58 protein-coding genes (2 of these 58 only partly in view) are annotated in these 57,671 nt (G+C 39.7%); 28 read left to right on the forward strand and 30 right to left on the reverse strand.

Going from position 1 to position 57,671, the window contains the following annotated elements:
- The 7 genes from MWU84_RS02445 to MWU84_RS02475 all read left to right on the forward strand — a co-directional run.
- Positions 1–1,094, forward strand: partial view of an aldehyde dehydrogenase family protein gene (locus MWU84_RS02445; RefSeq protein ID WP_246897818.1) — the 3' portion only. It extends 430 nt beyond the left edge of the window; the window shows 1,094 of its 1,524 coding nt (coding positions 431–1,524); the start codon falls outside the window, past its left edge; its stop codon occupies positions 1,092–1,094.
- Positions 1,095–1,112: 18 nt separating this feature from the next.
- A complete protein-coding gene (locus tag MWU84_RS02450) occupies positions 1,113–1,487 on the forward strand; it encodes a DUF779 domain-containing protein (RefSeq protein WP_246897821.1) in 375 nt (124 codons plus the stop codon).
- Positions 1,488–1,633: 146 nt separating this feature from the next.
- Complete coding sequence (locus tag MWU84_RS02455) at positions 1,634–2,275, forward strand: hypothetical protein (protein ID WP_246897825.1); 642 nt, start codon at positions 1,634–1,636, stop codon at positions 2,273–2,275.
- Positions 2,276–2,597: 322 nt separating this feature from the next.
- Positions 2,598–3,359, forward strand: a complete 762-nt coding sequence (locus MWU84_RS02460) for an SGNH/GDSL hydrolase family protein (protein WP_246897828.1) — start codon at positions 2,598–2,600, stop codon at positions 3,357–3,359.
- 174 nt (positions 3,360–3,533) lie between these two features.
- On the forward strand, positions 3,534–5,270 hold the full coding sequence (locus MWU84_RS02465; RefSeq protein WP_246897832.1) for an ABC transporter ATP-binding protein: 1,737 nt from the start codon (positions 3,534–3,536) through the stop codon (positions 5,268–5,270).
- 17 nt (positions 5,271–5,287) lie between these two features.
- On the forward strand, positions 5,288–6,070 hold the full coding sequence (locus MWU84_RS02470) for a polysaccharide deacetylase family protein (RefSeq protein ID WP_246897835.1): 783 nt from the start codon (positions 5,288–5,290) through the stop codon (positions 6,068–6,070).
- A gap of 41 nt (positions 6,071–6,111) precedes the next feature.
- Positions 6,112–7,899, forward strand: coding sequence for a glycoside hydrolase family 9 protein (locus MWU84_RS02475; RefSeq protein WP_246897838.1), 1,788 nt, complete (start codon positions 6,112–6,114; stop codon positions 7,897–7,899).
- A gap of 75 nt (positions 7,900–7,974) precedes the next feature.
- Here the strand turns inward: MWU84_RS02475 and MWU84_RS02480 are convergent, their stop codons facing one another.
- The 7 genes from MWU84_RS02480 to trmB all read right to left on the reverse strand — a co-directional run bounded on the left by MWU84_RS02480 (position 7,975) and on the right by trmB (position 12,763).
- Positions 7,975–8,304, reverse strand: a complete 330-nt coding sequence (locus MWU84_RS02480) for a 2Fe-2S iron-sulfur cluster-binding protein (RefSeq protein WP_031445582.1) — start codon at positions 8,302–8,304, stop codon at positions 7,975–7,977.
- Positions 8,305–8,374: 70 nt separating this feature from the next.
- Positions 8,375–9,433: an NAD(P)/FAD-dependent oxidoreductase gene (locus MWU84_RS02485; RefSeq protein WP_246897840.1), complete on the reverse strand. Its 1,059-nt coding sequence runs from the start codon at positions 9,431–9,433 to the stop codon at positions 8,375–8,377.
- 69 nt (positions 9,434–9,502) lie between these two features.
- Positions 9,503–9,745 (reverse strand): NifU family protein, encoded by a 243-nt coding sequence (locus MWU84_RS02490; protein WP_246897842.1) that lies wholly within the window; start codon positions 9,743–9,745, stop codon positions 9,503–9,505.
- Between the two features lie 2 nt (positions 9,746–9,747).
- Positions 9,748–10,890, reverse strand: a complete 1,143-nt coding sequence (locus MWU84_RS02495; protein WP_246897844.1) for an Mrp/NBP35 family ATP-binding protein — start codon at positions 10,888–10,890, stop codon at positions 9,748–9,750.
- Positions 10,891–11,123: 233 nt separating this feature from the next.
- A complete protein-coding gene (locus tag MWU84_RS02500) occupies positions 11,124–11,459 on the reverse strand; it encodes an MGMT family protein (protein ID WP_246897846.1) in 336 nt (111 codons plus the stop codon).
- Positions 11,459–12,088, reverse strand: coding sequence for a LysE family transporter (locus MWU84_RS02505; RefSeq protein ID WP_246897849.1), 630 nt, complete (start codon positions 12,086–12,088; stop codon positions 11,459–11,461). Before MWU84_RS02505 ends, MWU84_RS02500 begins: the two co-directional genes overlap by 1 nt.
- Before the next feature lie 3 nt (positions 12,089–12,091).
- Entirely contained in the window at positions 12,092–12,763 is a 672-nt protein-coding gene (trmB, locus tag MWU84_RS02510; protein ID WP_246897851.1) for a tRNA (guanosine(46)-N7)-methyltransferase TrmB, read from the reverse strand.
- A gap of 205 nt (positions 12,764–12,968) precedes the next feature.
- Here trmB and MWU84_RS02515 point away from each other — a divergent pair, with 205 nt between their 5' ends.
- Positions 12,969–13,970: a glycoside hydrolase TIM-barrel-like domain-containing protein gene (locus tag MWU84_RS02515; protein WP_246897852.1), complete on the forward strand. Its 1,002-nt coding sequence runs from the start codon at positions 12,969–12,971 to the stop codon at positions 13,968–13,970.
- A gap of 164 nt (positions 13,971–14,134) precedes the next feature.
- Positions 14,135–15,172 carry an N-acetylmuramoyl-L-alanine amidase gene (locus MWU84_RS02520; RefSeq protein ID WP_246897854.1) on the forward strand — a complete coding sequence of 346 codons (1,038 nt, stop codon included), beginning with the start codon at positions 14,135–14,137 and terminating at the stop codon, positions 15,170–15,172.
- Positions 15,173–15,178: 6 nt separating this feature from the next.
- On the opposite strand, the gene MWU84_RS02525 is transcribed toward MWU84_RS02520, so the two are convergent.
- The 6 genes from MWU84_RS02525 to MWU84_RS02550 all read right to left on the reverse strand — a co-directional run bounded on the left by MWU84_RS02525 (position 15,179) and on the right by MWU84_RS02550 (position 19,831).
- Positions 15,179–15,886: a TIGR04283 family arsenosugar biosynthesis glycosyltransferase gene (locus MWU84_RS02525; protein WP_246897855.1), complete on the reverse strand. Its 708-nt coding sequence runs from the start codon at positions 15,884–15,886 to the stop codon at positions 15,179–15,181.
- A complete protein-coding gene (locus tag MWU84_RS02530) occupies positions 15,873–16,628 on the reverse strand; it encodes a DUF547 domain-containing protein (protein ID WP_246897857.1) in 756 nt (251 codons plus the stop codon). Before MWU84_RS02530 ends, MWU84_RS02525 begins: the two co-directional genes overlap by 14 nt.
- A 60-nt stretch (positions 16,629–16,688) precedes the next feature.
- Positions 16,689–17,654 (reverse strand): arsenosugar biosynthesis arsenite methyltransferase ArsM, encoded by a 966-nt coding sequence (gene arsM, locus MWU84_RS02535; RefSeq protein WP_246897860.1) that lies wholly within the window; start codon positions 17,652–17,654, stop codon positions 16,689–16,691.
- Positions 17,655–17,719: 65 nt separating this feature from the next.
- Positions 17,720–18,535, reverse strand: coding sequence for a purine-nucleoside phosphorylase (locus MWU84_RS02540; RefSeq protein WP_246897862.1), 816 nt, complete (start codon positions 18,533–18,535; stop codon positions 17,720–17,722).
- A 6-nt stretch (positions 18,536–18,541) separates the two neighbouring features.
- On the reverse strand, positions 18,542–19,153 hold the full coding sequence (locus MWU84_RS02545; RefSeq protein ID WP_246897865.1) for a TIGR04282 family arsenosugar biosynthesis glycosyltransferase: 612 nt from the start codon (positions 19,151–19,153) through the stop codon (positions 18,542–18,544).
- Positions 19,154–19,318: 165 nt separating this feature from the next.
- Complete coding sequence (locus tag MWU84_RS02550; protein ID WP_246897866.1) at positions 19,319–19,831, reverse strand: rhodanese-like domain-containing protein; 513 nt, start codon at positions 19,829–19,831, stop codon at positions 19,319–19,321.
- 241 nt (positions 19,832–20,072) lie between these two features.
- Here MWU84_RS02550 and MWU84_RS02555 point away from each other — a divergent pair, with 241 nt between their 5' ends.
- Entirely contained in the window at positions 20,073–21,008 is a 936-nt protein-coding gene (locus tag MWU84_RS02555; protein WP_246897869.1) for a YitT family protein, read from the forward strand.
- A gap of 118 nt (positions 21,009–21,126) precedes the next feature.
- A complete protein-coding gene (locus tag MWU84_RS02560; protein ID WP_246897871.1) occupies positions 21,127–21,750 on the forward strand; it encodes a thioredoxin family protein in 624 nt (207 codons plus the stop codon).
- On the opposite strand, the gene MWU84_RS02565 is transcribed toward MWU84_RS02560, so the two are convergent.
- The 5 genes from MWU84_RS02565 to MWU84_RS02585 all read right to left on the reverse strand — a co-directional run bounded on the left by MWU84_RS02565 (position 21,733) and on the right by MWU84_RS02585 (position 25,181).
- On the reverse strand, positions 21,733–22,464 hold the full coding sequence (locus tag MWU84_RS02565) for a hypothetical protein (RefSeq protein WP_246897873.1): 732 nt from the start codon (positions 22,462–22,464) through the stop codon (positions 21,733–21,735). The genes MWU84_RS02560 and MWU84_RS02565 overlap by 18 nt on opposite strands.
- 78 nt (positions 22,465–22,542) lie before the next feature.
- Positions 22,543–23,238: a tRNA pseudouridine(55) synthase TruB gene (truB, locus tag MWU84_RS02570; RefSeq protein WP_246897875.1), complete on the reverse strand. Its 696-nt coding sequence runs from the start codon at positions 23,236–23,238 to the stop codon at positions 22,543–22,545.
- Positions 23,238–24,023 carry an undecaprenyl-diphosphate phosphatase gene (locus MWU84_RS02575; protein WP_246897878.1) on the reverse strand — a complete coding sequence of 262 codons (786 nt, stop codon included), beginning with the start codon at positions 24,021–24,023 and terminating at the stop codon, positions 23,238–23,240. The genes truB and MWU84_RS02575 overlap by 1 nt, the downstream gene beginning before the upstream one ends.
- Positions 24,024–24,026: 3 nt before the next feature.
- Positions 24,027–24,293: a DUF3098 domain-containing protein gene (locus MWU84_RS02580; RefSeq protein WP_246897881.1), complete on the reverse strand. Its 267-nt coding sequence runs from the start codon at positions 24,291–24,293 to the stop codon at positions 24,027–24,029.
- 9 nt (positions 24,294–24,302) lie between these two features.
- Positions 24,303–25,181, reverse strand: coding sequence for a permease-like cell division protein FtsX (locus MWU84_RS02585; RefSeq protein WP_246897883.1), 879 nt, complete (start codon positions 25,179–25,181; stop codon positions 24,303–24,305).
- Positions 25,182–25,533: 352 nt separating this feature from the next.
- Between MWU84_RS02585 and MWU84_RS02590 the strand changes: the two genes are divergently transcribed.
- The 4 genes from MWU84_RS02590 (at position 25,534) to MWU84_RS02605 (ending at position 30,967) form a co-directional block, all read left to right on the forward strand.
- The gene (locus tag MWU84_RS02590) at positions 25,534–28,467 is read left to right on the forward strand and encodes a class I tRNA ligase family protein (protein WP_246897886.1); all 2,934 of its coding nucleotides are present in this window, start codon (positions 25,534–25,536) and stop codon (positions 28,465–28,467) included.
- Between the two features lie 91 nt (positions 28,468–28,558).
- Positions 28,559–28,813: a SemiSWEET transporter gene (locus MWU84_RS02595; protein WP_246897888.1), complete on the forward strand. Its 255-nt coding sequence runs from the start codon at positions 28,559–28,561 to the stop codon at positions 28,811–28,813.
- Between the two features lie 228 nt (positions 28,814–29,041).
- Positions 29,042–30,133: an alanine dehydrogenase gene (gene ald / locus MWU84_RS02600; protein WP_246897890.1), complete on the forward strand. Its 1,092-nt coding sequence runs from the start codon at positions 29,042–29,044 to the stop codon at positions 30,131–30,133.
- A 138-nt stretch (positions 30,134–30,271) separates the two neighbouring features.
- Complete coding sequence (locus MWU84_RS02605) at positions 30,272–30,967, forward strand: zinc metallopeptidase (RefSeq protein WP_246897893.1); 696 nt, start codon at positions 30,272–30,274, stop codon at positions 30,965–30,967.
- A gap of 119 nt (positions 30,968–31,086) precedes the next feature.
- Here MWU84_RS02605 and MWU84_RS02610 read toward each other — a convergent pair whose 3' ends face one another.
- From MWU84_RS02610 to MWU84_RS02625, 4 genes are all read right to left on the reverse strand, one after another.
- Positions 31,087–31,599: a ferritin gene (locus MWU84_RS02610; RefSeq protein ID WP_246897895.1), complete on the reverse strand. Its 513-nt coding sequence runs from the start codon at positions 31,597–31,599 to the stop codon at positions 31,087–31,089.
- A gap of 139 nt (positions 31,600–31,738) precedes the next feature.
- Positions 31,739–32,059 (reverse strand): hypothetical protein, encoded by a 321-nt coding sequence (locus tag MWU84_RS02615; protein ID WP_246897897.1) that lies wholly within the window; start codon positions 32,057–32,059, stop codon positions 31,739–31,741.
- Between the two features lie 40 nt (positions 32,060–32,099).
- Entirely contained in the window at positions 32,100–32,570 is a 471-nt protein-coding gene (locus MWU84_RS02620; RefSeq protein ID WP_246897899.1) for an Lrp/AsnC ligand binding domain-containing protein, read from the reverse strand.
- A 49-nt stretch (positions 32,571–32,619) separates the two neighbouring features.
- A complete protein-coding gene (locus MWU84_RS02625) occupies positions 32,620–33,993 on the reverse strand; it encodes a saccharopine dehydrogenase family protein (RefSeq protein ID WP_246897902.1) in 1,374 nt (457 codons plus the stop codon).
- A 77-nt stretch (positions 33,994–34,070) separates the two neighbouring features.
- On the opposite strand from MWU84_RS02625, the gene MWU84_RS02630 reads away from it, so the two are divergent.
- Both MWU84_RS02630 and pckA read left to right on the forward strand, forming a co-directional pair.
- Positions 34,071–34,463, forward strand: coding sequence for a DUF423 domain-containing protein (locus MWU84_RS02630; RefSeq protein WP_246897904.1), 393 nt, complete (start codon positions 34,071–34,073; stop codon positions 34,461–34,463).
- 49 nt (positions 34,464–34,512) lie between these two features.
- Complete coding sequence (gene pckA / locus MWU84_RS02635) at positions 34,513–36,129, forward strand: phosphoenolpyruvate carboxykinase (ATP) (protein ID WP_246897906.1); 1,617 nt, start codon at positions 34,513–34,515, stop codon at positions 36,127–36,129.
- A gap of 82 nt (positions 36,130–36,211) precedes the next feature.
- Here the strand turns inward: pckA and MWU84_RS02640 are convergent, their stop codons facing one another.
- Together MWU84_RS02640 and MWU84_RS02645 are read right to left on the reverse strand one after the other, a co-directional pair.
- Entirely contained in the window at positions 36,212–36,958 is a 747-nt protein-coding gene (locus tag MWU84_RS02640) for a uroporphyrinogen-III synthase (protein ID WP_246897908.1), read from the reverse strand.
- Positions 36,955–37,620: a DUF4271 domain-containing protein gene (locus MWU84_RS02645; RefSeq protein WP_281502491.1), complete on the reverse strand. Its 666-nt coding sequence runs from the start codon at positions 37,618–37,620 to the stop codon at positions 36,955–36,957. Before MWU84_RS02645 ends, MWU84_RS02640 begins: the two co-directional genes overlap by 4 nt.
- Positions 37,621–38,172: 552 nt before the next feature.
- Between MWU84_RS02645 and MWU84_RS02650 the strand changes: the two genes are divergently transcribed.
- The 3 genes from MWU84_RS02650 to MWU84_RS02660 are packed head-to-tail and all read left to right on the forward strand — an operon-like array spanning position 38,173 to position 40,671.
- Complete coding sequence (locus MWU84_RS02650; RefSeq protein ID WP_246897910.1) at positions 38,173–38,901, forward strand: polyprenol monophosphomannose synthase; 729 nt, start codon at positions 38,173–38,175, stop codon at positions 38,899–38,901.
- 1 nt (position 38,902) lies between these two features.
- Positions 38,903–40,243, forward strand: coding sequence for a dihydroorotase (locus tag MWU84_RS02655; protein ID WP_246897912.1), 1,341 nt, complete (start codon positions 38,903–38,905; stop codon positions 40,241–40,243).
- Positions 40,243–40,671 (forward strand): DUF4296 domain-containing protein, encoded by a 429-nt coding sequence (locus tag MWU84_RS02660; protein ID WP_246897914.1) that lies wholly within the window; start codon positions 40,243–40,245, stop codon positions 40,669–40,671. Before MWU84_RS02655 ends, MWU84_RS02660 begins: the two co-directional genes overlap by 1 nt.
- On the opposite strand, the gene MWU84_RS02665 is transcribed toward MWU84_RS02660, so the two are convergent.
- A complete protein-coding gene (locus MWU84_RS02665; protein ID WP_246897917.1) occupies positions 40,652–41,659 on the reverse strand; it encodes an NAD-dependent epimerase/dehydratase family protein in 1,008 nt (335 codons plus the stop codon). The genes MWU84_RS02660 and MWU84_RS02665 overlap by 20 nt on opposite strands.
- 105 nt (positions 41,660–41,764) lie before the next feature.
- Between MWU84_RS02665 and tyrS the strand changes: the two genes are divergently transcribed.
- Complete coding sequence (tyrS, locus tag MWU84_RS02670; RefSeq protein WP_246897919.1) at positions 41,765–43,060, forward strand: tyrosine--tRNA ligase; 1,296 nt, start codon at positions 41,765–41,767, stop codon at positions 43,058–43,060.
- Positions 43,061–43,130: 70 nt separating this feature from the next.
- Entirely contained in the window at positions 43,131–43,661 is a 531-nt protein-coding gene (locus MWU84_RS02675; RefSeq protein WP_246897922.1) for a hypothetical protein, read from the forward strand.
- Here MWU84_RS02675 and MWU84_RS02680 read toward each other — a convergent pair.
- The 5 genes from MWU84_RS02680 to MWU84_RS02700 all read right to left on the reverse strand — a co-directional run bounded on the left by MWU84_RS02680 (position 43,656) and on the right by MWU84_RS02700 (position 50,177).
- Positions 43,656–44,630, reverse strand: coding sequence for an acyl transferase (locus MWU84_RS02680; protein WP_246897924.1), 975 nt, complete (start codon positions 44,628–44,630; stop codon positions 43,656–43,658). The two genes, MWU84_RS02675 and MWU84_RS02680, sit on opposite strands and share 6 nt — an antisense overlap.
- Before the next feature lie 207 nt (positions 44,631–44,837).
- Positions 44,838–45,161 carry a T9SS type A sorting domain-containing protein gene (locus MWU84_RS02685; RefSeq protein WP_246897928.1) on the reverse strand — a complete coding sequence of 108 codons (324 nt, stop codon included), beginning with the start codon at positions 45,159–45,161 and terminating at the stop codon, positions 44,838–44,840.
- 182 nt (positions 45,162–45,343) lie between these two features.
- A complete protein-coding gene (locus tag MWU84_RS02690; RefSeq protein WP_031445542.1) occupies positions 45,344–45,661 on the reverse strand; it encodes a T9SS type A sorting domain-containing protein in 318 nt (105 codons plus the stop codon).
- A gap of 168 nt (positions 45,662–45,829) precedes the next feature.
- A complete protein-coding gene (locus MWU84_RS02695; protein ID WP_246897930.1) occupies positions 45,830–48,658 on the reverse strand; it encodes a TonB-dependent receptor in 2,829 nt (942 codons plus the stop codon).
- Between the two features lie 100 nt (positions 48,659–48,758).
- Complete coding sequence (locus MWU84_RS02700; RefSeq protein WP_246897933.1) at positions 48,759–50,177, reverse strand: hypothetical protein; 1,419 nt, start codon at positions 50,175–50,177, stop codon at positions 48,759–48,761.
- A 326-nt stretch (positions 50,178–50,503) separates the two neighbouring features.
- Between MWU84_RS02700 and MWU84_RS02705 the strand changes: the two genes are divergently transcribed.
- The 6 genes from MWU84_RS02705 to MWU84_RS02730 all read left to right on the forward strand — a co-directional run.
- Positions 50,504–51,190 carry a response regulator transcription factor gene (locus tag MWU84_RS02705; RefSeq protein WP_246897936.1) on the forward strand — a complete coding sequence of 229 codons (687 nt, stop codon included), beginning with the start codon at positions 50,504–50,506 and terminating at the stop codon, positions 51,188–51,190.
- Positions 51,190–52,236, forward strand: a complete 1,047-nt coding sequence (locus MWU84_RS02710; protein ID WP_246897939.1) for an ATP-binding protein — start codon at positions 51,190–51,192, stop codon at positions 52,234–52,236. Before MWU84_RS02705 ends, MWU84_RS02710 begins: the two co-directional genes overlap by 1 nt.
- 220 nt (positions 52,237–52,456) lie before the next feature.
- Positions 52,457–53,803 carry an FAD/NAD(P)-binding oxidoreductase gene (locus MWU84_RS02715; RefSeq protein WP_246897942.1) on the forward strand — a complete coding sequence of 449 codons (1,347 nt, stop codon included), beginning with the start codon at positions 52,457–52,459 and terminating at the stop codon, positions 53,801–53,803.
- A 9-nt stretch (positions 53,804–53,812) separates the two neighbouring features.
- The gene (locus tag MWU84_RS02720; RefSeq protein ID WP_246897945.1) at positions 53,813–55,393 is read left to right on the forward strand and encodes a 4Fe-4S binding protein; all 1,581 of its coding nucleotides are present in this window, start codon (positions 53,813–53,815) and stop codon (positions 55,391–55,393) included.
- 148 nt (positions 55,394–55,541) lie between these two features.
- Positions 55,542–56,231: a glycosyltransferase family 2 protein gene (locus tag MWU84_RS02725; protein WP_246897947.1), complete on the forward strand. Its 690-nt coding sequence runs from the start codon at positions 55,542–55,544 to the stop codon at positions 56,229–56,231.
- Position 56,232: 1 nt separating this feature from the next.
- Positions 56,233–57,671, forward strand: the 5' portion of a protein-coding gene (locus MWU84_RS02730) for a cellulose synthase family protein (protein ID WP_246897950.1). Its footprint extends 46 nt past the window's final position; 1,439 of the gene's 1,485 nt are visible here — the first part of the coding sequence; the start codon lies at positions 56,233–56,235; its stop codon lies off the right edge, out of view.

Here is a 57,671-nt window from a genome sequence, read left to right on the forward strand (position 1 = left end):
TGGATGCCAATACGGTATCCTTAAATATTCCAGAGCCTCTAGGAGTTGTTGGACAAATTATTCCTTGGAACTTTCCTCTACTTATGGCAGCTTGGAAGGTGGCACCTGCACTGGCAGCCGGAAACTGCGTAGTTCTAAAACCGGCAGAACAAACTCCTGTGGGAATCTTGGTGCTAATGGAACTTATAGAAAATGTATTGCCGGCAGGGGTGCTTAATGTGGTGAACGGATTTGGTATTGAGGCAGGTAAACCATTGGCTTCCAATCCCAGAATTAACAAGATTGCATTTACAGGCGAGACAACTACCGGGCAGTTGATTATGCAGTACGCCTCCAAAAACATTATTCCGGTTACTTTGGAATTGGGGGGTAAATCGCCCAACGTGTTTTTTGAAAGCATTATGGAAGCAGATGATGAATTCTTCGACAAATGTTTGGAGGGAGCGGCAATGTTTGCCTTTAATCAGGGCGAAGTATGTACCTCCCCATCCCGTATTTTGGTACAGGAAAGTATTTACGAAAAATTTATTGAGCGTGTTGTTGCCCGTACCAACAAAATAAGGCTGGGACATCCACTGGATCCTGAAACTATGATGGGTGCACAGGCTTCCAACGATCAATATGAAAAAATCCTGAACTATATCAAAATTGGAAAAGAGGAGGGCTGTGAAGTACTAACCGGTGGTGATGCAGCCTATAATGAAGGTTTGGAAGGGGGTTTTTATATTCAGCCCACTATTCTAAAAGGAAACAATAAAATGAGGGTCTTTCAGGAAGAGATCTTTGGTCCTGTTGTGTGCCTAACAACCTTTAAGGATGAGGCAGAGGCTATTGAGATTGCCAATGATACATTATATGGTCTGGGCGCTGGCGTATGGACAAGGGATACCCATCAGGCCTACAAGGTGGCCAGGGCAATTAAGGCCGGTCGCGTTTGGGTAAATAGCTATCATACCTATCCGGCACATGCTCCTTTTGGCGGATATAAGAAATCAGGAATTGGTAGGGAAACCCATAAAATGATGTTGAACCACTACAGGCAAACTAAAAATATGCTTATTTCCTACGACAAAAAAGCACTTGGATTTTTTTAAGAAGTAAAGTCAAATGATATGGTCAAAAGAGTATTGATTTCAGAAAATGCAAGGCAGGTATTGGAGCAACTAAAGTCCCAGCACGGGGAGCTAATGTTCCATCAGAGTGGAGGTTGTTGTGATGGGTCATCGCCCATGTGTTTTCCTAAAGGGGAATTAATGCTAAATGAAACCGATGTTTATCTAGGAGATGTTGCAAACTGTGCTTTCTATATGTCCAAAGATCAATTTGAATATTGGAAACATACCCAATTGACTGTGGACGTCACCGAAGGCAGAGGCTCCAGTTTTTCACTAGAAATACCGTTGGGATTGCGCTTTGTTATAAAGTCCCGTTTGTTTACAGGAGACGAATTTGCCCAATTGCGGCCTGTTGATACGGTCAAGAATTAGGAAATTCTCCGCTTTAATTACAAAAGTCGGTTTAAGTATAAGCTTAAACCGACTTTTTTTATTATACTGTGAATTTAACAGCATTTTAGGGGCACATGGCAAGGTATTTGATATTTTTGTATCTGTTAGGTACCTCAAACGGTTTTATGAGAATAGTATTTTTAACTTGCATTCTATTTTTAATTTCGCAGTTGGGTACGGCCCAAACAGACCTTCCCACGACCAATCCTTTTAAAATAGAAGGAGACAAAGGGGTTAGGGAAAACCCCGATCAAGGGACTGCATTGAAAATTCCTTCCATTATTACCTTAAAACCTACTACCAATCTCAGGGACTCCCTAACGGCCAGAAATATTAAGATGCTTCCGGACAGGGAATTGGTACAGGCTGGATATGGCCTAAAAATAGATCCCAAAGTTAACGAAAAGGAAAAGGAGGGTTCTTCTACTTTTTTTGGCAATATGTATTTGGGCGATATTAAGAGCAACGGGAAATTCGTGGGCATTGTGTGCCGTGACCATGAGTATGTAGATGGAGATAGGGTGAGAATATTGCTCAACGATAAAGTGGTGGAACCCAATATTTTTCTAACAGGTTCCTTTAAAGGAATTAACCTAGATTTGCAGAAGGGTTTTAATAGAATTGATTTCGAGGCACTAAACCAAGGTACTTCAGGACCCAACACGGCCCAAGTAAATGTATATGATGATGAAGGAAAAATGATACATTCCAATATGTGGAATTTATCTACTGGATCCAAAGCCACCATTATAATCATTAAGGAGTAGCTCAATAAGAAACACAAACACAGACCAATATGAAAGGATATTACTATTTGTTGATTATTAATCTAGTGCTTATTTTAATTCCTTATTCCTTAAGATTGTTCAGAAATTATAAAAGGAACAAGAACTGATAGGGATGTTTTCCAAAAATGGTTTAAACTACTTTTAACAACTACTATTATTAAATGAATGTCTTAAGCCCATATCTTTGAAACTGTTATGTTTTGATAGCATGAAGGTAGGCAGATACTTATTTGACCGCCATTGATTTTAGGCAGGAAAACCTCTCAACACTATTTTACGTAAATTTTATAAAACATCCTTGATGCGGTTGTCCTTATTATTTGTCCTTGCTATTGTTTTTACTGGCTGTTCCCAGGAAGGGGAATTGACCGCTATTGAACCTGCCTTGGACGATATTTTGGAAACTGAGCTGCCTTCAGCCCTTGACAATGAATTAGCTGGACCGTATTTAAACGAATCTGGGACCTATAATTATTTGGCCCTGGGAGATAGCTATACCATAGGAGCTAGCGTTACAAGTGCTGAAAGTTTTCCAATCCAATTAAAGGATAGATTGGAGCAGGGACTTGAGGTAGAAGTTAATACAGAAATTATTGCTGTAACCGGATGGCGAACAGATAATTTGTTGGACGGCCTCAACAGAGGGACTTTACACGCTTCCTATAACTTGGTAACCCTTTTAATTGGTGTAAATAACCAATATCAAGGTAGGCCCTTTAGAATTTATACCAAAGAGTTTCCACAACTTTTGGAGCGGGCCATTGAATTGGCCTATGGCAACCCTAAAAATGTGGTGGTAGTTTCTATTCCGGATTATGCCTATACTCCTTTTGCCTCATTTGGTAATACCGATAAAATATCCAAAGAAATTAATGCATATAATGCCTTTGCTGAATCCACGGCCTTACAAAAGGGAGTGCCCTTTTTAAATATTACGGACATAACCCGAAATGGATTGTCCAATCCAGAATTGGTAGCTGGGGATGGCCTGCATCCCTCTGGTGAGGCCTATAAGAGATTTGTAGATGTAATTTATCCGGTAGTACTTCCTATTTTTGATTAACGGTAATTTCTTTCAAAAGAAATTGGACACAAAGGTTGGGCTATTTTCTTGTTTTTAAAGTAACTTGCTGGTCACAGTTGTGGCTTAACAGAAGATTTTCTTGTGGTTGAGCTACTAATAACTTTGAGTACATTTACACTTTAAAAATCTCCTCAATAAAAAATATGATTCCTAATGTCCAATAAAAAAGTTAGTATTCTTACCGCCTTTAAAACAATAATTTGGCCGCGACGCAATTTGGTTTTTATCGGTCTGTTCTTGATCGTTATAAGTAATGCGGCAAATTTTGTAGGTCCTATCTCCCTTAAATATTTTATGGATGAGGTTATTCCCAATAAGGATATGGACATGCTTAAAATTTTGGTCGGTTTGGTAATCCTGTCAATTTTGGTACGCGCCGTAACCTCTTTTTTGTTGACCAAAATCTTGAGTGTCCAAGCCCAATACCTTATCTCGGAGCTTAGGGCACAGGTACAAAAGAAAGTGCTGTCGCTCCCGATCCGTTTTTTCGACAATGCAAAATCCGGAGCTTTGGTTTCCCGTATCATGTCCGATGTGGAGGGGGTTCGTAACCTTATTGGTACAGGATTGGTGCAATTGGTGGGTGGAAGTATCACGGCCATTGGTGCCTTGGTTTATATGTTGTGGATAAGTCCATCAATGACCTTCTTTACGTTTATTCCATTGGCCATTTTTGCTTTTATAGCCTTAAAGGCTTTTAAGGTTATCCGACCTATATTTAGAAATCGAGGTAAAATAAATGCTGAAGTTACGGGGAGACTGACCGAAACCCTTAGTGGAATTAGGGTAATTAAAGGATTTAATGCAGAAGAGCAGGAGACTAAAGTCTTTGAGAGCGGGGTAGAGCTGTTGTTTCAAAATGTAAAAAAGAGCCTTACGGCAACCGCTTTTATGACAAGTTCATCTACGTTTCTGATAGGAATTGCCACTACTGGAATCATGGGCATAGGAGGGTATAAAATTATGTATGAAGGTTTGAGTCTCGGGGATTTTCTGTCGTTCACCTTTGTTTTGGGCATCATGATCGCTCCTATTGTGCAAATGAGCAACATAGGAAGTCAACTTACGGAGGCACTTGCCGGTTTGGATCGTACTGAAGAACTAATGAATATGATACCGGAAGCCAATGAACAGGAAAGAACCATTGTTCTGGAAAAAATAAGGGGGGATATTGCCTTCAATGATGTCTCCTTTGCCTATGAAGAAGATAAGGAAGTATTGCACAATGTTAGTTTTGAAGTAAAATCTGGAAATGTGGTTGCCTTGGTGGGCAGTTCCGGTTCGGGAAAATCTACGATAGCCGGTTTGGCGGCAACCTTTCTAAACCCCCTCTCTGGGACCATTACCGTGGACGGCCAAGATATTTCCAAAGTTGATTTGAGTAGCTATCGCAAAAACCTGGGAGTTGTATTGCAGGACGAATTTTTGTTTGAAGGTACCATTAGGGAAAATATAATGTTCCCAAGACCCAATGCAACCGAGGAAGAAGTTCTAAGTGCCGTTAAGGCAGCTTATGTAGATGAATTTACAGATAGGTTCGAAAAAGGTCTGGATACGCTGATCGGGGAGCGGGGCGTAAAGCTCTCTGGCGGACAGCGGCAACGTATTGCCATAGCTAGAGCAGTTTTGGCCGATCCGAAAATTTTAATATTGGATGAAGCCACTTCCAATCTGGATACGGAAAGCGAAGCCTTGATTCAAAAAAGTTTGGCCGCCCTGACCCAGGGAAGGACGACTTTTGTCATTGCCCACAGATTGAGTACGATTAGAAAGGCCAATCAAATTCTGGTAATAGAAAATGGTCGAATTGCTGAAAAGGGTACCCACGATGAACTAATCGCCAAAGAAGGACGATACTATAACCTATTTACCTATCAGGCTAGGATTTAGAGGGAATATTCGAGGCTATGAGAATAACTTTATATTCTTTATTTATAATCGGTAGCATTCTGGTCGGCAATGCTCAAGATTTGCAATCGGAAAATTTCTCTTATTTAAAAGGGGCTTTGGTCAGGGGGGATATTAAGCGTCCTGCCTTATCGTTAATATTTACAGGTGATGAATTTGGGGACGGTGCCAAGTATATTCAGAAGCTCCTTAAAAAGGAAAAGGTGTTGGCTTCCTTTTTCTTAACGGGAAACTTTTACAGTAATCCAAAATTTGCCAGAACAATCAAAAAGTTGCGTGCAGATGGTCATTATTTAGGTGCACATTCCAACAAACACCTTTTGTATTGTGATTGGACCCAAAGAGATAGCCTGTTGGTTTCAAAAGAAGAATTTACACAGGATCTTCTGGAAAATTATGGAAAAATGAAAGAATTTGGCATTGAAAAGAAGGATGCCCGTTATTTTCTTCCTCCCTATGAATGGTATAACGATAGTATTGCCAAATGGACTGGGAATATGGGGTTGTTATTGGTAAATATGACCCATGGCACCTTGTCTCATGCGGATTATACTACCCCTGCAATGAAAAACTATAGGTCCAGCCAGGAAATTTTCCATAGTATCATACAATATGAAGAACGAAATAAAACTGGATTAAATGGATTTTTGCTGCTTATGCATATTGGTACAGCCCCCTCCCGAACAGACAAGCTGTATTATTCATTGGAAACCTTAATAGAACATTTAAAAAAAAAGGGCTATCAATTGCAAAGTATTGAAAGCTTACTGGATAGTAATTAAGAGGCAATATTATTATATTTAAGCTTTAAATCTTCCATCCTATGAAGCCATTAATTTTTTTGTTTTTGTCACTGGGACAATTACTTATGGGCAATGAAATCACTCAAGGCCCTTTTATTAGAATCAATCAGTTGGGATATTTATTGGATGAACACAAAACAGCAATTGTTTTTTCACATAAAAAGGTAAGTGAAGTGTTCCATTTAATCGATGACAACAACAATGTAGTGGCTACTTTAAGACCGAAAAAATCTAAACAGGAGGGTTGGGGGACCTTTGAATACTATTATGAACTGGATTTTTCAGATGTTAGGAGCAAGGGGACTTACTTTATTGAGGCAAAAAAATCCAAATCCCGCTCCAATCTTTTTAAAATAGGGAACGATGTTTATAAGCAAAAACCAGGGATTTTGTTGGGGTTTATGCGCCAACAAAGATGCGGTTATAATCCTTATTTTGATATGGTCTGCCATCAAAGGGATGGGCGGTCGGCATATGGTCCAATGCCCGATGGAACATTTGTAAATGCTTCCGGGGGTTGGCACGATGCGGGAGATCAACTTAAATATCTAATAACAGGAAGTTATGCCACGGCCCATATGTTAATGGCCTATGAATTATACCCCGATGCTTTCGAGGACCACGTAAACGCTCTGGGCCAACCACAGTCCAATGGTATTGCAGATGTTTTGGACGAGGCCAAATGGGGTTTGGATTGGATTCTGAAATTGCACCCTGAATCCGATCAATTGATACATCAGATTGCGGATGATCGTGATCATATTGGTTGGAAAATGCCGGATGAGGACAGCTCGGACTACGGTTGGGGTAAGAATAGTTATAGGGTTGCTTATTTTGCGACCGGAGAACCTCAAGGTCTTAACAAGTATAAAAGTGAGGCCAGCGGGGTTTCTAATTTAGCAGGCCGCTCTGCCGCTGCACTGGCCTTGGCGGCAAGAATATGGCTAAGGGATGTAAAGGATTCCATTTTTGCAAAAGGCTGTTTGGCAGCCGCCAAATCTTTATATAATTTGGGGAAGGAGAAGGAAGGTTTTCAGCAGGGTAATTCATATGGGGCCCCTTATCGATACTCAGAAAAGACTTGGGCAGATGATATGGAGTGGGGAGCCGCAGAACTATACAAAAGCACGGGTGATAGTAGCTATTTGAAAGATGCCAAGGAGTATGCGCTAAAGGCCAATACGATTTCTTGGATGCCCAGAGATTCGGTTGGACATTATGAATATTATCCATTTGTCAATTTGGGCCATTTTGCCCTATATGACCAGGTAGATAAGGATTTCCAAAATACGTTGGCCGGATATTACAAAAGTGGTTTGGAAGATAATTTGAAGAGGGCATCCAAGAATGCCTATAATATTGGCGTTCCTTTTATTTGGTGTTCCAATAATTTGCTTACCAGTCTAATTACACAGGGCATTCTTTATGAAAAAATGACAGGTGATCAAGGTTACCACCAATTTTTGGTAGAACATCGGGATTGGCTTTTTGGTAGAAACCCATGGGGAACTTCTATGTTTACCAAAATGCCGGAAACTGGGGAATATCCTTTGGATGTACATACCAGCACTTGGGCACTGACGAAAAAAGAAGTAGCCGGAGGATTGGTGGATGGTCCGGTCTACGCCTCAATTTTTAATTCCCTAAAGGGATTACGTATGGATAATCCGGACGAATTTAAAGCCTATCAAAATAAATTTGTGGTATACCATGATGATATTGGGGACTATTCTACCAATGAACCTACTATGGATGGCACTGCCGGATCTATAATCATGATGGCCCATTGGGCGGATGAAAAACAATAGTCTGAAGACCAAATTAAATGCTATTGCCAGGTTTTAAAGGAGATAGACCACTAAATAAAATAAGGTGACTTCTTTCTAGCTCTCAGGAGCCAGCTCCACTTCCAAACCTTCCAAATCTTCGGTAATATGGATTTGGCAACCCAAGCGGCTGTTGTCCTTTACGTTGAAAGCCTCTGCAAGCATGGCATCCTCATCATCGGACATTTCGGGCAATTGGTGGTCAGACTCTACATAGCACTGGCAGGAGGCGCACATGGCCATACCACCACATATACCAATGGTTCCCTCCGGGGCAAGTTCGTAGGAACGAACTATTTCCATTAGGTTCATATTCATATCCGTGGGTGCGTCTACCTCGTGAACAACCCCATCCCTGTCCTTAATTTTTATTTTAACATCGCTCATGCCAGAAATATTCTTTTTTGCTAATAGCCAGCAAATTTAAGGGATTTACTTTAGGATTTGGTTGTTTTTTTTAATCAATGGCCTTTACTACTGCCTTGGGGGCTTCTTTTTTGCTGCCATCAAAACCGGATACTCCGCCAACAGTGGTATATTTCATAACATATTTTTTGTCCGGGAAAATACGCTGGTAGGCACTTTGGCACATTAGGGTTGCTTCGTGAAAACCGCAAAGGATCAATTTTAGTTTTCCGGGATAGGTATTTACGTCCCCGATGGCATAAATTCCGGGAATGTTGGTCTGATAATCGAAAGTGTCCACTTTTATGGCATTCTTTTCAATTTCCAATCCCCAATCCGCAATGGGTCCCAGCTTGGGAGATAGCCCGAACAAGGGAATAAAATCGTCGATTTCCTTAATAATTTCTTCGTCCTGTTCACCGGATTTATTGATGACCACGGCCTCCAATTTCCCCGATCCTTTTAAGCCAACCACTTCTGCAGGGGTAATGAGGTTAATTTTTCCAATATTTTTCAAGGACTGTACCTTCTCTACAGAATCCAGAGCTCCTCTAAATTCATTTCTTCTATGTACCAAAGTCACTTCTGAAGCAACGTCGGCTAAAAAGATACTCCAATCAAGAGCAGAATCACCTCCACCGGCAATTAACACTCTTCTATTGCGATATACTTCTGGATCTTTTATAAAATAAGCAACACCTTTATCCTCATAATCCTTGATTTTGTCGATCAAGGGTTTTCTTGGTTCAAAACTACCAAGGCCGCCAGCAATGGCTACGATTGGGGCATTGTGCTTGGTGCCTTTGTTGGTAGTTACCAAAAAGGTGCCGTCTTCCAATTTTTCTATGGTATTGGCCCGCTCCCCCAAGGTAAATCCGGGTTGGAACGCTTTTATCTGTTCCATAAGGTTATTTACCAGATCACCTGCCAAGACCTCTGGGAATCCTGGGATATCGTAAATGGGCTTTTTTGGGTATATTTCGGAACATTGCCCACCTGCCTGTGGTAAGGCGTCTATTAAATGGCATTTAAGCTGCAACAGGCCTGCTTCAAAAACCGCAAAAAGACCTGTTGGGCCTGCACCGATAATTAGAATATCTGTTTTAATCATGGAAAAAAGAACTTAAAATAGCTGCAAAGCTAAAAAAGGAATTGAGAATAGATTATGATATTGATCAGGTTAGGGGCCAACATTTATAACCTCCTGTATTTGGGGGGCATATTTTTTTATGGTCATTTCAACCCCGCTCTTAAGGGTCATTTGGTTTACTGAACAGCCTACGCAGGCGCCCTCCAATTTTACTTTTACGGAATTGTCATTGTCTATGGAAATGAGGGAGATATCCCCCCCATCACTTTGCAAAAAAGGACGGATTTCCTCCAATGCCTTTTCAACGTTGTTTTTAAGTTCAATCGATGTCATAATTACTTCTTTTTAACAGCCGAACAACCTGCCATTGTAGTTATTTTAATAGCCTCCGTTGGAGGTAAACTTTTGTTTCTATCCACCACTTCCTGAACTACATTTCTTGTAATTTCCTCAAAAGCGGTTTCAATTGCGGTTGCCGTTTGCAGCGCCGCCGGCCGGCCTACATCACCTGCCTCCCTAATACTTTGTACCAAAGGTACCTCCCCTAAAAAAGGAACATTTAAATCCTCTGACAAATGCTTGGCCCCTTCTTGCCCAAAAATATAATATTTATTGTTGGGTAGTTCCTCTGGTGTAAAATACGCCATATTTTCTACGATACCCAACACCGGCACATTAATGGAATCTTGTTGGAACATTGCCACTCCCTTACGGGCATCTGCCAATGCCACTTCCTGTGGGGTACTTACTACCACGGCACCCGTAATGGGTAAGGATTGCATGATGCTCAAATGTATATCCCCCGTTCCTGGAGGAAGATCCAGTAGCATAAAATCCAGTTCTCCCCAATGGGCATCAAAAATCATTTGATTAAGCGCTTTGGCAGCCATGGGGCCTCTCCAAATCACCGCCTGATTGGGTTGGGTGAAAAAGCCAATCGATAGGAGTTTTACACCATAGTTTTCTATGGGCTTCATTTTGGATTTTCCTTCAATATTTACGGCCAAGGGTTTTTCCTGTGCAACATCGAACATAATAGGCATGGACGGACCATAAATGTCCGCATCCAATAGTCCTACTTTAAACCCCATTTTAGCCAAGGTTACGGCTAAATTTGCCGTGACCGTGGATTTTCCTACCCCTCCTTTTCCGGAAGCGACGGCTATAATATTTTTGATCCCTGGGATGGGTTTACCTTTTATCTCATTTGCCTTTGGCTTGGCAGCGGGGGCATCCACTTTTACATTTACAGTAATTTTGGCTTTGTTGTACACCTTGTCGTGTATCACCTTTAAAATTTCTACCTCGGTTTTCTTTCGTGCCTGCAAACTTGGGTTCGAAATGGTAATATCAACAACTACCTCATCTCCAAAAACCATGATATTTTTAACCGCGCCACTCTCCACCATATTTTGTCCTTCTCCAGGGACAGTGATGTTTTCAAGGGCTTTAAGTATGTCTTTTTTATCTAATTTCATCCTAATCCATTCTTATTCAGTCATTATTAAAACTGATTCTAAATTACAAAGATAGGGCTTAGGAGCGAGATTAGGAAGGAAGGGAATTGAAAAGTAAAATAAGGCAATAAGTATCCTCTATATGCTTTGATGAATTCCAAATTATTGGCAATTGTAATCAAGGAATTTATTCTATAATCGAGATTAAAACCTACCTGCCTGTACCCGTTCAGGCGGGCTTGCCCCGAGGTAGTTTACTTTAACTCCTGCCAAGGATCCCAGAAATGAACATCAAAATTAACAATTTGATTGTCCACTACCTTGATGCCCTCATTTTCCAATAATTGCTGCATTAAATTGGTGCCTTCAAAATGATGTTTCCCTGTTAAAAGCCCTTTTCTGTTAACCACCCTATGAGCGGGGATATCCCCAACTTTATGGGCACCATTCATGGCCCAGCCCACCATTCTGGCACTTCTGGCAGTACCCAAATATTTCGCAATGGCACCATAAGAGGTAACTCGGCCAAAGGGTATTTGTCTGGCTACCCCATAAACTTTTTCAAAGAAGTTCTCGTTTTCGGGTTTCATCAGGTATAGAAAATTCTAATTAAGGTAATCACCAAAAGCAGCATCATTAAGGCACTTAGGATATAATTGGAATTCTTTGAAAATCTATTGTTCTTGGTTTCCAATTTGGTGAAATAGACCGTATACAGATAGAGAACTGTAAAGGTGCCGCAGCCAGCTGCAAGAATAAAGGTGGCAATATCGCGGAACTGAAATTTTATCCAACCGGAGGCATTCCACATGGCATTCAGCCCACTGTAATAGGGTATGGTCAATAAATTTAATGCGGCTAGCAATATCCCTTTAAAGAAACTATTTTTCTTGCTAACCTTGACTATTTTAGGTCGATTCCGTTTCTTTTTCTTGGCTTTGACAAAGAAGTAGACGGCAAAAAAAGCGAAGACAATTAGGGCTATTTTTAAGAGCAGGTCTATAATTTCTGGATTTTTGAATAAAAATTTGGAAATCATTACAGATATATAGGCCTGGATAATAATCATGGTGGATACCCCAAGACTAAATATAATACCGTTGGTCTTGCCCTTTTCCACACTTATCTTGGCGGCGTTCATATTCAATAGACCTGGAGGGACGGTAGCCATAAATGCGGCTGAAAAGGTGGCAAAAAAAAGGGTGAGTAAATGTTCCATGGCCTACCGTATTCTAAACTTGATATAGGTGATTGGTTTTCCTTTCTCAAGATACTGTTTTTCGTAGAAAGTCTGTATTTCCAGAACTTCTTTTGGGCTCCCTTCATTTTTGTATACATCGTGATTGGCATATAGTACTTCCAATCCTTTACCGTGTAACAGGCCCAAGGTATATCCATGCATAAATTCGCTATCGGTTTTTAGATTAACCACCCCGTCATCTTTTAAGATCAATTTATACTTTTCCAAAAATACCTCATTGGTAAGTCTATGCTTGGTACGTTTATATTTTATTTGGGGGTCTGGAAAGGTAATCCAGATTTCGGAAACTTCATCGGCGGCAAAAAGTCCGTCTATCAGTTCTATTTGGGTGCGCAAGAAGGCTACATTGGACATGTTTTCCTCAATGGCCGTTTTGGCTCCACGCCAAAATCGGGCTCCCTTTATATCGATACCAATAAAATTTTTATTCTTGTTTTGCTTGGCCATTCCAACGGTATATTCCCCTTTGCCACAGCCCAATTCCAAAACTAGAGGATTGTCATTGCCGAAGAATTCATTCCATTTTCCCTTCAAAGAAAATGTGCCATTTGTAATTTCTTCCCTGTTGGGTTGAATTACATTCCCAAAAGTTTCATTTTCCTTGAATCGCTTCAGCTTATTCTTACTTCCCACTCGTCAATGATAGTTAAATTAATGGCAAAGCTAATGAAATCTAAACTTGTTTCTTAGGAAGTGGCCTTTGGTTGTTTGATCTTATTTGCAATTAATTGGAAAGCCTTAATTTTTATAGCCGATAACCAACATTTAACACGGGTTGACCGGCTATTTTTTATAATGAACAAGAAAAGGATTAAATTAGAGCTGTAATTCATTGTAAATGCAAAAATTAGGACTTCTTTTCTTATTACTGTTGCAACTTGGTTGTAGTGGTCAGGCAATGGAGAAATTCAATGGGGTAAGTTTTGTGGCCTCTCGCGAAAAGGTAGTCCAGGAACATGTGGATGCTGTCAGGAAAATAAATGCCAAATGCGCTGCGGTTATGCCCTTTGGATTTATTAGGGATGCTGGCTCTCCAGAAATAATTTTCGACACCTCAAGGCAATGGTTCGGTGAAACGAAGACCGGTGCCAGACAATACATAGACATTTTGCACCAGAATGGTTTAAGAGTAATGTTGAAACCTCAGATTTGGATTTCCAGAGGAGCATTTACCGGCCATTTAAAGATGAATTCCGAGGAAAAATGGAGGGCTTTGGAGGCCTCTTATCACGATTTTATTATGGCTTATGCCTCTCTAGCCCAAGAAACTAAGGCCGACGCATTTTGTATCGGGACCGAGTTGGAGCAATTTGTTAGCCACAGACCGGGATATTGGACCGAACTGATCAAAAAGATTAGGAGTGTTTACAAAGGGAAACTTACCTATGCGGCCAATTGGGACGAATATGGGCGAACCCCGTTTTGGGAAGATTTGGATTTTGTAGGGATAGATGCCTACTTTCCTCTGAGTGATGAAAAAACCCCAAGTGTTGAGCAATTAAGAAAGGGGTGGCAACCGCACAAAGAGAAAATAAGATCTTTGTCCTTGGCTACAAACAAACCCATAATCTTTACTGAATACGGTTATAGGAGCAATAATTATACGGCAAAGAAACCTTGGTTGGTAGATCATAGTCAGGACGATGTGAATCTTGAGGCCCAGGCCAATGCTACCAAGGCCATTTTTGAAGAATTTTGGAAAGAAGATTGGTTTGCAGGCGGATTTGTTTGGAAATGGTTTATTGATCATGAAAAAGCAGGCGGACTAAATGACAACCGATTTACCCCTCAGAATAAACCGGCACAAGAGGTGATCAAGAGTTTCTACGGGATTCACTAAAGGCATTTTCAGATTTATTCTTCACCGCCCAATTTTTGGTGAGCGTTCGGTCTTTGACCTGAAATTTAGGTTTAAACGATCCAAGAATTCCTTCATTTTTGATTGTTCTTGGAATTGGGCAGTATTTTTGATAATATTTGTATGAAATTTGAATGGTGTCTGTAATGAGAACTTTTATTTTATCGTGGATGGTGGCTTTAATAGGGCTTCCTTTAATTGCCCAAACGTCCGTTAAAACCGTAATCGCGGAAAGGGGAGATGGTATTTATTCCATTCTCAGAAAGCAAGGCATGAACCCGGTTAGGCACTACGGACATTTTGTTGATCTTAATCAAGATAATCTACGGGATAGTATGCACCTTTATGAAGGAAGGGAATACATTATACCTCCCGTACCAGTGGATACTGTTTCCATAGGGGAATCCGTTGAAAAGAAGGCTACAGAGATTAAGGCGGTATCCAATATGCTCAATGACGATATTTTTGGTAAGGATTACGCTTCCACAGAGATAAAGAGCAATAAGTTACAGGGTGCCATTTATTATTTGATTTCAGGTCATGGCGGGCCGGATCCAGGTGCTATTGAAAAATATGAGGGAAAAATCATAGCAGAAGACGAATACGCTTACGACATTACCCTGCGTTTGGCTAAGGAGCTTATATCCCATGGGGCCAAGACCTATATTATAATCAGGGATTCCAATGATGGTATAAGGGATCAGCGTATTTTGGAAATAGATAGGGACGAGGTGGCCTATCCCAATGAAGAAATACCTTTGAACCAATTAATGAGATTAAAGCAACGTGTAGATATAGTGAACAAGCTTTATTTGGAAAATACGGGGAAATACCAACGCCTAATAGTGACCCATGTTGATAGCCGCAGCAGGGGGCAGAATATAGACGTGTTTTTCTATCATCATGAGAACAGTAAGAACGGCAAGCGTTTGGCTGAAAGTATCCACGAGACGTTTTTGAAAAAATACAGACAATATCAACCTAACAGAAACTATGAGGGTACCTTTGGTGATCGTAGTGGACTGTATTTAGTTAAAAATACACTACCGGCCATGGCCTATATAGAAATTGGGAATATTAAAAACAAAAAGGATCAAAAACGAATCTTGGATCCTGATAATAGACAAGCCCTGGCGAAATGGATTTCAGAAGGGGTGATGTTGGATTTTGACAATAAAAATTAGAGGTATTTAAGAGGCAATGTTTTTTTTGTAATAGCGGTACAACTGGTCAGGCCCAAAACCCAGTAAATTCTTCAGATGGATTATACCGAAATGATATTGTAACCTAATTGTTCCAAGCTTTTCATATTTTCTGGCCGAGGTTACTACATGTTGGGGCAATACCTTGAATTTTGATGTTTTATAAAGGCGTCCAATAAATTCTGTATCCTCGTAGATAAGATACTTTTCATTAAAGCCACCAGTCTTTAGGAACAGGTCATTGAGAATAAATAAAGATTGATCACCGCCCCTACATAGTCGGTTATTTAATCTGCTGAACCAAGCGAAGAATCTTAAAAACCTTTTAGAGGTATCGAATTTCATTCTAAAGCAGCCCGAATATATTTTGTTATGTACTGCATTTAGAATATAATGGTCAAAGTTTTTCGGCGGAAATGTGTCGGCATGTAGAAAGTAAAGCACCTCGCCGGTGGCCAATTCCGCTCCCTTGTTCATTTGTTTGGCACGCCCCTTTTCTGTGAAAAGGATCTTTGCTCCCAAAGTTTTTGCCAAGGGTATAGTTGCGTCGGTACTGCCTCCGTCCACTACAATTATTTCCTTAATATTCTCTGGGCAGCTATTCGCTTTCAAATACTCCAACAAATTGCCAATATAGGCGGCCTCATTGAGCGTAGGGATTATGACACTAAGAGTTCTGGAATTACTCGGTTTCATTTAATCCCCAGTTATAGTTCAAATAACTTATTTTGGTATTGGCAGTCAGTTTTTGAGTAGCATATTTGTTGATATAATCTACCAAGGAACCATTTTCGGTGAAATCTTTTTTGTACCAATTAAAAATTTGTGATAAGGAAGTTTTTTCCTTTGATAGTACATTTCTTTTTGGGTCATTGATAAAATCGATGGCCGTTTGCTCCAACAGCTTTTCAAGATTGGCAGCTGTAAATGCCGTATTCAATAATTTGGGACAGGAATAAGAGGCGCAGTTAATGGCAAAATGAATGCGCGGTTCATCCATTTTGCGCAGTATCTTGTGTTCCAGGTCGCCCAAAGAAATGTTTTCATCTCCCATTTGCACAATGTCTTTCCCCCACGGATTTCTTATGTCCTTAATACTTTTGATAGGATAGTTGTCCAAAACAAGTTTTACCGTGGCTGCATTGTAAAGGTTTATATAATAGGCAAATTTTTCAGGTTTTGGGGCCTGGTCGTTAGGACCGTTTTCCGCCAAATAGTCCAAGTATTGCTCCAATGCTGGAATGTCCTGGGCAAAGCCTTTATAGTCAACATTTCCCGACTTGGTTACATGTTTTTTAAGCAATTTGTCCCAATCGGAATGATCTAAAGGCAAAACAATATCCAGAGTAAAATCTTCATTATACTTTGGAGAAGGAATATAACTGGAAATACTGATTGCTAAAAGCAAGATCAATACTATGGATAATTTAAGGTGCATAGAACTTTATTTACCTATAATTAGTATGGTCAAATACATAAACCTTACATCAAGTTTGCGTTAACAACAACCTCCGCCATTATAATGCCAAGTGCTGTTGCTTATATGAATTTCGTCATTGCTTTTCTCTAGGGCAGATGCTGTTTTATCGCATACCGCCAAGGGCTGATTCTGCATTAGCACATGACCGTTTTTGTCGTCAAAATATTCTTCATTACCGTAGTATATAGCTGTTTTTCCCGTAAATATACAGGGCCCATCCTGAGGCATGGGATCTTTAATGGCGGCAATTTCTATAGATTCAATATAGATCAATTCTTCTGTAGGATATTGATTGGGGGAGAGAACGCGGTACGATTTTCTCGCCCGGATTTCAATGGTTCCAAAACCGGCATCCGTCAATACCTTTACATACTCTTGCAACGGGATGCTTCCACTTAAACAAAGGGCCCTTAGCCTATCGTCATTACGTAAGGTTTCGTTCATAGGCTGCTCACATATTGGGTCGCTCATAACCAATCTGCCATGGGGTTTTAGTACCCGATACATTTCGGCAACCGCTTTCTTTAAGTCTTCCGTCTTAAAGATATTAAATAGGCAATTCTGTGCGGCAACATCAATACTTTCGTCCTCAATAGGTAGATGTAGGGCATCCCCTTTAACAAGGTTGACAAAATCACTTTTAAACCAAGGGTTTTCCTGTTCCGCTATTTTGAAGTTTTCTCTGGAAGCCTCCAACATCTCATCAACAACATCAACTCCTGTAACTCCGCCCGTTTGTCTTGAGAAATATGAAAACTGCAACAGCTCCATTCCGCCCCCGACCCCTACATATAGGACCTTTGGGTTGTTTGCCAAATCCTGGGCAGAAACCGTACTTCCACAACCGTAGTTCATATCCTGCATAATTCTGGGAATGGACAGGCCGGGGAACTGCCAAATGGGATTGGTGGTGCAACAGAGCCCGACATCCGGGGTTAGTGCTGCATCTTTATATAATTCATTTGTTGCTTGTAAATAACTCATTTCTATTCGATTAAAATTTTATGTCAGTTATGTAATTATCTTTCCTAGCCACTCGCTACTGAAAATTACACTTCCCTAAGTAGTTGCCTAAACAGTGTTATCATTTTGGGTTCTGTTTTACTGGCAATTTCAATTATTTCTGCTATGTTGACCGGTTTAAGATTGTCTGGGTCGCATTCGTCCGTTAAAACGGATACGGCCACTACGGGCAATTTTAAGTGATTGGCAACGATCACTTCAGGCACGGTACTCATTCCTACGGCGTCGGCGCCAATAATTTTTAACATTCTGTATTCAGCCTTGGTTTCCAGTTGCGGTCCTACAACGGAGGCGTACACTCCCTTTTGGAGGGATATATCTTCTTTTTTGGCTATTTTTTCCAAGCTTCTGCGCATTGGAATGTCGTAGGGCTCGCTCATATCTGTAAAACGCTCTCCAAATTGGCTTACGTTTTTAAAGGCCAAGGGAGACCCGCCTTGAAGGTTGATGTGGTCCTCGATAAGCATCATGTCACCTTTTTTATAATCGGGGTTTATGGCTCCGGCAGCATTAGAGATGAATAGCTTTTTTATCCCTAGCCTTTCCATTACACGAATAGGGTAGGTAACGTCTAAAAGATCATAGCCTTCATAAAAGTGGAACCTGCCCTGCATTACCACAACTTTTTTGCCTTCCAAGAATCCATAGATCAATTTACCGGAATGGAATTCTACCGTAGCCAAAGGAAAATAGGGAATGTGGTTGTAATGCGCTTCTATCGGATTTTCAATTTCATCTGCCAATTTGCCCAAGCCTGTTCCCAGGACTATGCCAATTTCTGGGGTTTCAAATCCCTTTCCTATTAAATAATCGGTAGATTCCTTTAGTAATTTATCCGTCATATAATTTCAATTTTTTAAAAAGGTTCGGAAGATTTCAATATCCTTGATATCTTCAAAATAGTCAATATCATTTTTAGGAGCTAGCAGACCGTGGTTTTCATTATTCAAATCCTGTAATGTAGCCTCTAATACAGTATCAGTGCCCCAGGTTTTATTGTTAAAAAGAGCTGGGTTATAGACATTCATCCCCAGTAAATAATAGCCGCCATCAATAGCGGGACCAATGACATAATCACGATGCCCCAAGAAATTAAAGGCTTCCAGTAAATCATTTTCATTTAAATCGTACATATCACTGCCAATGATAATAATTTTCTCATAGCCTGCATTAAATCCGTCCTTAAAGGCATTGCCCATGCGCTCTCCCAGATCATTTCCCGATTGCACTTTTTTTTCGTAAACTTGGTTGTCCCATAGATCATCTTCCCAAATGTCATCGGAATAACACACCCATTTTGTCACATTTAACCCCTTGGTAATATTCTTGGTATGATCAAGTAAAAAGTTATATATATTCAAGGCCGCCAGATCACCCACCGTAGCTGCCAATCTAGTTTTGCACTTGCCTAGTTCAGGGTTACGCGTAAATATTATAAGTAAGTCTTTGGGGTGGGTCATATAATCTATATATTATTTTTCCAATTTTAACGGACTTGGTCTTAATGGTCGTTATAGGTTTATATTCATTACTTAATTGTGGTATAGAAAAGGAGAATTTGTTGGGATTCCATGTCCGATTCCAACACTTAATGGCAGTTTGTAGATTTTAGGTGATGTCAATATTTAGTCTTTTTGTTTTGTATGGCCATAAACTTTAGTGGCATTGTTCAACATTTTACCCCAATGCCTATTGTAGGCATGCACTCTATCTGTTTCTTTTCCAATGGAGTTATATACTGGATAATTCTTATTTTTCCATTGAAAAATACCGCCATATAGGTTGTAGACTTCTTTATATCCCTTTTTTATAAGTTTTTCCCCGATCTTTTCAGAGCGAACCCCTATAGAGCAATAGACGACAATAGGTGTATTTTTATTGGGAATCACGGATGTAATTTGTTCAGTGTCAAATTTCCTATTGCCGACCCATATTGCTTTTGCAAGATGGCTTACCTTAAATTCCCTTTTATCCCTGGTATCTAGGAGCAGGAATTGGTTGCCAACTGCTAATTTTTCCGCCACTATATATGGTACACTGTTTTTGTTGAACTTCCGCAATGTCTTGTCTATTTCACTTTGACCGTGAAGTCCGTCAAAACAAAAAAAGCATATGAAAATTTGGAGCAGATATTTCATTGTAAGGGGTAAATCACTCGGCAAAGATAGTATATTGCCATCATAACCTTAGGCTACAACTTTTGGCTGCAAATTAATTTGAGTTATGAAGGAGGGGATTTCCAATATTAGAATTGGATTTTTTAATTTCACGGTTCTGGAACTGCGCAATTCGTTTTCTTTAAACATTTTGCAAATGTATCTGGGGAGGCCTTTTGTGATATGTTTTTGCGATAATTAAATCTTATCTTAATAAAAAAATATGCCAGATAAAAAGAAAAAAAGTCATGACTTTAAATCCAACCTATATTCCTATTGGAAAAAATCCAGAAGGTTTAGGGTTGGAATTTTTGCGGACATACACGATATTCTATTTATAATAGCTGGGATTTTTTCTGCTGCTTTTGGTTTGGAAAGTTTTTTATTGCCCAATAGCTTTATTGATGGTGGGGCTACGGGGATTTCACTTTTAATTTCTGAAATTTCATCTATACCCTTATATATACTGATTATTCTGGTCAATATTCCATTTATATTTCTTGGTTTTAAGGTGATAGGGAAGCAATTTGCAATTAAGGCGTCTTTGGCAATTTTTGGCCTGTCCATTGTTTTGGCAACGGTACACTTTCCAGAAGTGACCGAAGACAAACTTTTAGTCGCGGTTTTTGGAGGTTTCTTTCTGGGAGCCGGAATTGGACTTTCCATTAGGGGTGGTGGTGTGTTGGATGGTACCGAGGTGCTTGCCATTTATTTGAGTAGAAAATTAAGGACTAAAATTGGCGATAATATTATAGTGATTAATATTATTATATTCTTGGCTGCTGCATACTTCCTTTCTTTGGAAACAGCACTGTATTCTATGTTAACTTATTTATCAGCTTCAAAGACTTTGGATTTTGTGGTTGATGGAATCGAGGAGTATACCGGAGTTACCATTATATCTTCCCGCAGTGAGGAGATCAGACTCATGATTACGGAAAAACTGGGCCGGGGGCTTACCATATATAAGGGGCATGGTGGTTATGGAAGAAGTGGCGTACATAATGAGTACGACATTATTTATGCCGTAATTACAAGATTGGAGATTAGTAAATTAAATACAGAGCTGGAAAAGATAGACCCCAATGCCTTTGTTGTAATGAACAGTATAAATGATACTAAAGGCGGAATGATCAAAAAAAGAGCCTTGAATCACTAGGATTTCCGATTATTTAGGAGTTGTGTAAGCATTGCGAAAGTAAAGCTACTAATGTAACTATTGTTACCCACTGTTGGCCTTGGAAGGGTTAATTTTGGCTTAAATAGTATTGAAATTTATGGAAAAAACTGCACAGAAAACCAAAGGTGAATTGCTTAGGGAAGGACTTAAGTTGTCCATGGGTTATGGGGATTACAGGCAAATGATTTCCGATTTGGCTTTGGAGGGAAAATCTACAGGGCCTTTGCAAAGTGAAGAGGTTATCAATTATACACGACTGAACGATCAACGGATGAAGCGTTTGGACAAGACCATTCAGATCGATGCCGATTCCGAATCCGAAATTAAAAAGGTGTCTAAAAAAATTACCTGGTTGGTACTTACGGAAAGCTGGTGTGGTGATGCCGCCCAAACTTTACCTGTAATGAATAAGATAGCGGATTTAAATCAGAATATTTCGTTGAAACTGGTATTGCGTGATGAAAACCTAGAATTAATGGAGCAGTTTTTGTCCAATGGCGCTATGGCCATTCCAAAATTGATTTCCATTGATGATGCTACGGGCAAGGTGATTGGAGAATGGGGTTCACGACCCTCTATTGCTGCCAATATGGTGCAGGATCACAAAAGAATATATGGGAAGTTGACAGCAGAATTTAAACAGGACTTACAGCTCTGGTACAATAAGGATAAGGGTCAAAATACGGTGAGCGACCTATTATCTTTACTTTTCTTGGAATAAGTAGGTAATAGTGCCCATTTGTTCAGCCTTCTCCCCGGTATTAAATTTGGATTTTAAGGCGTATTCAATGGCATTATCCACAAGGCAACCGTTGAGCGTACTGGAACTTTTTTTGTTTACATAGGCCTCGAGGACCTTGCCTAATGGGTCGACCTTAATATTAATGACCACTTTACCCCCTTCTATACAGGTATAAATGGGAATGGGTAGGTTAGTATGTCTTCTGTCTACCAAAGAGTACGAAATAGAAGTCCGTCTTTTGGCCAAATTGTTGGTCATTACTTCTTTGTTGGCTTCCTTTTCGCCCAGTAATTGTTGTTTTTCCCTTCTTCTCTTTGCCAATTCTTTTACTCTAGCGGCATATTCGGAGTCGGAGCTAAGATAGTCCGTTGGGTCATCACTATCAGAGGACAATTCCTGTTCCTCCAATATTTCCTCTAGGGTTTTTAGTGGTTCAGGATTGCCAAAACTTGGTTTATTGGCCTCGTTATAGGCCATATGACTTTTAATGGGATCGGCTTTGGCCATTTCTTCCATTTCCTTTAATTCTTCCTCAATTTGCTTTTCCAGATCCTCCTCTTCCAGCAGGCTTAATTCAATAACGTACTCTTCTTTTTCTTCTTGCCCCAAGTGGATGTTGTATAAACTAAGCACCACCAAAGCCATGGAAAAGAAAGTTATTAAAAAAGAAAGCTGTTTACGGTTTAAATTCATAGTGATATAACCACGTTTTATCAAAAATATTTCAAATTATCGACGAACGGTTAGGTTACCACTTTTAATTTCGAAGTTTTAACTGTCGATTTGCAGTAAATTACCAAATTCCTCGGGGGTTATGGCATTATTTACGTTGAAATCACCTATTTTGGTTCTTTTCAACGATGATAAATGGGCCCCGGTTTGCAGAGCTTTCCCAAAATCATGGGCCAAAGACCTAATATAGGTGCCTTTACTGCAGACGACCCTAAAGTGTATCATTGGCAGTTCTACAGAGGTAATTTCAAATTCTGTGATGGTGACCCCTCTTTTTTTTATCTCCACTTCCTTCCCTTCCCTTGCGTACTCGTAAAGTCTTTTGCCGTCTTTTTTTAGAGCGGAGAAAACGGGTGGAATTTGTTCTATATCCCCAATAAATTGGGCAGTAGTGCTGTGGATCAATTCATTGGTAATATGATCCGTGGGGAAGTTTTCGTTTATTTCCGTTTCCAGATCATAGGAAGGGGTTGTGCCGCCAAGGGTAATAGTTCCTGTATATTCTTTTTCTTGCCCCTGTAGTTCGTTTATGGTTTTGGTGGCTTTTCCTGTACAGATAAGTAATAATCCTGTCGCCAGTGGATCCAAGGTCCCGGCGTGACCTATCTTAATTTTTTTTAGCTGAAACTTCTTTCTGATTTTCCATTTTAAGGAATTAACAGCCTGGAAGGATGACCAACCAAGTGGTTTGTCTATTAATAATACCTGCCCCTCTAAAAAATTCTCTTTTGTCATTAAATTACGGTTAGTGGGCTTATAAAATAATGTATGACAATAATGGCAATACCCACTACGATTCTGTAGTAGCCAAAAATTTTAAAGCCATGTTTGCTTAAGTACCCAATAAAAGTCTTAATAGCGAATAGTGCCACTATAAACCCAACGACGTTGCCTATAATCAGTAGATTTATTTGTTCGGAGGTTAGGGTAAAGCCAGCAGCGTGATAATCATAGCTTTTTTTAAGTGTGGCCCCCAACATGGTTGGCAATGCTAGAAAGAATGAAAATTCCGCTGCTGCTGTCCTAGATAATTTTTGGGTCATGCCCCCAACAATACTGGCGCCACTTCTGGATACACCAGGAATCATTGCCAAACACTGGAAGAGTCCAATTTTAAAAGCCGTAGCATATGAAATATCGGTGTTCTCGGAATTTCCGAATAACTCATCCACTCTAAGAAGGATCAATCCCCCAATGACCAAGGAAAAGGCCACTACAAGCGGACTCTCCAGTAAGGCGTCTATTACATCACTTAAGAGTAGGCCCAGGACCACCGCAGGAATAAAAGCGACCAAAAGTTTATAATAGAAATCGATGCTTTGGAAGAATCGTTTAAAGTACAGTACCACTACTGAAAGTATGGTGCCCAATTGGATAACGATAGTAAATAATTTGGTAAAATCTTCCTGTGCAATACCAAAAAAGGAAGATGTAATAATCATGTGTCCAGTTGAAGAAACCGGTAAATACTCGGTTATACCTTCAATAATGGCAAGAATAATAGCCTCAAATATGTCCAAAATTTATTTCTTCTTATGCGGATTCAACAGAATGGCGTAAACTTCTATTCCGAGGCCTATCAATACCAATGTAGGGGCCAAGCGTATTCTTCTGAAATTGTAAATCTCAGGATTAAAAACATTGGGATCGTCACTTCCGCCGCCGCTCATAAGGATAAATCCTAGGCTAATAAAGGCCAAACCAACAAACATAAAAAGGTAATTTCTTTTTTGGAAAATAAATTCCTGTCTAGGCTTTTGCTGTTGATTGTTGTTTTGTTTTTTACTCATGCCGCAAAGTTAATAATATAAATCATCTGTTCTAAGATTTAAGAAGCGTTGTGTCGCAAAAAATGTACTTATAAAAGAAATCAAGACCCCTAATAAGAAGACACTTGCAAAAAGAAATATTAGAATTGTCGGATCCTCTAAAAGTAGGAGTTCCGGAAAATTTATATTTACATAGTAAATTACAAAGCCTAGTGCAATTAAGGCTATGACCGCTCCCAGAACCCCCAATTTAATGTTGGTCCAAATAAAGGGTCTGCGTATAAAAGTTTTAGTGGCCCCCACCATCTGCATGGTTTTTATGATAAAGCGCTTGGAGTAAATGGATAGTCGGATAGAACTGTTGATCAATAAGACGGCGATAAAAGTAAAAACGCCACTCGCAACCAGTATCCAGAAACTTATTTTTTTTACGTTATCGTTTAACAGTGTAATCAAGGGTTTGTCGTAGCTTACTTCTTCAATATAGTCCCTGCTCGAAATTTCCTCTGCTATTTCGGCAATCTTCTCTGTAGAAACATAATCGGCCTTAAGTTGCACATCTATGGAGTTCTTAAGGGGATTATACCCCAAGAAATCCAAAAAATTCTCTCCAATTTCCTCACTGTGCTGTTCTGCCGCCTGTTCCTTGGAAACATAGGTGGCCTTTTTGGTATATTCTGCCATGGCTAAGCTTTTTTGCAATTGGTCAACTTCAACTTCTTTGGCGTTGTCCTTAAGAAATACGGATATGGTAATCTGTTCTTTAAAATGATCGGCCAGTTTTTTGGTGTTCAGCACCAAAAGTCCCAATATACCCAATAAAAAAAGTACCAAGCCAATACTTAGGACCACTGAAAAATAAGAGGAGATAAGCTTTCTTTTTTGAAAACGTTCAAAAGATGTACTCATAGTTGAAAATCAATATGTAAAAATAGGAAAGTAAATTGAATTAGAAATGATTGAGGGATGTTTCATAGTCAATTTCAATATAAAGGGTTGCCAAAGTAATATGGGTATTTGGGAAATTCAATTGAAATTTTTGTACTTGCTTACAGTAGGGCAATGAAGATCCAACGTTCCAAAGTTTAGTGCAATTGTCTTTAGGTGTGGTTTATATGGTGTAATCAAGGCAGTGCTTTTGCTTTGGTAGGTAAGTCGATAATATCTTTTTGCTTTCATAGATTAAACTTATTTTTGCCCTGCATTAATTAAATGGAGTGTGTGCCCTTAGTGCGCCGGATTTAAAGACAAACAATATAGGATGACTTACGATTTTAGGAAGATTGAAGAAAAGTGGCAGAAATTTTGGGCTGAAAACCAAACTTTTAAAGCAGAAAACGACTCCCAAAAGGAAAAGTTTTATGTGCTGGATATGTTTCCCTATCCTTCAGGTGCCGGTTTGCACGTGGGACATCCCTTGGGCTATATAGCCAGCGATATTTATGCTCGCTATAAGAGGCACAAAGGTTTTAATGTACTGCATCCGATGGGGTACGATTCTTTTGGATTGCCTGCGGAGCAATATGCCATTCAGACAGGGCAGCATCCTGCCATTACCACAGAGGCGAATATCAACAGATATAGGGAGCAGTTGGATAAAATTGGCTTTTCTTTTGATTGGAGCCGGGAAGTGCGTACCTCCGATCCCAATTATTACAAATGGACACAGTGGATCTTTATCCAACTTTTTAATTCCTGGTACAATAAGGACAACGATAAGGCGGAAGATATTTCTAGTCTGATCGCTATTTTTGAAAAAGAGGGCAACCAAAGTGTAAACGCGGTTTGTGATGAGGATGTAGCAATATTTTCGGCAGCCGATTGGAAAGCCTTTACAACAAAGGAACAACAGGAAGTTTTATTGCAATATAGGCTGACGTTTTTGGCAGAGACCGAAGTGAATTGGTGTCCGGCCTTGGGTACGGTTTTGGCGAACGACGAGATTGTCAATGGAGTTTCCGAGCGAGGGGGCCATCCTGTTATACGTAAAAAAATGACACAGTGGAGTATGCGTATCTCCGCCTATGCCCAGCGGTTGTTGGACGATTTGACTATGGTAGATTGGCCTCAGCCCTTAAAGGACTCCCAAACCAATTGGATAGGCAGGTCCGAAGGGGCAGAAGTTACGTTTAGGGTTAAGGGGCGCGAAGAAAATATAGATGTTTTCACCACCAGGCCCGATACCATTTTTGGGGTAAGTTTTATGACCTTGGCCCCGGAGCACGAATTGGTTGCCAAAATTACCACTTCTGAGCAAAGAGAGGAAGTGGAGGCCTATATTGCGGCTACGGCCAAGCGCAGTGAGCGCGATCGTATGGCCGATGTAAAGACCATTACGGGAGCCTTTACGGGAGCTTATGCGGAACACCCATTTAGCAAAAAGGCCATTCCTATTTGGATAGGGGATTATGTGTTGGCCGGTTATGGTACCGGGGCGGTAATGTCCGTTCCCTGTGGAGATCAGCGCGATTACGACTTTGCGAAGCATTTCAATATTCCCATTCCCAATATTTTTGAGGGAGTGGATATTTCCGTAGAGGCCTTTGCCGATAAGGAGAAGACCAGTATTGCCAATTCCGACTTTTTAAATGGACTGCCCTATAAAAAGGCAGTTAAACGTGTAATTTTCGAATTGGAAAAATTAGGACAGGGAATAGGAAAAATCAATTACAGGTTGCGCGATGCCGTATTTAGTCGCCAACGCTATTGGGGGGAGCCATTTCCGGTATATTATGTGGACGGAATGCCACACATGATCAGTCCCGAACATTTGCCTATTGTGCTACCAGAAGTTGAGAAATACCTACCTACGGAAACTGGGGAGCCGCCTTTAGGCAATGCCACGGTTTGGGCATGGGATGTAAAGAAGTCAGAAGTGGTCAGTAACCAGTTGATAGATAACGAAACTGTATTTCCGTTGGAGTTGAACACCATGCCCGGATGGGCGGGCAGTTCCTATTACTTCAACCGATATATGGACCCCAATAATAATCAGGAAGTGTTTTCACAGGATGCCATTAATTATTGGCAGGATGTAGATCTCTATATTGGGGGAAGCGAGCATGCCACAGGGCATTTGTTATACAGTCGTTTCTGGCAGAAATTTTTGTTCGATAAAGGCTTCGTTCCAAAACCCGAGTTTGCCAAGAAATTGATCAATCAAGGGATGATTACGGGAACCAGCGCCTTTGTTTATTTTGTAGTTGCTCGTTTTGCTAAGGATAAACAATTTTATATTGCTGTGTCAAAAAGTGGTTGGGGTAGTGTTGATGAGGTTATAAAAAAATGGAGAAACACACCTCCAGTTAAAGACGAGGCATTTAGATATAGTGTTTTAAATAGAATTCACTCCCCTGTTGAATACGTTAATTCTTCTGATGAATTAGATATTGAATCTTTTAGACATGACCCCATGTATTCTGAATTTAGGGATGCTGTTTTTATTGGTGAAAAAGGGGAAGTAATTAAAGAGAATAACGATATATACATTGTTGGTCGCGAGGTAGAAAAAATGTCCAAATCCAAATACAATGTGGTAAATCCGGATAGTATCTGTCAGGAGTACGGAGCAGATTCCCTGCGTTTGTACGAGATGTTCCTAGGGCCATTGGAGCAATCCAAACCTTGGAATACTGCCGGTATTACAGGGGTTCACAGTTTTCTTAAGAAAATGTGGCGTTTGTTCCACGGGGGAAATGAAGGAGCTTTTACGGTGACCGATGCCGAACCTACAGCAGATAATTTAAAGACTTTGCACAAGACCATCAAGAAAGTGGAAGAGGATATAGAGAATTTTTCCTTCAACACCTCGGTGGCTACCTTTATGATCTGTGTAAACGAGTTGGCGGCCCAAAAATGTAATAGTAAAAAAATATTGGAACCGTTGGCCCTGTTGGTCTCACCATATGCCCCGCATATAGCGGAGGAACTTTGGAATAAATTGGGACACACGACCTCTATAGCAACCGCCCCATTCCCTAAATTTGAAGGGAAGTATTTGGTAGAGAGTAGTAAGGAGTACCCTATTTCTTTCAATGGAAAAGTGCGCTTTAAATTGGAATTGCCGGCAGATCTTTCCAAAGAGGAAATTGAGGCTGCGGTCATGATCCATGACAAAACACAGGAACAACTCCAGGGGCGTGCCCCTAAAAAGGTGATTGTGGTTCCGGGAAAAATTGTCAATATAGTAGGATAAGGAGATTGTTCCAAAGCTTAAGTTGATTTTGGTAATATTTTGGATTTAAAATTGCATTGAGGGGTTTGCCCATAAAATTGTTTCTAGCAGCATGGAAAATATCGAAATCATGGGCCTGGTAGCGGCCGTACTTACTACATCCTCTATAGTACCACAGGTGCATAAGACTTGGAACAATAAATCCACCAAGGATATTTCATTGACCATGTATTTGGCCATGTTTATGGGGGTGGTGCTGTGGTTGATTTATGGGATATACCATGAAAGTATACCAATGATTTTAGCGAATTTTGTTACCGCTGTATTACTCTTCATCATGATTGTCCTCAAGCTGAAATATAAATAGCTGGCTATTTTCTAATTTTTGGTCGCTGTTAATGGAGCCTTTTTATTGGGTTCGTACACATAATGTGAAAAGTGTAATAATGTATGATATTGGCCCTCGTTTAGACCATTTTCTTTTTTTCTTCTAGTTTTTTGTTCCATTTTTGGAGCTCTAGCAACCAATTATTTATAGGAGGGAATAGTGTTTTTTGCATACCCCTTTCTTATAAGTATTAAAGTCAATTGAAAAATGAAAGTCGGTATTCCAAAGGAAATCCAAAATAACGAGAGCCGGGTAGGCATAACACCTGCCGGAGTTTTTGAACTGGTGAAAAATAACCATACTGTATATGTACAAACAGGCGCTGGTGACGGTAGTGGGTTTTCAAATGCCGATTACCAACAAGTAGGGGCAATTGTTTTGGATACCATAGGTCATGTTTATGCCATGAGCGATATGATCGTTAAGGTAAAGGAACCTATAAAAGAGGAATATCCCCTTGTTCAAAAAGGGCAAGTGGTATTTACCTATTTTCATTTTGCCTCAAGTGAGGTGCTTACCGAAGCCATGATCGAACGAAAAGGTATTTGTATAGCCTATGAAACTGTGGAAGATGATGATGGGACATTGCCTTTGTTGACACCCATGTCTGAGGTCGCAGGTAGAATGGCCATTCAACAAGGAGCAAAATACCTTGAGAAACCGGAAAAAGGTCGTGGGGTGCTATTGGGGGGAGTCCCTGGGGTGGCACCGGGAAGGGTTTTGGTGCTTGGGGCCGGGGTTGTGGGGATACAAGCTGCTAAAATGGCAGCCGGACTTGGGGCCCATGTTACAATATTGGATGTTAATATGAAACGGTTACGCTATGTTAATGATGTAATGCCAAGTCATGTGGTGACAGAATTCTCAAATGAATTTAATATAAGAAAACACATAAAGGACCATGATCTTATTGTTGGGGGTGTCTTGTTAAAGGGGGCCAAAGCTCCAAAGATCATTACCCGGGACATGCTTAAAGAAATGCGTCCGGGTACCGTAATTGTGGATGTGGCAGTAGACCAAGGTGGATGTGTGGAGACCACAAGGCCTACCACCCATGAGAACCCTGTATATATCATTGATGATGTGGTGCATTACTGTGTTACCAATATGCCCGGGGCAGTGCCCTACACTTCCACCATGGCCTTGACCAATGTAACATTGCCCTATGTATTGAAATTGGCCAACTTGGGGTGGGAACAAGCCTGCAATATGGACTTATCCCTGAAGAAGGGGGTGAATATAGTAAAGGGACAAGTAATCTATAACGAGATTTTGGAAGCCTTTAAATGGCGGGGATAGGAATAAAGACAGTACATTTTGTCATACATGTGGCCCCGTCATAATTTGGCGGGGTTTTTGATTATTTAGGAAAGAAAGAATTAATTAATAAGAAAGGGAAACTTTAGTATATTGGATTAATTTAAAAACGAAATTGTTATGATGATGTATTATATATTACTGGGCGCTATAGCTCTAGTAAGTTGGCTGGTTAGTAATAAGCTAAAAAGTAAATTTAAGTTTTATTCCAAAGTGCATTTGCGCAATGGAATGAGCGGTGCCGAAATTGCCGAAAAAATGTTGGCAGATCACGGGATCAGGGATGTTAAGGTTATTTCTACACCAGGGATGCTAACGGACCACTATAATCCGGTAAATAAAACGGTAAATTTAAGTGAGGGGGTTTACAATCAAAGAAATGCTTCGGCGGCAGCTGTTGCGGCCCACGAATGTGGCCATGCGGTACAACACGCTACGGCATATGAATGGTTGACACTGCGTTCCAAATTGGTGCCGGTGGTAAGTGTTACCTCTGGAATGTCTATGTGGGTGGTCTTCGGTGGCCTTATGTTGGGAGCTGCGGCAGGAGTTGGTCTTGGATATTGGGTTGCTGTGGCAGGTCTAATAATGATGGGTCTTGCTACCTTGTTCAGTTTTATCACTTTACCTGTTGAATACGATGCCAGTAACCGTGCCTTGGCTTGGTTAAAGAACAAGAATATGGTGAGCCAAGAGGAGTATAAAGGGTCTGAAGATGCTTTAAAATGGGCTGCCAGAACTTACTTGGTGGCCGCTATAGGATCTTTGGCAACCTTGGTCTATTGGGCTATGCAGGTTTTAGGTGGAAGGGACTAAGAAATTACAGGACCTTAAGATAAGAGCAAAAGGAGATGTGAAAACATCTCCTTTTTTATGTCGTAATATATTTTGCCCTGCCTTGGAGAGACGTAAATATGCTCATAAAAGCTATGTCACTATGCTGTTTTAATCCGCTCGTCAATAAATTTAAGGGCAATACCATCCCGCCCCATAAGCTCAAAGAGATCCAGGATATCCCTAAAGGTCTTTTCTTCTTCCAATTGCTCTTTTATAAACCATTGCAGAAAATTTTCAGTTAGATAATCCTGCTCCTTTTTGGCAACCGATAGAATTTTGTAGATGGACTTGGTCACCTCAATTTCTTGGTCCAATGCTGTTTCAAAAACCTCTTCCAAATTGGAAAAATCATGGTTGATATTGTCTACGGTAGGCGAAAGGGAATTTCCTCCACAATCTGCTATAAACTTGAATATTTTCATCATATGCTCCCTTTCTTCGGTTGCCTGATGATAAAAGAATTCTGCACTTTGTACGAAGGCATTCTGCTCGCACCAAGATGCCATGGCCAAGTAAGAAGCGGAGGCATGTGATTCCATTTTTATCTGATCATTGAGCAAGTCCATAGTGCTTACCTTTATACTCATTCTTTGTCTTGCTATATCTTTCATAGTTCTATGTTTTATTGGGTTAATGCATGAAACTTCTTAAAAAAGATCATTTTAGTATTAAAGATATTGAATGCGGAGGTTAATTGATAATCTCGCCATTAATTTTAAATTGGTCTTAGACCAATTTAAAATAAGTCCATTATGAACTAGTGAGGGGGATTTCGGAGGATATACCTAAAAGGCTAAAACTGTACTTTACCATTTCCATTAAATCCAAAACTTCGAAAGTGTTCAACAAGAATAAATGTTCCTTGTTACACAATATCAATATTTCAAATCCATGTTTATTAAGGTCGGAATCAAAATGATCCTCTATGGAAACAGCGTAGATTTTTTGGCGCAGCGCCAACAATTGGCAAAAAGAAAACTTTACCATCTTTTGTCCAAAATCTATATAATACCGTCTATCTTGGTCAGATTGATAAAGGGTATAGAATTTTGAAGCGTACACTTTGGTCATAGAGCCCAAAATTAAAACTTATTTAGATTCAATCCAAATATTAGATTGTAATTTGACGGTCAATTTGTTGATCCAAAGAAATAAAGGTCTCTGTTCTGGATACCCCTTCTATCTGTTGAATATCCCTATTTAGCACATGCATAAGATGTTCGTTGTCCCTGCAAAGTACTTTTATAAGAATGGACCAGTTTCCCGTAGTGTAATGGCATTCCAAAACCTCGGGGATTTTTTCAAGTTCCTTAACGGCAAGCGGATTGCTCATAGCCTTGTCCAAATAAATACCAATATAGGCCATGGTGGTATATCCCAAAACTTTGGGATTAATAATGAATTTAGATCCTGCAATTAAACCTGAAGCTTCCAATTTTCGCAACCTCTGATGAATGGCAGCACCTGAAATCCCAATTTTTCTGGCAATTTCCAGAACGGGTTTTCGTGCATCATCCATTAAAAATCTTAGGATCTTTTTGTCGATACCGTCAATTTTTATGTTGTCGTTGTTAGATTTCATGGTCTATACTTCAATTTCCTTTATAAAGATACCAAAATGGTTTTACATCTTAACTAGCAACAGAATTGGGGTTATAACCCAAGTAGGGTATATGGTATTCTTTAAATTGGATTCCAAAGGATTTAAGTTGCTTTAATATGGGTTCGTATACCTCCCGCCTAAGTGGTAACTGTACTCCTGGGGTGGTAATTTTTTTGTTTAATATCAGTAAGGTGGCCATAGCTACCGGTAAGCCAACCGTCTTGGCCATGGCGGTATAGGTCCGGTCTTCCCCAATTACGACTGTATTGGAGTCTATCTGTTCTTTTTTTCCGTTTAGTTCGTATCCAAATTTGTGGTACATTACAATCATATCCTTATCCGTACTTTCCAAGGTCCAACTATCTTCCAAGATTCTTTGTAAAATTTCAGCAGGAGTAGCATTTTTTAATTCAATTTTCCGATTGGAATCAAATAGGTGCAATTCCATTAATTTTTCCCACATGATATCATCTTGGTCAATCTTAAGATAATGCCTAAGTTTTAATTCTACAGTATTGGTAGGGGAATAGGGTAGAAATAGGTTCACAAAATCTCGGTAAGACATTCCTTCGCTATTCTCAATGGTATAGCTGTCATCTGTCATGCCCAATTGTACGAACATATTCCATGCCTTGGAAAAACCTACCCTTCGCATAGTTCCGCGATACAGGGTAAGCGCGTTCTCCAGGCCGTATGCCTCCCTATATTTTAAGGAATCCCTATTGGCATATACTTCAAATTTTCCGTAGCCCTCTACGTCCAAGAATTCTGTTCTTCTAAAAAGTTTGTGGTAGGGGATATACTTGTATGTGCCTTCTTGAATAAATTTGGCTACTCCACCTTGACCGGCTACTACAACATTTCGGGGGTTCCAAGTAAATTTATAGTTCCACAGGTTGTTGTCGCTTTCTGGGGCCACTAAACCACCGGTAAAAGATTCGAAGAGAATTATTTTGCCACCTTGATCCCTAATGTTATCTATTACCTGCATGGCACTCATATGGTCAATACCTGGATCCAAGCCAATTTCGTTCATAAATACCAGGCCTTTTGCTTTGGCCTGTTGGTCCAAAGCCATTAATTCATCGCTTATATAGGAGGCAGTAACCAAATGTTTTGTAAATTGAATGCAATCCGTTGCTACCTTGATATGAAAACGGGCAGGGAGCATGGAAATGACTATGTCCGATTCTTTAATGGCATTACTTCTTTCGGTATCATTAAAAATGTCCAATTTTAAAATAGTACATGCCCTGTGTAATTTTACCTTATCTGGAAGTACTTCGGGATTTAAGTCGCATATAGTAATATGTAAATTTTCCTCCTCTGCTTTTTGCAGTAAATAATCTAACAAATAAGAGGTGGATTTTCCGGTGCCCACAACAAGTATTTTTCGACGCATTGGTTTTTTACTTTTCTATTTTACGGATACTAAGGTATCAAATTGTTATATTTGTAAGAAATTGACCCATATAAGTTATGAACAAAACAATTTTCGGTACGGGCCTATTTTTCGGTCTAACGGCAGTTCTATTGGGGGCTTTTGGGGCACACGGTCTGGAAAAAATGATTGATGCCACGGCCATCGAGACCTTTGAAACTGGGGTAAGATACCAGATGTACCACGCTTTGTTCCTTATGATTTTAGGAGGGTCCAACCTATTGCTTGAAGAGCGAAAAAAAATGGTCTACTATTTTATTGTGGCCGGAATTATATGTTTTTCCTTTTCAATTTACCTTTTGGCAATCAATGAATTGTCGAGTTTTGATTTTAAGAAAATAGCACTATTGACTCCCCTTGGAGGTGTTCTCTTGGTTACAGGCTGGATACTTTTGGGCATTAGGGTTCTAAATCAAAAAGCATTAAATTAAAACTAACACGCTCTTAGAGCATTTTTTTTTCTAATAAAACTCAATTATTATGAATTCATCAACCCCCTCAACGAAATCGATTGCGTTGGAGAACTATGGCATTTCAACTAAAAAAATTCACTACCAATTGGCGCCGTCCAAGCTGCATGAAATTACTGTGGAAAAGGGTATGGGCGTAACCTCTTCAACCGGAGCCTTGGCCATAAATACAGGCGAATTTACAGGTAGATCGCCAATGGACAGGTTTATTGTAAAGGATGATATTACAGCCGATAAAATTTGGTGGGGTAATGTAAATATACCCTTTGAAAGTGAAAGGTTTGATGCACTGTACAAAAAGGTTATAGCATATCTTAATGAAAAGGAATTATATGTAAGGGATTGTTTTGCATGCGCAGACAAGGATTACAAGATGAACATTAGGGTTATTAACGAATACCCTTGGTCCAATATGTTTGCCTATAATATGTTTATAAGGCCTACTGAAGAGGAATTGGTTGATTTTGACCCGGAATGGACTGTGGTTAACGCCCCGGGGTTTATGGCAAAGGCCGAGGAAGATGGGACGAGGCAGCATAATTTTGCCATCTTGAATTTTACCCGAAAAATTGCCTTGATAGGAGGTACCGGCTATACGGGGGAAATTAAAAAAGGAATATTTTCAGCCTTGAATTTTATTCTTCCCGTGTTTAATAATTGCCTTCCCATGCATTGTTCTGCAAACGTTGGCGAGGACGGGGATACTGCCATCTTTTTTGGACTTTCCGGAACAGGAAAGACTACATTATCTGCAGATCCACATAGAAAATTGATCGGCGATGATGAACATGGTTGGACCAAAGAAAATACTGTGTTCAATTTTGAGGGAGGCTGTTACGCCAAGGTCATAAATCTTTCGGAAGAAAGTGAGCCCGAAATTTACGGAGCCATAAAGAAAGGTGCACTTTTGGAGAATGTGGTCTTGGATGCCCAAGGGGTAGTAGACTTTGCCAATACCTCTATAACCCAAAATACTAGGGTAAGTTATCCCATTTATAATATAGACAATATACAGGTGCCGTCCATTGGCAAGAACCCAAAAAATATTTTCTTTTTAACTGCTGATGCCTTTGGGGTATTGCCCCCTATATCCAAGTTGACCCCTAGTCAGGCAGCCTATCATTTTATTTCTGGATATACGGCCAAGGTGGCCGGTACCGAGGCAGGGGTGGTTGAACCTGTGCCTAGTTTCTCGGCCTGTTTTGGAGCGCCGTTTATGCCATTACATCCAACCAAATACGCAGAGATGCTCAGTAAAAAAATGTTGGATGCAGGGGTAAATGTATGGTTGGTAAATACAGGTTGGACAGGTGGCCCTTATGGGGTGGGAACCAGAATGAAATTGAAATATACCAGAGCCATGATCCATGCTGCACTAAGTGGTGAATTGGGACTGTACAGTTATGACAAATACCATATCCACTCCGTATTTGGTGTGGCCCAGCCTAGAGAATGCCCAGGAGTACCTACCAGTGTTCTAAGTCCACGGGCAACCTGGAACAATGACGAGGCCTACTATAAAACGGCCTTTAAATTGACGAATGCCTTTCGTGAAAACTTCAAGAAATTTGAGATTTACGCCAATGAGGAAATTAGGCGTGGAGGACCGCAACGATATGCTTTCTAAAAGAAAAACCCGAGGCTTGCCTCGGGTTTTTTTATTAAGCTCTACTGCCAAAGCAATTCTTAGGCAATATTATAGGCTTGAATTATTTCTTGTTTACATTAGTAATATATCTCTGTAGTGCCATGGTCATAGAAGGGGTTTCCGGGGTGGGAGCTTGAATGTCAATTCTTAGTCCGGCTTCCGTGGCCGCTTTTACAGTAGAATTTCCAAAAACTGCTATTCTGGTTTCGTTCTGTTTAAAATCAGGGAAATTCTTCAACAATGATTCTATTCCAGATGGACTAAAGAATACCAATACGTCATAGTACACATCCCTTAGATCTGAAAGATCGCTAATTACCGTTTTATAGAATATTCCCCTGGTCCAATTTATTCCCAAGCTATCCAAGGTTTCCGGAACAATTGGTTTAAGAACATCGGAGGATGGCAATAAAAATTTTTCGTCCTTATACTTTTTGAACAAGGTATTTAAATCTGGAAAATTCATTTTTCCAACATAAATTTTACGCTTGCGGTATACAACATACTTTTGTAAATAGTAGGCTACAGCTTCCGATTGACAAAAATATTTCATCGTATCGGGAACCTTAAACCTCATTTCCTCTGCAATCCTAAAAAAATGATCCACCGCATTTCTACTGGTAAGAATAATCGCAGTAAAATTATTAAGATCAATTTTTTGTTGCCTTACCATTTTCGCATCAACACCTTCCACGTGGATAAAAGGTCTAAAATCTACCTTTATTTTCTCCTTATCAATAAGCTTGGAATAGGGGGAATTTTCCATCTTAGGTTCTGGCTGAGAAACCAAAATCGTTTTTACTTTCATAGGTTTCGATCTATTATATAGTTACCAACTATGATAATTGGTGCTATTTCAAGAGCGCAAAGGTACAAAATAAAATACACAAAATTACTGGCGATGAAATTTTGATGATTTCGTAACGTTGTTGTCCAGCCAATGACATTTATAAGGAATACCATTAATAGACTTATTAAAACAACTGTTTTGGAATCCTTGAAAACATAATTTAACAGAAGATTGGCGAATAACATTACAATGCCGCTATAATTGAGGTATGCGAGTTTCTTAAAAATAATTTCAGTAATTATCTTGTTGGAATTAAAAATAAAACTGTTCCCTAGTTGCAAGAGTATTTTTGTAGTCAAAAAAATAAAAAGCGATATAAAAATAATACCGTATACCACGAATTGCTGCCCTTCGGGAATCTTGAAAAAAATTATGTTCACAAAATATAGGAAAAGGGAAAAATTTAGTAATTGGAAGACACTTAAAAATATACTGAACCAATTAAAGAGTTTGTCTTTCTTTTGGTAAAGGAAGATATATTTATTGTTGAACGGTAAGATGATATAGTTCAGGAAACGGCTATAAAAAGTAGTCTTAGCCAAAACCATAAAGAAGATACTGGAAAATAGGACAATAGTTATCCAATCTAAGTTGTATTCATTTCTTAATATAGCTTCCATTTATCCGGCCTAATTTTTATTTCCCGATATACCCTAAAACAGACATCATTTATTAAAACAATCTTTCCCGCTTTCATCGTATACGGCATTTGTTTGGGAGTTTTAAGTGGAAATAACGCACACTCCTTACTTTTTAGTGTTGGTACAAATCCAATTAAATCCTTCAAGACAAACAAGAGCGATCTTCTATTTTTTAGGATGCTTAAAAAATCTTGTCCAAACCTAAGCTTTTTTAAGTCTAAATCCATGGAAAAAGATAAGAAACCAATAAGGGCTGCCTTTTAGGCCATTTTAAGAAATAAACAATTGTTTTCTTGGGGGCATTTCCCTTGTTGGGACATCATAGCTTTCCACCGCACTCCTAGCAGACCACTGTACGCTTCATCGAGTTTATTTTCGGGAAAGTCTGTAAAGGGTGCTGTCAACAAGTTTTATTGGGTGGCCAAAATATGCATTTCCAATAATATGTAATCTTTAAAAAAAACATAAATTCTCCCTGATATTTCACTACAGTTTTTAAAATACTATTTTTGCTAAAATTGCAATACCTAGATGGCGGATAGCTTGGTCATTATTCCTACCTTCAATGAAATTGAAAACATTGAGCTCATAATTCATTCCGTCTTTGCTTTGGAGCAGGATTTTCATATCCTGGTTGTTGATGATAATTCTCCTGACGGTACGGCCGATGCAGTAAAAGCTTTGCAGGAAAAATATTTAAATAAATTATTTTTAGAGGTAAGACGCGATAAATCTGGTTTGGGAACGGCCTATATCCATGGGTTTAAATGGGCCATAGAAAGAAAATATGAATTTATTTTTGAAATGGATGCCGATTTTTCACATGCCCCTCCAGATCTTATAAAGCTACGGCAAGCCTGTATCGAAGGGGCGGATGTAGCTGTGGGATCGCGTTACAAAAAGGGAATTAATGTGGTCAATTGGCCCTTACATAGAATATTGTTGTCTTATGGGGCTTCATTTTATGTGAAACTGATAACCGGAATGAGGGTGCACGACCCTACTGCAGGATTTGTTTGTTACAGGAGAAAGGTCTTGGAAACCATCAATTTGGATTCCATTAAATTTATTGGCTACGCCTTTCAAATAGAAATGAAATTTAGGGCCCATCTTCAAAAATATAAAATTGAAGAGGTGCCTATTATTTTTACCGATAGAATAAGGGGGAAATCAAAAATGAGCGCTTCCATAATTAATGAAGCCGTGTTCGGGGTAATACAGATGAAGTTGCGCAGTTTGTTTCATAAAAAGAAATTTTAAGATGGGAAGAATACTTTTAAAGAACGCCACAATCGTAAATGAGAATAGAATATTCCCTGCCGATATATTGCTGGAAGATGACGTAATTCTTAAAATTGAGGACCTAATTTCATCTGATGCGGCCACCAAGGCCCTTGATCTGGAAGGGAAATATGTAATGCCGGGGGCCATTGATGATCAAGTACATTTTAGGGAGCCAGGTCTAACCCATAAGGGTACCATTGCTACAGAAAGTAGGGCCGCTGTGGCAGGCGGAATTACTTCCTTTATGGAGCAACCCAATACCAATCCCCAGACAACTAGCATTGAAGCTTTGGAAGAAAAGTTTGACATGGCAAGAAACACAGCTTTTGCCAATTACTCTTTTTTGTTTGGAGGTACCAATGATAATCTGGAAGAGATTAAAAAATTGGATAAGAATGCCTGTTCCGGGATTAAACTCTTTTTAGGTTCCTCTACCGGAAATATGTTGGTAGACAATGAGCAGGTAATTGAAAATATTTTTAGGAATACGGAGATGGTTATTTCCGCACATTGCGAAGACGAGGGTACTATTAGGGCTAATTTGGCCAAATACAAGGAGCTATATGGTGATGATATTCCAATTAAATACCATCCTTTGATCAGGAGTGCCGAAGCCTGCTATCTTTCTTCCTCAAGTGCCATAGCCTTGGCAAAAAAGACAGGAGCCAGATTTCATGTTTTTCATCTTTCGACAGGAAAGGAAACAGAACTTTTCAGGAATGACATCCCCTTGGAGGATAAAAAAATTACTGCAGAGGTATGTATTCATCATCTCTGGTTTTCGGAGGAGGATTACGATACTAAAGGAACCTTGATTAAATGGAATCCGGCGGTTAAATCTGCGAGCGATAGGAGCCAGCTTTGGGAAGCTTTATTGGACGATCGAATAGATGTAGTTGCCACGGATCATGCACCACATACTCTGGAAGAAAAGAGTAATATATATACTTCCGCCCCCTCGGGAGGTCCTTTGGTGCAGCATGCCCTGCCGGCAATGCTGGAAAACTATCATGCGGGAAAGATTAGCTTGGAGAAAATTGTGGAGAAAATGTGCCATAATCCGGCAAAGTTGTTCCAAATAAAAAATCGTGGATTTATTAGGGAGGGATTCTATGCCGATTTAGTGGTTTTGGACCTTAATGATTCATGGAAGGTAACCAAAGAAAATATCGCCTATAAATGTGGATGGTCGCCTTTTGAAGGAAGCTCGTTCAAATCCAAGATAACACATACCTTTGTAAATGGCCATTTGGCCTATGAAAATGGCAATTTTTCGAAAGAGCGAAATGCCATGAGGTTAACTTTTAATAGAGAGTAATGCCAAAATATTTAGTCGTCATTTTTCTAGGCTTGTTGTTTTCATGTAATGAAAAGGTGGTGGAAAAACCGGAAAACCTTATTCCAGAGGATAAAATGGCTGCCATTCTATATGATATTTCATTATTAAATGCAGGCAAGATAATCAATGAAAGTATTCTAAATGAATATGATATTGAGCCGATGGGCTATATCTACACCAAGTATGGTATAGACAGTGTGCAATTTGTAAAGAGTGATACTTATTATGCGGCTATGCCTACTATATACGAGGCTATTTATACCAAGGTGCAAGATAGATTGGTGGAGGATGAAAAGTATTTTGAAGAGCAAAGACAGCAGAAGCAAGATTCCATAAGGGAGGCTAAGGAAAAAATGAACCCCAACCTTAAAAAATCCCCCGATAATACTAAGGATTCTCTTCCATAAACTTTCTGCAGGACAGTTCAATGACGCCATCCAAGGCTTCAAAGGAATATCCTAAGTGTTCTTGGATTTTACCATTGTTGAACAATTGATTTTTTCGTAAGGATTCGATCGAGTTTTTGGTAAGTTTTCTTCCTTTGTTGGAAAAAATATTTCTCAGCCAATCCAAATGCCTTAGAATCTCCAATTCCCAAAATTTAAGGGCTCTATTGGGGCCAGGTTTGCCGAAGGCCCTGGTAATTTTGTCTAGAATTTCCTTGTAGGTCAGATGTTCGGCTACTAGGATATACTTTTCATTGGTTATGGAAGATTGCATTAATTGGATCATTATTTTTACTACGTCATTTACCGTAATAAATCCTGTTCCTCCAGGAGGATAGAATTTACGGGCCTTAAAAGCGGTGCTAAACAAAATGCCCGTTCCCGTTTTCCAAAATCCTGGCCCCAAGATAACTCCAGGGTTTACCATTACTACTGGGATGCCTTCTTGTGCGCCCCTCCAAACTTCAAGTTCTGCATCCATCTTGGTCATGGCGTATACATTGCTTTGTTGGGAATTCCAATCCGTTTCTTCGGTAGCCTCTTGATTACCTACGGTTCTTCCTATGGCGGCAATGGAACTTGTGTAACACAATTTTTCAACACCTTTGGCAATACATAGGTTTACAATGTTTTTGGTGCCTTCAATATTTACGGTGCGCAATAACTCGTAATCATTGGGGTTAAAAGAAATTAATGCGGCGCAATGATAAACATGTGTTATATTTTCAAAAGCAATTTCCAAGGCTGGGAGGTCGTTAAGATCTGCCTTTATCCAATTTATTTGTTGAAACAGTTCGAGGGATTGGTCCGTATAATACCCAAATACCTTTTCAACCTCTTTTAGGCTGCTCTTTTCTCTATGAATGGCTTTTACTGTGGCACCTGACTGCAATAAATGCAAAAGAAGATGTGCTCCTACCAAACCAGTACCGCCTGTGACTAAAATCATGGCGCAAATTTACTCAATTGCCTCCAATTTATTCCGTTTTCGGAAGGAGTTAAACAACCTATTATTTTATATTTGCGACTATTATTGAATTAGAAGATCTAAAGCATGACTACGAACTTTGTAGAAGAATTAACTTGGAGAGGAATGTTGCACGATGCAATGCCCGGTACGGAAGAACATTTGTTAAGCGGAATGCAATCCGCCTATGTGGGAATAGACCCAACGGCAGACTCCCTTCATATTGGACATTTGGTTGGGGTGATGATGCTTCGACATTTTCAGTTGGCAGGCCATAAACCTTATGCACTGATCGGGGGGGCAACCGGGATGATAGGTGATCCTTCAGGAAAATCTACCGAGCGGAATTTGCTGGATGAGACCACCTTGGCTCATAACCAGGCCGCGATAAAAGCACAACTTTCCCGTTTTTTGGATTTTAATAGTGGAAAGGATAACAGTGCCGTACTGGTGAACAACTATGATTGGATGAAGAATTTTTCCTTTTTGGAATTTATAAGGGATGTAGGGAAGCACATCACTGTGAATTATATGATGGCCAAGGATTCCGTTAAAAAACGTTTATCGGCCGAAGCCAAGGAGGGAATGTCCTTTACGGAATTTACCTATCAATTGGTGCAGGGATATGATTTTTTACATCTCTATAAGGAATATAATTGTACCCTTCAAATGGGGGGTAGCGATCAGTGGGGCAATATTACTACAGGTACCGAGCTGATACGTAGAATTGGCGGTGGCAAGGGATTTGCCCTTACCTGTCCTCTAATTACAAAGGCCGATGGCACCAAATTTGGGAAGTCGGAAGGGGGCAATATTTGGTTGGATTCGGAAAGGACCTCTCCCTATAAATTTTATCAATATTGGTTGAATACCTCGGATGAGGATGCCGAAAAATATATCAAAATTTTTACCTTTTTACCGAAGGAGGAAATAGGGGATTTGGTAAAAATGCACCAGGAAGCCCCGCATTTACGGGTACTTCAAAAGCGTTTGGCCGATGAAGTTACGGTAATGGTACATTCACAGGAGGATTTGGACAATGCTGTAAAGGCAAGTGATATTCTGTTTGGAAAATCGACCTCGAGCGATTTAAAAAAACTGAATGAAAAGACATTTTTGGAGGTGTTCGAGGGAGTGCCGCAGGCGGAGGTGTCCATGGAGGACATTAACAATGGCTTGGATATGATAGCGGCCTTGGCTGCAAAAACAGGCTTTTTGGGATCCAATGGAGAGGCTAGACGAGAATTGAAACAGAATTCCATTTCCGTAAATAAGGAAAAGGTCAAGGAAGATTATATTATTACTACCGACGATCTGATCAACAATAAATTCGTTTTGTTACAACGTGGCAAGAAGAATTATTTTGTGCTCGTTATTCAATAAATACTATATATTTTCCGGTTTATTCCCAATAAAATTGGGAGTTGTCCGTTAGGCTAATAAATTGGATCTTATGAAGAAGTGTTTTTTGTTTTTTATCGTATTTGCGCTGTTTATTTCTTGTGACAAATTGGATGAGCTTACCAAATTTGAGATGGATTTTGATCAAACAGTGGTAATTCCCTCATCAACAGGAGTAGATTTACCTTTTGATGTGTTTACCCCTGAAACCGAGACTAACTCTTCTTCCGAGTTCGAGGTCAATGATACCAGAAAAGATCTGATAGAGGAAATTGTCCTGAAGAAATTGATTATGACCGTTGATGTTCCTGAAGGGGAAGATTTTAGTTTTTTGGAATCGATCATCATATATATGTCCGCTGACGATTTGCCGGAGATTAAAATAGCTTGGAACGAGGAAGTGTCGGCTAATGCCGGGGAAGAGTTGGCATTGGTAACCACTACTGAAGATTTAAAGGAATATATTAAAAAAGATACCTATACCTTAAGGCTTAAAACGATTACCGACGAGTTTTTGTCCTCTGATTATGAAATTAATGTAGCGACTACCTTTTTTGTGGACGCCAAGATTTTGGGCTTATAATACCATTAAATTACAGCCTCGTATATCGGAATGGTCAAACCTTCCCAATATTTCAAAACTACCGTCGGAATGCACTTTTCCCAAGTCTTGAGTGGCAATAAAGCTACAGGAGTGAATGTTGGCCAGGTCAATGATATTTACACCTCCCGTTTTACCTGCTTTTTGCAAGGTTAAAGGGTCTTCGGTTTCACGTGTCAAGATTTTCATCCACTTAGGGGCACGGAAGCGTCCATTGCCTTGGGAATAGGCTTGGGACAAAAGCTCTGTCATGCCATATTCCGAATGGATAGCCCCTACCCCAAATCCATTTTTTAATAGTAGGTGCAATTCTTCCCGTATCAATTCCTTTTTGCGCCCTTTCATGCCACCGGTTTCCATAACTACGGTATTCTTTAGCTTAAGTTGGAATTCTTCCGCCATGTCCAATAAGGCAAACGAGACGCCCAGTAGCAGTACATTTGTGTTGTCATCCAACCTGCGCAAAGTCTTTTGTAAACGGTCTATATCATCCAAATAAAAGCCGCTGTCTGGATGTCTGCTTTTGTCAATAAGGTCGTTGGCCATATAAATTAGGGAAGAACCCTCCCTTTCCAGATAGGAAGGCAACAATGCCAATACACAATAGTCCTCTATATCGCCATAAAACTGCTTGAAGGCTGTTAGGTAACTATTTTCGTAGAGTTTTACATTTCGTACATGGTGCTTACTGACTTCGCTTCCAGTAGTGCCACTGCTGGTAAATGTGATCTGTGGCGTAAAGGTACCGGTTATTACTTTTTTGGATTTGAAGAACTCAATGGGTAGAAAAGGTATATCTTCAATAGTTTTAACATTGGAAACACTTTTGCCCAAATGCCTGCAGAATTCTTGATAGACCAAGTTTTCACGAAATTGGACCCCAAATGTTTTCAAGGCCATGGCCTTGAACTCTTCGTCCGTTGAAATTGTAAAAATAGTTTCGAGAGGCATATCTTAAATCACTATCACAAAAGTAATGATAACAACAGAGTGGAAACCCTAATTTATGGTTTTATTGGATATTGAGTTAAATCGCCCTATAGGAAAAGGTATGAAGTCCTATTAACGGTATTCCGATTATTGCCATTTTAAGAAGAAATTGATGTCTATTTGGGGTATGGCGAGAATCGTAAAAAGGAATTAGGCTACCAAGAGAGGCTATTTCACGACCAACTTTCTTGTCATCGTTACCCTGTTTTCGGTAATTTGTAGTACATATACGCCGGGCGACAGCTTGGATATATTTAGAAGGGTATTGGTAATACGGTCCTGTAGAACAATGCCACCAAAAACGTCGTAGATAACTACATCCTTTATCCCATTATGCTTTGTGGTAATATGGACCACGTCCTGATAGGCCGGATTGGGATATAACTTGAAAGTATTGGCTTGGGCAGTTCTGTCTAACGGCTCTTCAATGAATTCCTGTGCAGAAACGGCCATAGAAAATACCATGAACAGTAGGGTGTAAAATATTTTCATAGGTTAGTATTGATTTGGGATCAATACAGTAAACGTAGGAAAATATATAAGGAAGTAATAATAAATGTTGTAAAGGAGTGTTTTTTGTATGTGTATCCTTATTTCAAGTATTGCATTAAGGTGATAAGGGTTAAAAATCAGATAATTAGGTAGGTTGTGTAGCTGTTAAAAGTTGAGAAACACTATTTAATAATCAGCTTTCTCGTGGCTACTTTGTTTTTTTCGTTTACCCTTAGCATATAAACACCGGCATCCAAATCATTTACATTTAGTTCCGAACCAATAATGGTAGTTTCCAGTACTTGGGATCCAAAAATATCGAAAATTAAAATCTGTTTCGGAGCGTTCAGGGAAGTACTGATATATACCCTGCCGTTGGTAACCGGATTGGGATATATCTTAAACCCAGGAATATCCCCTCCACCCACATTGCCTTTAGGATCCTGTCCAAAGGAAATCGAGATAAAAAGTAAGGCTATAACTAGGTAGAGTTGCTTCATAGACACTTGACAACAAATAATATACCGTAAATGTAATAATTTTAGATGCAGCACGTTCGTGACACCTAAATTAATACGAAAAAATTCGATGAAATGCAAAAAGAGGCCAAATTCTATGTTAAAAAACACAGGGCTCGGCCTCTTTTTTATTAAAATTATTTTAGTAAGCTAGAACTTAATGTTGTAACCTAAAGAGAACGACCTTCCAGGACTTCTTTTGGAAAAAATCTTATTTTCAGCCTTGTAAGACTCGTACTCACTTTCCACATCATCATCTAAAAGATTACTTATTTTAAAACTTACACTCTGATTTTGATTTTCACCAAAACTTTTTGAGAAATTAAAGTTTAAATTGTTAAAGGGCATGGTATAAACATCGGGAACAAAACCGTTACCTACTACCTGTAATGTTTTTCCCTGTACATTGTAGTTCAGTCCCATTTGGATCCCGTTTTCAGCTCCCTCATAATTTAACCCGGTATTGATAAGAAAAGGGGATTGTCCCTGTAATTCCCTGTCCTTGCCCAAGGTTTCGCCATCTCTAAGTCCTAGCGTTCGTAGATTACGCTCGCTTTCGCTATAAACTTGGGTAGACTTAATGATAGAAGTGTTTACGTTTAAGCTAAAATTCTGAAGCGGCGCCGCTATGAAGCCTAAATTTTTTCTTAGTTCAAACTCCAGGCCGATTACGTCCGCATCACCTAGGTTTTGCGGGGTAAAGTTATCTGATGAGGACTCAAAATAGGTGAGTTCAATGGGATCGGTGAATTTTTTATAAAAGCCGCTCAATGCAATCATCTCAGCACTTTCACCAAACCATTCTACCCTAAAATCGAAGTTGTTGATATAAGTTGGGTCCAATTCGATATTCCCAATAAATGTGTTGTTGGATAGTGGATCGAAAATTTTGGCAATAGAGGCTTCTTTAAAGGATGGTCTTGCGGTAGTTCTAGAATAGGACCCTCTTAGGTTAACGTCTTCGGTAAGTTCATAAATTAAGTTGGCCGTAGGAAAAAGATCAAACTTATCTATAATGGTTTCATTATCATAAATAACCTTTTCTGGGTCATTAATATCCTTGTTGTCTTCCCCGGTATATCTAGATTCAAATTTTTCTACCCTTAAACCGATAATAGTTCGCAATTTTTGTCCAAGTTTAAACTCATTGGATGCGTAACCTGCAATATTTTGTTGTACAGCTTCATAAGTATTGGCTGGTTCTGCTACAGAGATGTCTGGATCAATATATGAACCAGAATTGTTGTTAACGGTCCAAAGATTTTCATCCAATAAGATGTTGTCTGCAACACCGTTGAATTTAGTGGTTGATCCATTGTTCTCTATCTCGTAGTTCAATATCCCAAAATCCCTTGTTTTGTATGAACTATAAGCACCAAATTTTAATTTGGCATCTTTCTCCAAAAAGTCATATTTTTTAGTAAAATCTAACTTGGCAACTGCATTGATCTCTTCCAAATCCCTCCAGATTCTTTTTGGCTGGCTATTTTGTGGTATAGAGTACACGTCATCTTCAACCCTGAAAGACGTTGTTCTTATGTCCTTATCCTGAATCTTGGACATGGTAGGGGAAAGTGCCCATTCTGTTGTCCATGAAGCATCCTCGTTGGTATGTGTACCAGATAGCAATGCATTGGTTATGGATCGCTGGGTATATTCCAAGTTATCTTTTGAGAAATTAATAAAATCGGTGAAATTCAGAGTCTGGCTAAAATAACCTGCAGTAGACTCTCCGTTTTGAAGATGCAGAAGATTAAGTTTGTATTTGGATTTGGAAGTTTTAAAAGAGGTGCCCAAGAGACCACTTACCAATACATTATTCCTGCCTATATCGCCAGTTTGTGTCCTATCCGTTTCCAATTCAAACTCGGAGGTGTCGGCATTTCTTCTGTAGAAATTGTTTTGTGCCCCTTCGTAAAAGGTAGTAGTGTTTTTATAGGACACAGAGGCCAAAAAGCCCAACCTGTTCTCTCCTTCGCCCACGTTGTATTGATTGCCTGTGGTGAAACCAAAACTGTAGTCCATTGCACTATTTGCTTTCATTGCAGAAAGTACGGGATTAAATTTTTTGGTTATGGCCGTTAATAATGGGTTGTATTCAAAAGTACTTGGAATATCCTGATTCCGGTTAATGGGAACAGCGCGGTTTCCGTTGTCAAATCCTAAGAAATCTGTGGAACTTCCTTTATAATCCAAATAGTTTTCATTAAAGTGCATGTCTGGATTATAACTGCCACTAAGCGAAATGCTATGTTCTTTTTTGGTGGGGTAGTCCTTGGTTACGATATCTACGATACCACCGGTAAAGTCAGCAGGTAAGTCTGCAGAAGCTGACTTAAGGACTAAGATATTGTCTATGATATTGGTAGGAAATATGTCTAACTGAATGGTGTTTCTGTCCGGATCCAATCCTGGAATATCCACGCCGTTCAAAATAGATTTGGTATAACGATCGCCAAGGCCCCGTACATATACATATTTACCTCCCTGTACCGAAACTCCCGGTACAGATTTAATGGCGCTGGCCACATCGCTGGAACCTGTTTTTTTGAAGGCTTCAGCGGATAGTCCGTCCAATAGGTTTACCGCCTTTTTTTGGATTCCCAAAACGGCAGTTTCGGTATTTTTTTTAACGCTGACGGACACCACTACTTCATCCAGGCCTTCGGCCAAGGTTTCCATAGTAACATTTACGTTGGTCACCTCATTGGCCTTAACCACCACATCGGTGATCTCCACGGTTTTATAACCAAGGAATGAAAAGGAAAGGGTGTGAGTACCTTCTTCAAGGGTAAGGGTGTAATTACCATCAAAATCGGAGGTTGTACCAATGGTAGTACCTTTGACCAGAATGTTAGCAAATGGTACTGGATCTTGAAAATCCGCATCTATCAATGTTCCAGCTACCTCGCCGCTTTGTGAAAAAATGAATTGAAAAATGAAAAAAGTAAAAGTTGAAAGTCTAAGTGAATATTTCATAAGTAAATGATAATTAAATCGTAATAAACCAAATGCCCGCCTTTGGGTATGGGCGAGCAGTTGGTCGTTATATTATAGGGATATGTTGTTTCTAATATTATTAGAAACTCAAACCTGTTTTAGCAAATGCATAGGTCCAAGAAAATACAGTAAGGTCGGCGCCTACTGTCTCGGCCCCAGCGGTAACTTCGGTAGTCCAATCAGCAGCTCTTTCTGTAAATGTTGGATCTAAGATGATTTTTGATTCCAATTCAACATCGTTTTCATCTTTTGCTACTTTTTCAGAGAAAATACTGTTGTCGAAACCTACCACTTCCCAAGCTTCAAAGATGACTTCACCATCCAAGTAATTCTGAGCCACATCATTGGCATCCAATTCTACATCTTTTCCAGACTGGAATCCAATGGCAAAGATGTTCTTGGTAGTACCCATGGCGTTACTTCTGTAATCAGCGTACTCACCGTCAGCAGCTGTTGAGCTTCCAACAATGGTGGTATTTTGTAAGAGGAAAGAACCATTTAGAGACCCTTCTGGACCATCAATTTCGAAGGCATGGTCAGAAGCTTCTCCTGCAACTACTAGCGAATTGTCTATGGTACCCGAATATGCTTGGTCTATGTCCAAACCATCATCCCCTTGTGCCCACACTAGTAGGTTACTTGCGTCAACAGTTCCGCCAAAGAATTCGATACCATCATCAACGTTACCTACAACCTCTATGTGGTTGATTTTAGTACCTCTACCAACAGAACCTAAAGTTAGACCGTTGATCTCGTTTCCTTCTCCTATCAAAGCGCCACCGTGACGGATAGAGATGTATTCCAATTCCCCAGAATTGTCATCGTCGTTTAATGCGCCACCGGGACCGTAAAGTCCAAAAGTATCATCGGCAGGAATACCTTCTATTTGTATTTCGGTAACATCGTTTTTAAAAGAACCGGAAGCTCTTCCCAAAACAATTAATCCTCCCCATTTTCCTCTAGCGGTTTCGTCCAAATTGGTTCCAGCTGTCTGTCCCACACCTATGTTGTCTTCCTCGGCGGTGAAGATAATTGGCTTTTCGGCAGTACCTACGGCCATAATCTTAGATCCTCTTTGAACAATAAGTGCAGAAGCTAATGATCCTGAACCTGGCTTACCCTTAATGATCGTACCTGGATCAATGGTCAAGGTTTTTCCTACCCCAACAACTACTTTACCAGCCAATACATATATGTTATCTGCAGTCCATCTAGTATCTACACTTATCTCTCCAGATACAGTAATTATTTCTGCGCAAGAACCTCCTACATCTACGCCAGTTTCGTCCCCATTTTGGATCCCGTCCTCACAAGTTGCCGTAGCTACGGTACATGGCTGACAGTTAGGTCCACCACAATCTACTCCGGTCTCGCCTTGGTTTTGAATGCCATCATTACAAGTAGCCACTACATCAGCTATTGGTGGTTCGTCATCATTACTACATGATGTAAAGGTTAAGGCACAAATGGCCAGTGCGGATAATAAAAGTTTTTTCATTTCAATTGAATTTTTCGGTTTCATTTTTCTTGAGTTCACTTGTTTTATTTAAACATGGCAAATAAATAACCTAACTGTAAAAGTCTTGTTACCCTCATATTAATAGTTTATTGTCTTAATGTTATGTGAATGTTACTATATTAAATCCATGTTAAGAGGTTTCGTGTAATAGTATTATCTTTACTTTTGGCGCGGATAACCAATAAATATTAAGGCTAAACGGGAGTGTTTTAAAGAATCATAATATTAGGATGTGATAAATTACTGTAACCGTCTTCAAGGAACATAAGTTGAAGAGGACCGTTTAAAGACAAAAAAACTAAGGCATGAAAAAAAAGGACATTAAGATACTTTTGGTAGATGATGAACCGGATATCCTGGAGATTGTAGGTTATAATTTATCCTCCGAGGGGTACGACGTTTTTACCGCAAAAAATGGTTTGGAAGGGGTAGCAAAGGCAAAAAAGAAAAAGCCCCACTTAATAATTTTGGATGTAATGATGCCGGAAATGGACGGTATTGAGGCCTGTGAGATTATCCGTAGAACTGAAGGTTTGGAAAACACCTTAATTACTTTTCTAACCGCCAGGGGTGAGGATTATTCGCAGATGGCAGGTTTTGATGCAGGGGCGGACGATTATATTACAAAGCCTATTAAGCCTAAGGTCTTGGTGAGCAAAGTTAAAGCGCTTCTTAGAAGGCTCAAGAATGAGGAGCAGGAGGTAGATGACATCTTTAAGGTTGGGGAGATAATTATAAATAGGGAAGAATATAAAATTATCAATCATGGAGAGGAAATTATCCTTCCCAGAAAGGAGTTTGAACTTTTGGCACTATTAACCTCCAAGCCAAATAAAGTCTTTAAGAGGGAGGTTATCCTAGATAAGGTTTGGGGCAATGAAGTGGTTGTAGGAGGTAGGACCATTGATGTCCATATTAGGAAACTTCGCGAAAAAATTGGTGACGATCATTTTAAAACGGTAAAGGGAGTAGGGTATAAGTTTGTTCTTTAATGGTAACTAGGATTCAAAAATCGTATAGATTTGCCATACGTACCACAATTGTAATTTCAATTCTCTTTACTGCGGTTTTAGGCATATATTTATGGAACAGAGGTGCCATGGACTGGTCACTCCTTGCCTTTGTGGCCGTAATTTCACCTTTTATTTCGTTTGTAGTAATTCAGCTGCGGGTAGAAAAATTTATCTACCGCAACATAGAGCGCATTTATAAAGATGTTTCCCTGCTGGAGTCTACCTCTTTGGCTCCCAAGACCATTACTACTGACATGAGGACCCTTACAGATGAAATAGAAAAGTTTGCCGAGGACAAAAAGATCGAAATTGATACCCTAAAAATCAGGGAGGAATATCGAAAGGATTTTTTGGGTAACGTTTCCCATGAGTTAAAAACACCATTGTTTACGGTCCAAGGTTATATTTTAACCCTCTTGGACGGTGCCATGGACGATAAGGGTTTGAGAAAAAAGTATCTTCAACGGGCCAACAAGGGTGTGGAGCGACTTATTTACATTGTAAAGGATTTGGACCTAATAACCAAATTGGAAGTTGGGGACCTAAATTTAGAGATACAGGATTTTGACATTTTGGAACTGGTCCGGAATGTTTTTGATCTTTTGGAAATGAAGGCGGCCAAGAAAAATATTACCCTAACTTTTGATATGGACTATACAGATCCTATCTATGTCAAGGCGGACAAGGAAAAAATTCAGCAGGTGGTTACCAATTTAGTGGTCAACTCCATTAAATATGGACAACAGAACGGAACAACTGAGGTCAGCGTTGAAAATTTAATTAAAAACAAGGTTATTATCCGGGTGACCGACAATGGGGAGGGAATTTCCAAACAAAACCTTGCCAGAATTTTCGAAAGATTTTTTAGGGTCGATAAAAGCGGGAGTAGGGCTGAAGGAGGATCTGGCTTGGGATTGGCAATCGTAAAACATATTATCGAGGCCCACAATGAAAAGATCTATGTGGAAAGTGTACTCGATATTGGGTCGGAATTTTCCTTTACTTTGGAGAAGGCAAGCGAATAAATCTTTACTCTAAATTCTATTTATTTTTTTACCATAGACTGTGGCTGTAGTTTTATGTACTAGCCAAGGACAATTGTACTTTATAGCTAAAATTGTAGCTTGAACTTTTTTTAGGTGTTCTCCAACAAAGCTTTCCATTAGCTTGAACAATTCTAAATAAGAACCGAACAATTAAGTTATTATCTTTAGATACGACCTAGTACATATCAACCAAAATCCTATGGAACACATTGTAATTATTGGTAATGGAATCTCCGGAATTACGGCAGCGCGCCATATTCGAAAACTGTCCGACAAAAAAATCACCATTATTTCTCCAGAAAGTGATTATTTTTTCTCTAGGACGGCGCTGATGTACGTATACATGGGTCATATGAAGTTTGAGCATACCCAGCCTTACGAAAATTGGTTCTGGAAAAAAAATAGGTTGAATTTGGTCAATGCTTATGTAACAAAGGTAGATACGGCCAATAAAACGCTAAAGTTAAAAAGTTCCGAGGATATTAAATACGATAAACTTATCATCGCCTCAGGCTCCAAATCCAATAAATTTGGGTGGCCCGGACAGGATTTGAAAGGGGTGCAGGGATTGTATTCCAAACAGGATCTGGAATTGTTGGAGGCCAATGCGCCAAACAATGAAGTCTGTAAAAGGGCAGTAATCGTTGGGGGTGGATTAATTGGGATCGAATTGGCGGAAATGCTTAGGAGTAGGGATATCCCAGTGACATTTTTAGTGCGTGAAAGCAGTTTTTGGAACGGGGTGTTGCCCGAAGGCGAATCCCAAATGATCAATGAACACATTCTTGAACACCATATAGATCTCAAATTGAACACTAATCTCAAAGAAATTATTTCGGATGAAAATGGTTGGGCAAAGGCAGTAGTTACCGATAAAGGGGAGACGATTCAGTGTACGGTGGTAGGGTTGACCGCAGGGGTTACTCCTAATATTGAATTCCTTAAAGGCTCTGGAATAGAGCTGGGCAAAGGGGTAAAGGTCAATACCTTTTTGGAAACCAATATAGCTGATGTCTATGCTATTGGGGATTGTGCCGAACAACATAAGGCTATTGGCAACCGCCGACCGGTGGAGGCCGTTTGGTATACTGGAAGAATGATGGGCGAAGTCTTGGCACAGACCATTTGTGGCAACAAAAGGGCTTATAAACCGGGGCATTGGTTTAATTCAGCAAAATTTTTGGACATAGAATACCAAACTTATGGTTGGGTATTTAGCGGAAAATCCAAAAATGACCAAGAACAACATTTTCATTGGCGCCACCCCGTGGAAAAAATTTGTGTTACGATCGCCTTCCACAAAGAGACAAAGCAGTTTTTGGGCATCAATACTTTTGGAATTCGGATGCGCCATGAAATTTTGGATCGATGGCTTACAGAAAAAAGAAACATAGATTATGTGATGGAATATTTGAAGGATGCCAATTTTGACCCCGAATTCTATGCCCAATACGAGGAAGACATCGTTTCCCTTTACAATTCACTTTACGGTGCCAATATTACACCCAGGAAGAAAAGTTGGAAACGAATTTTTAGTAATACATAAGATTTCAAGATGCAAATAATTAAAAAAATAGGGCTTTTTATCTTTCTAATGGGGCTTACCATATTTACAATACTTCCGTTCGTTGGGGAGTTTAAGGTAACCTCCGCAACTTTGGATCAAATAATTATGGACAAAGGAATTGCTAGTGAAATCTTTGTTCAGGGTATGAAGAAAAATGTGGTGGGGCAAGAGTTCCATGGCATGCTTTCATTATCGCCCCAAATAACCCAGATACTTGAAACAGCCAATGCCCAACATAGAGAGAACAAGGAATATAAAAAGGTCATCTATACTGGTCCGCACGATATGGCTGCCACAGTGGGAAAAGCCTCTGGAACTGGTTTTATTGTGGAAAATAAGGGACTTATGTGGTTCTTGACCTTTGGTCTTGGAATATTGGGATCCTTACTTTTTATTGTTCCCAACATAGTTTTATTAGGTAAAAAGGGAATTAAAAATAATGGCATTTACCATGCAAATGCTACCAATAGGGGATGGATTGCCTGGATGGTATTTGTTTTTCTGGTTTCTTTTTATTTGGTGCTTTATTTCCGTTCGGAGTATGCCGTAAATTGGACTTACCTAGTGGATCCCATCAGCGAATTTCTAAGTGGAAATCCTGCCGGACATTGGTTTGTTTATGGTTTTATGTATTGTACGGTGATGACCGTTATGGCAGTTCGCATGTATATAAAATACAGGCATAATATGTATCAGATGGTTCGTACCACCTCGGTCTTGTTCTTTCAAATAGTCTTTGCCTTTCTGATTCCAGAAATAATGGTGCGCCTCCAAATGCCATATTACGACTTTAAAAATGCCTTTCCATTGGATTACGATTTCTTTTTCCAATGGAATTTGAAATCCTTATTGAACAGCGGCGGAATAGGACTCTTTATTCTAGTTTGGGGTATAATTCTTACTTTGGTAATTGTGCCCGTTATGGTCTATTTTTTTGGAAAAAGATGGTACTGTTCCTGGGTCTGTGGATGTGGTGGATTGGCAGAGACTCTGGGTGATCCCTATAGGCAGCATTCCAGCAAGTCCCTATTTTCATGGAAAGTGGAAAGATGGTTGGTACATGGCGTATTGGTCTTTGCCGTGGGAATGACCTTGATGACGCTCTACAGTTTCTTTACGGAGTCCGGTACAGTGTTGGGTTTAAAAACCCAGAGTGTACAAAATACCTATAGTCTTTTGATCGGTGCATTTTTTGCAGGAGTGATAGGTACCGGCTTTTATCCGATTTTCGGAAATAGGGTTTGGTGTAGGTTTGGTTGTCCCTTGGCAGCCTATTTGGGATTTGTACAGCGCTTTAAGTCGCGCTTTAGGATTACCACCAACGGAGGACAATGTATTTCCTGTGGTAATTGTTCTACCTACTGTGAGCAGGGTATAGACGTTAGGGCCTATGCCCAAAAAGGGGAAAATATTATCAGGTCTAGCTGCGTTGGTTGCGGTATTTGTTCCGCGGTTTGCCCAAGAGGGGTCTTGAAATTGGAAAATGGACCGCTCAAAGGAAGAATTAACCCTACGGAAATTCTTTTGGGGAATGATGTTGATCTAATGGATCTGGTCAATAAAAAATAATCCTTTGGTGGGTGTTGAAATAATTGTTGCAACCCTTTGAGGTAGCTACATAGATTGATGAAAGTATTGATACCTTTGCGCGATCAAAATTTTGGATGCCCAAGAATCATAACAATAGATAAATAAGAACGACCCATCAATTACGCTAATGACCGATATAAAAGTAATTATCCCTGCCTACAATGAAGCTGATTCCATAGCGAATGTCATAAAAGATATCCCAAAAAATGTTTCTGAAATTATTGTTGTAAATAATAATTCTACGGACGACACGGCTCTGAATGCAAGGGAGGCCGGGGCCACTGTTCTCACCGAGGATAGGATGGGATATGGCTATGCCTGCCTTATGGGAATTAATTATATTTCCAAACAATCCAAAACACCCGATATTATCGTATTTATGGACGGAGACTATTCGGATTATCCCGAAGAACTTTCCAAAGTGGTAAAACCCATAGTGGAAAACGATTTGGATTTCGTTATTGGGGCCAGGACAAAGGCCTTGAGGGAAGAAGGATCAATGACCCCGCAACAGGTTTTTGGAAATGCCTTGGCTACCACTTTAATGAAATGGTTCTTTGGAGCTTCTTTTACTGATTTGGGTCCGTTTAGAGCCATAAAGTACGGGAAGCTTTTGGAGCTGGAAATGGAGGATAAGACCTATGGTTGGACCGTGGAAATGCAGTTGAAAGCTCTAAAAAAAGGTTTTACATATACCGAAGTACCAGTGCGTTATAAAAAAAGAATTGGCATATCAAAAGTATCAGGTACTGTAAAAGGTACTATCTTTGCAGGCGTAAAAATCCTAGGTTGGATATTTAAATACAGTTTAAAATAATATGGGACTAACAATTACTTACTTTATCATTGCGATTTACAGTATTTCCTTACTATTAATATTCTTTTATAGCTTGGCCCAGCTTAATTTACTGGTCAACTATTTAGGGTATAAAAGGAGAAATAAGGAGGCTCCAAAATACAATTTATTGGATCCAAAAGAGATTCCATTTGTTACCATACAACTACCTATATATAATGAGGAGTATGTAGTGGAGCGTTTGTTGGACAATATTTCCAAAATAGAATATCCAATGAGCAAGTTGGAAATCCAGGTTTTGGATGATTCCACAGACGATTCTGTTCTGGACACTGCTAAGAGAATAAAAGCGCTGCAGGAAACAGGACTGGATATACAGCATATTAGGCGGACCAACCGGCAAGGCTTTAAGGCAGGTGCCTTAAAAGAAGGTCTAGACATGGCCAAAGGAGAGTTTATAGCTATTTTTGATGCAGATTTCTTGCCTTCAAGTGATTGGTTGAAGAAAACCGTTATTTATTTTAAAGATCAGGAAATTGGTGTAGTTCAAACAAGATGGGGGCATATCAATAGGGAGTATTCTACCTTGACCCGTATACAGGCTTTTGCTTTGGATGCCCACTTTACATTGGAACAGGTAGGACGTAATGCCAAAGGACATTTTATAAATTTCAATGGTACCGCTGGTATTTGGAGAAAAGAATGTATCCTGGATGCCGGAAACTGGGAGGGTGATACCCTTACCGAGGATTTGGATCTAAGCTACCGAGCACAATTAAAAAACTGGAAATTTAAATATTTGGAAGATGTTGAGACTCCAGCAGAACTTCCTGTAGTAATCAGTGCAGCTCGTTCCCAGCAATTTCGTTGGAACAAAGGTGGGGCGGAAAACTTTAGGAAAACTGTTTGGAGCGTTATTTCCGCTAAGAACATTTCGTTCAAAACCAAGTTTCATGGGGTAATGCACTTGTTGAATAGCTCCATGTTCCTATGCGTATTTTTGGTAGCACTGTTAAGTATTCCCATGATGTATATTAAGAATACCTATGGTCACTTAGGATGGGTTTTTGAGGCTACCTCCTTTTTTATTCTTAGTACTGTAATCCTATTCGTTTGTTATTGGTTTACCTATAAGAGTATACAGGGCAGTAGTTTAGATAATTTTGTGGATTATATAAAAATCTTTTTTACGTTTTTCTCCGTAGCGCTTGGATTTTCTTTACACAACTCCATTGCGGTCTTGGAAGGTCATATGGGTAAAAGATCTGAGTTCGTTAGGACTCCAAAATTTAATTTGAACAATCTAACGGACAGTTGGAAGGGCAATAAATATTTGGCCACCAAACTCTCCCCTAATATGATCTTGGAAGCGGCCCTAATGCTTTACTTCCTTTTTGGAATGTACAGTGCAATTCCATTGAATGATTTTGGACTTTTTCCATTTCATTTTATGTTATTTCT

The organism is Arenibacter sp. F20364 (assembly GCF_023015905.1).
GTDB lineage: Bacteria > Bacteroidota > Bacteroidia > Flavobacteriales > Flavobacteriaceae > Arenibacter.

Bases quoted from the DNA above. Each gene is read 5' to 3' on its own strand.
- MWU84_RS02450 (WP_246897821.1), top strand. From the start codon at position 1,113: ATGGTCAAAAGAGTATTGATTTCAGAAAATGCAAGGCAGGTATTGGAG.
- MWU84_RS02455 (WP_246897825.1), top strand. From the start codon at position 1,634: ATGAGAATAGTATTTTTAACTTGCATTCTATTTTTAATTTCGCAGTTG.
- MWU84_RS02460 (WP_246897828.1), top strand. From the start codon at position 2,598: ATGCGGTTGTCCTTATTATTTGTCCTTGCTATTGTTTTTACTGGCTGT.
- MWU84_RS02465 (WP_246897832.1), top strand. From the start codon at position 3,534: ATGTCCAATAAAAAAGTTAGTATTCTTACCGCCTTTAAAACAATAATT.
- MWU84_RS02470 (WP_246897835.1), top strand. From the start codon at position 5,288: ATGAGAATAACTTTATATTCTTTATTTATAATCGGTAGCATTCTGGTC.
- MWU84_RS02475 (WP_246897838.1), top strand. From the start codon at position 6,112: ATGAAGCCATTAATTTTTTTGTTTTTGTCACTGGGACAATTACTTATG.
- MWU84_RS02480 (WP_031445582.1), bottom strand. From the start codon at position 8,304: ATGAGCGATGTTAAAATAAAAATTAAGGACAGGGATGGGGTTGTTCAC.
- MWU84_RS02485 (WP_246897840.1), bottom strand. From the start codon at position 9,433: ATGATTAAAACAGATATTCTAATTATCGGTGCAGGCCCAACAGGTCTT.
- MWU84_RS02490 (WP_246897842.1), bottom strand. From the start codon at position 9,745: ATGACATCGATTGAACTTAAAAACAACGTTGAAAAGGCATTGGAGGAA.
- MWU84_RS02495 (WP_246897844.1), bottom strand. From the start codon at position 10,890: ATGAAATTAGATAAAAAAGACATACTTAAAGCCCTTGAAAACATCACT.
- MWU84_RS02500 (WP_246897846.1), bottom strand. From the start codon at position 11,459: ATGAAACCCGAAAACGAGAACTTCTTTGAAAAAGTTTATGGGGTAGCC.
- MWU84_RS02505 (WP_246897849.1), bottom strand. From the start codon at position 12,088: ATGGAACATTTACTCACCCTTTTTTTTGCCACCTTTTCAGCCGCATTT.
- MWU84_RS02515 (WP_246897852.1), top strand. From the start codon at position 12,969: ATGCAAAAATTAGGACTTCTTTTCTTATTACTGTTGCAACTTGGTTGT.
- MWU84_RS02520 (WP_246897854.1), top strand. From the start codon at position 14,135: ATGAGAACTTTTATTTTATCGTGGATGGTGGCTTTAATAGGGCTTCCT.
- MWU84_RS02525 (WP_246897855.1), bottom strand. From the start codon at position 15,886: ATGAAACCGAGTAATTCCAGAACTCTTAGTGTCATAATCCCTACGCTC.
- MWU84_RS02530 (WP_246897857.1), bottom strand. From the start codon at position 16,628: ATGCACCTTAAATTATCCATAGTATTGATCTTGCTTTTAGCAATCAGT.
- arsM (WP_246897860.1), bottom strand. From the start codon at position 17,654: ATGAGTTATTTACAAGCAACAAATGAATTATATAAAGATGCAGCACTA.
- MWU84_RS02540 (WP_246897862.1), bottom strand. From the start codon at position 18,535: ATGACGGATAAATTACTAAAGGAATCTACCGATTATTTAATAGGAAAG.
- MWU84_RS02545 (WP_246897865.1), bottom strand. From the start codon at position 19,153: ATGACCCACCCCAAAGACTTACTTATAATATTTACGCGTAACCCTGAA.
- MWU84_RS02550 (WP_246897866.1), bottom strand. From the start codon at position 19,831: ATGAAATATCTGCTCCAAATTTTCATATGCTTTTTTTGTTTTGACGGA.
- MWU84_RS02555 (WP_246897869.1), top strand. From the start codon at position 20,073: ATGCCAGATAAAAAGAAAAAAAGTCATGACTTTAAATCCAACCTATAT.
- MWU84_RS02560 (WP_246897871.1), top strand. From the start codon at position 21,127: ATGGAAAAAACTGCACAGAAAACCAAAGGTGAATTGCTTAGGGAAGGA.
- MWU84_RS02565 (WP_246897873.1), bottom strand. From the start codon at position 22,464: ATGAATTTAAACCGTAAACAGCTTTCTTTTTTAATAACTTTCTTTTCC.
- truB (WP_246897875.1), bottom strand. From the start codon at position 23,238: ATGACAAAAGAGAATTTTTTAGAGGGGCAGGTATTATTAATAGACAAA.
- MWU84_RS02580 (WP_246897881.1), bottom strand. From the start codon at position 24,293: ATGAGTAAAAAACAAAACAACAATCAACAGCAAAAGCCTAGACAGGAA.
- MWU84_RS02585 (WP_246897883.1), bottom strand. From the start codon at position 25,181: ATGAGTACATCTTTTGAACGTTTTCAAAAAAGAAAGCTTATCTCCTCT.
- MWU84_RS02590 (WP_246897886.1), top strand. From the start codon at position 25,534: ATGACTTACGATTTTAGGAAGATTGAAGAAAAGTGGCAGAAATTTTGG.
- MWU84_RS02595 (WP_246897888.1), top strand. From the start codon at position 28,559: ATGGAAAATATCGAAATCATGGGCCTGGTAGCGGCCGTACTTACTACA.
- ald (WP_246897890.1), top strand. From the start codon at position 29,042: ATGAAAGTCGGTATTCCAAAGGAAATCCAAAATAACGAGAGCCGGGTA.
- MWU84_RS02605 (WP_246897893.1), top strand. From the start codon at position 30,272: ATGATGATGTATTATATATTACTGGGCGCTATAGCTCTAGTAAGTTGG.
- MWU84_RS02610 (WP_246897895.1), bottom strand. From the start codon at position 31,599: ATGAAAGATATAGCAAGACAAAGAATGAGTATAAAGGTAAGCACTATG.
- MWU84_RS02615 (WP_246897897.1), bottom strand. From the start codon at position 32,059: ATGACCAAAGTGTACGCTTCAAAATTCTATACCCTTTATCAATCTGAC.
- MWU84_RS02620 (WP_246897899.1), bottom strand. From the start codon at position 32,570: ATGAAATCTAACAACGACAACATAAAAATTGACGGTATCGACAAAAAG.
- MWU84_RS02625 (WP_246897902.1), bottom strand. From the start codon at position 33,993: ATGCGTCGAAAAATACTTGTTGTGGGCACCGGAAAATCCACCTCTTAT.
- MWU84_RS02630 (WP_246897904.1), top strand. From the start codon at position 34,071: ATGAACAAAACAATTTTCGGTACGGGCCTATTTTTCGGTCTAACGGCA.
- pckA (WP_246897906.1), top strand. From the start codon at position 34,513: ATGAATTCATCAACCCCCTCAACGAAATCGATTGCGTTGGAGAACTAT.
- MWU84_RS02640 (WP_246897908.1), bottom strand. From the start codon at position 36,958: ATGAAAGTAAAAACGATTTTGGTTTCTCAGCCAGAACCTAAGATGGAA.
- MWU84_RS02645 (WP_281502491.1), bottom strand. From the start codon at position 37,620: ATGGAAGCTATATTAAGAAATGAATACAACTTAGATTGGATAACTATT.
- MWU84_RS02650 (WP_246897910.1), top strand. From the start codon at position 38,173: ATGGCGGATAGCTTGGTCATTATTCCTACCTTCAATGAAATTGAAAAC.
- MWU84_RS02655 (WP_246897912.1), top strand. From the start codon at position 38,903: ATGGGAAGAATACTTTTAAAGAACGCCACAATCGTAAATGAGAATAGA.
- MWU84_RS02660 (WP_246897914.1), top strand. From the start codon at position 40,243: ATGCCAAAATATTTAGTCGTCATTTTTCTAGGCTTGTTGTTTTCATGT.
- MWU84_RS02665 (WP_246897917.1), bottom strand. From the start codon at position 41,659: ATGATTTTAGTCACAGGCGGTACTGGTTTGGTAGGAGCACATCTTCTT.
- tyrS (WP_246897919.1), top strand. From the start codon at position 41,765: ATGACTACGAACTTTGTAGAAGAATTAACTTGGAGAGGAATGTTGCAC.
- MWU84_RS02675 (WP_246897922.1), top strand. From the start codon at position 43,131: ATGAAGAAGTGTTTTTTGTTTTTTATCGTATTTGCGCTGTTTATTTCT.
- MWU84_RS02680 (WP_246897924.1), bottom strand. From the start codon at position 44,630: ATGCCTCTCGAAACTATTTTTACAATTTCAACGGACGAAGAGTTCAAG.
- MWU84_RS02685 (WP_246897928.1), bottom strand. From the start codon at position 45,161: ATGAAAATATTTTACACCCTACTGTTCATGGTATTTTCTATGGCCGTT.
- MWU84_RS02690 (WP_031445542.1), bottom strand. From the start codon at position 45,661: ATGAAGCAACTCTACCTAGTTATAGCCTTACTTTTTATCTCGATTTCC.
- MWU84_RS02695 (WP_246897930.1), bottom strand. From the start codon at position 48,658: ATGAAATATTCACTTAGACTTTCAACTTTTACTTTTTTCATTTTTCAA.
- MWU84_RS02700 (WP_246897933.1), bottom strand. From the start codon at position 50,177: ATGAAAAAACTTTTATTATCCGCACTGGCCATTTGTGCCTTAACCTTT.
- MWU84_RS02705 (WP_246897936.1), top strand. From the start codon at position 50,504: ATGAAAAAAAAGGACATTAAGATACTTTTGGTAGATGATGAACCGGAT.
- MWU84_RS02710 (WP_246897939.1), top strand. From the start codon at position 51,190: ATGGTAACTAGGATTCAAAAATCGTATAGATTTGCCATACGTACCACA.
- MWU84_RS02715 (WP_246897942.1), top strand. From the start codon at position 52,457: ATGGAACACATTGTAATTATTGGTAATGGAATCTCCGGAATTACGGCA.
- MWU84_RS02720 (WP_246897945.1), top strand. From the start codon at position 53,813: ATGCAAATAATTAAAAAAATAGGGCTTTTTATCTTTCTAATGGGGCTT.
- MWU84_RS02725 (WP_246897947.1), top strand. From the start codon at position 55,542: ATGACCGATATAAAAGTAATTATCCCTGCCTACAATGAAGCTGATTCC.